The sequence below is a fragment of the Vreelandella sp. L-15 genome (assembly GCF_056857635.1).
Genome location: NZ_JBSXNN010000021.1, coordinates 1 through 47,515 on the forward strand (window position 1 = coordinate 1; position 47,515 = coordinate 47,515).

At 56.6% G+C, this 47,515-nt stretch carries 40 protein-coding genes and 1 pseudogene; 33 read left to right on the forward strand and 8 right to left on the reverse strand.

Going from position 1 to position 47,515, the window contains the following annotated elements; genetic code table 11:
- Nucleotides 1-39: 39 nt before the first annotated feature.
- From dsbG to AC13CY_RS01600, 3 genes are all read right to left on the reverse strand, one after another.
- Nucleotides 40-822, reverse strand: a complete 783-nt coding sequence (gene dsbG, locus AC13CY_RS01590) for a thiol:disulfide interchange protein DsbG (protein WP_062361720.1) — start codon at nucleotides 820-822, stop codon at nucleotides 40-42.
- 52 nt (nucleotides 823-874) lie between these two features.
- Nucleotides 875-1,690 (reverse strand): prolipoprotein diacylglyceryl transferase family protein, encoded by an 816-nt coding sequence (locus tag AC13CY_RS01595; RefSeq protein ID WP_483052221.1) that lies wholly within the window; start codon nucleotides 1,688-1,690, stop codon nucleotides 875-877.
- A 98-nt stretch (nucleotides 1,691-1,788) separates the two neighbouring features.
- Nucleotides 1,789-3,549: a sugar phosphorylase gene (locus tag AC13CY_RS01600; RefSeq protein ID WP_483052222.1), complete on the reverse strand. Its 1,761-nt coding sequence runs from the start codon at nucleotides 3,547-3,549 to the stop codon at nucleotides 1,789-1,791.
- Between the two features lie 260 nt (nucleotides 3,550-3,809).
- Here AC13CY_RS01600 and nrdR point away from each other — a divergent pair, with 260 nt between their 5' ends.
- The 12 genes from nrdR (at nucleotide 3,810) to AC13CY_RS01660 (ending at nucleotide 16,726) form a co-directional block, all read left to right on the forward strand.
- The gene (nrdR, locus tag AC13CY_RS01605) at nucleotides 3,810-4,307 is read left to right on the forward strand and encodes a transcriptional regulator NrdR (protein WP_044630383.1); all 498 of its coding nucleotides are present in this window, start codon (nucleotides 3,810-3,812) and stop codon (nucleotides 4,305-4,307) included.
- A complete protein-coding gene (ribD, locus tag AC13CY_RS01610) occupies nucleotides 4,307-5,455 on the forward strand; it encodes a bifunctional diaminohydroxyphosphoribosylaminopyrimidine deaminase/5-amino-6-(5-phosphoribosylamino)uracil reductase RibD (RefSeq protein WP_483052223.1) in 1,149 nt (382 codons plus the stop codon). Before nrdR ends, ribD begins: the two co-directional genes overlap by 1 nt.
- A gap of 72 nt (nucleotides 5,456-5,527) precedes the next feature.
- A complete protein-coding gene (gene ribBA, locus AC13CY_RS01615; protein WP_289099170.1) occupies nucleotides 5,528-6,694 on the forward strand; it encodes a bifunctional 3,4-dihydroxy-2-butanone-4-phosphate synthase/GTP cyclohydrolase II in 1,167 nt (388 codons plus the stop codon).
- A 4-nt stretch (nucleotides 6,695-6,698) separates the two neighbouring features.
- The gene (ribH, locus tag AC13CY_RS01620; protein ID WP_044630380.1) at nucleotides 6,699-7,187 is read left to right on the forward strand and encodes a 6,7-dimethyl-8-ribityllumazine synthase; all 489 of its coding nucleotides are present in this window, start codon (nucleotides 6,699-6,701) and stop codon (nucleotides 7,185-7,187) included.
- Nucleotides 7,184-7,687, forward strand: coding sequence for a transcription antitermination factor NusB (gene nusB / locus AC13CY_RS01625; RefSeq protein WP_044630379.1), 504 nt, complete (start codon nucleotides 7,184-7,186; stop codon nucleotides 7,685-7,687). The genes ribH and nusB overlap by 4 nt, the downstream gene beginning before the upstream one ends.
- A gap of 34 nt (nucleotides 7,688-7,721) precedes the next feature.
- The gene (gene thiL, locus AC13CY_RS01630) at nucleotides 7,722-8,699 is read left to right on the forward strand and encodes a thiamine-phosphate kinase (RefSeq protein WP_230835139.1); all 978 of its coding nucleotides are present in this window, start codon (nucleotides 7,722-7,724) and stop codon (nucleotides 8,697-8,699) included.
- Nucleotides 8,696-9,169 carry a phosphatidylglycerophosphatase A family protein gene (locus AC13CY_RS01635; RefSeq protein WP_044630377.1) on the forward strand — a complete coding sequence of 158 codons (474 nt, stop codon included), beginning with the start codon at nucleotides 8,696-8,698 and terminating at the stop codon, nucleotides 9,167-9,169. Before thiL ends, AC13CY_RS01635 begins: the two co-directional genes overlap by 4 nt.
- A 96-nt stretch (nucleotides 9,170-9,265) precedes the next feature.
- Nucleotides 9,266-10,519, forward strand: coding sequence for a DUF945 family protein (locus tag AC13CY_RS01640; protein ID WP_483052224.1), 1,254 nt, complete (start codon nucleotides 9,266-9,268; stop codon nucleotides 10,517-10,519).
- A gap of 117 nt (nucleotides 10,520-10,636) precedes the next feature.
- Entirely contained in the window at nucleotides 10,637-13,096 is a 2,460-nt protein-coding gene (lon, locus tag AC13CY_RS01645; protein WP_483052225.1) for an endopeptidase La, read from the forward strand.
- Between the two features lie 197 nt (nucleotides 13,097-13,293).
- Nucleotides 13,294-13,605, forward strand: coding sequence for a hypothetical protein (locus AC13CY_RS01650; RefSeq protein WP_058578372.1), 312 nt, complete (start codon nucleotides 13,294-13,296; stop codon nucleotides 13,603-13,605).
- A gap of 144 nt (nucleotides 13,606-13,749) precedes the next feature.
- Entirely contained in the window at nucleotides 13,750-15,594 is a 1,845-nt protein-coding gene (gene ilvD, locus AC13CY_RS01655; protein ID WP_062361770.1) for a dihydroxy-acid dehydratase, read from the forward strand.
- Between the two features lie 76 nt (nucleotides 15,595-15,670).
- Nucleotides 15,671-16,726, forward strand: a complete 1,056-nt coding sequence (locus AC13CY_RS01660) for an oxidoreductase (protein WP_172514643.1) — start codon at nucleotides 15,671-15,673, stop codon at nucleotides 16,724-16,726.
- Between the two features lie 247 nt (nucleotides 16,727-16,973).
- Here AC13CY_RS01660 and nudE read toward each other — a convergent pair whose 3' ends face one another.
- Nucleotides 16,974-17,588 (reverse strand): ADP compounds hydrolase NudE, encoded by a 615-nt coding sequence (gene nudE, locus AC13CY_RS01665; RefSeq protein ID WP_044630372.1) that lies wholly within the window; start codon nucleotides 17,586-17,588, stop codon nucleotides 16,974-16,976.
- A gap of 70 nt (nucleotides 17,589-17,658) precedes the next feature.
- Between nudE and yrfG the strand changes: the two genes are divergently transcribed.
- The 10 genes from yrfG to rsd all read left to right on the forward strand — a co-directional run bounded on the left by yrfG (nucleotide 17,659) and on the right by rsd (nucleotide 29,230).
- On the forward strand, nucleotides 17,659-18,336 hold the full coding sequence (gene yrfG / locus AC13CY_RS01670; RefSeq protein WP_058578370.1) for a GMP/IMP nucleotidase: 678 nt from the start codon (nucleotides 17,659-17,661) through the stop codon (nucleotides 18,334-18,336).
- A 39-nt stretch (nucleotides 18,337-18,375) separates the two neighbouring features.
- The gene (gene hslR, locus AC13CY_RS01675; protein ID WP_044630370.1) at nucleotides 18,376-18,765 is read left to right on the forward strand and encodes a ribosome-associated heat shock protein Hsp15; all 390 of its coding nucleotides are present in this window, start codon (nucleotides 18,376-18,378) and stop codon (nucleotides 18,763-18,765) included.
- A 66-nt stretch (nucleotides 18,766-18,831) separates the two neighbouring features.
- Complete coding sequence (gene hslO / locus AC13CY_RS01680; protein ID WP_044630369.1) at nucleotides 18,832-19,707, forward strand: Hsp33 family molecular chaperone HslO; 876 nt, start codon at nucleotides 18,832-18,834, stop codon at nucleotides 19,705-19,707.
- A gap of 308 nt (nucleotides 19,708-20,015) precedes the next feature.
- The gene (locus AC13CY_RS01685) at nucleotides 20,016-21,572 is read left to right on the forward strand and encodes a phosphoenolpyruvate carboxykinase (RefSeq protein ID WP_054645145.1); all 1,557 of its coding nucleotides are present in this window, start codon (nucleotides 20,016-20,018) and stop codon (nucleotides 21,570-21,572) included.
- A 369-nt stretch (nucleotides 21,573-21,941) separates the two neighbouring features.
- Nucleotides 21,942-23,294 carry an NADP-specific glutamate dehydrogenase gene (gdhA, locus tag AC13CY_RS01690; RefSeq protein WP_483052226.1) on the forward strand — a complete coding sequence of 451 codons (1,353 nt, stop codon included), beginning with the start codon at nucleotides 21,942-21,944 and terminating at the stop codon, nucleotides 23,292-23,294.
- Between the two features lie 104 nt (nucleotides 23,295-23,398).
- Nucleotides 23,399-23,812, forward strand: coding sequence for a nucleoside diphosphate kinase regulator (gene rnk / locus AC13CY_RS01695; protein WP_054641305.1), 414 nt, complete (start codon nucleotides 23,399-23,401; stop codon nucleotides 23,810-23,812).
- Nucleotides 23,813-23,939: 127 nt separating this feature from the next.
- Nucleotides 23,940-26,294, forward strand: coding sequence for a Tex family protein (locus tag AC13CY_RS01700; protein WP_074210370.1), 2,355 nt, complete (start codon nucleotides 23,940-23,942; stop codon nucleotides 26,292-26,294).
- 142 nt (nucleotides 26,295-26,436) lie between these two features.
- Nucleotides 26,437-28,077, forward strand: a complete 1,641-nt coding sequence (gene gshA / locus AC13CY_RS01705) for a glutamate--cysteine ligase (protein ID WP_074210371.1) — start codon at nucleotides 26,437-26,439, stop codon at nucleotides 28,075-28,077.
- Entirely contained in the window at nucleotides 28,074-28,574 is a 501-nt protein-coding gene (locus AC13CY_RS01710; protein WP_058578366.1) for a disulfide bond formation protein B, read from the forward strand. Before gshA ends, AC13CY_RS01710 begins: the two co-directional genes overlap by 4 nt.
- Before the next feature lie 167 nt (nucleotides 28,575-28,741).
- Nucleotides 28,742-29,230, forward strand: coding sequence for a sigma D regulator (rsd, locus tag AC13CY_RS01715; RefSeq protein WP_044630363.1), 489 nt, complete (start codon nucleotides 28,742-28,744; stop codon nucleotides 29,228-29,230).
- Between the two features lie 259 nt (nucleotides 29,231-29,489).
- Here the strand turns inward: rsd and AC13CY_RS01720 are convergent, their stop codons facing one another.
- Both AC13CY_RS01720 and AC13CY_RS01725 read right to left on the reverse strand, forming a co-directional pair.
- Entirely contained in the window at nucleotides 29,490-32,567 is a 3,078-nt protein-coding gene (locus AC13CY_RS01720; RefSeq protein WP_172514642.1) for an efflux RND transporter permease subunit, read from the reverse strand.
- Nucleotides 32,551-33,642, reverse strand: coding sequence for an efflux RND transporter periplasmic adaptor subunit (locus tag AC13CY_RS01725; RefSeq protein WP_044630361.1), 1,092 nt, complete (start codon nucleotides 33,640-33,642; stop codon nucleotides 32,551-32,553). The genes AC13CY_RS01720 and AC13CY_RS01725 overlap by 17 nt, the downstream gene beginning before the upstream one ends.
- Before the next feature lie 225 nt (nucleotides 33,643-33,867).
- Between AC13CY_RS01725 and AC13CY_RS01730 the strand changes: the two genes are divergently transcribed.
- Nucleotides 33,868-34,842, forward strand: a complete 975-nt coding sequence (locus AC13CY_RS01730) for a malate dehydrogenase (RefSeq protein WP_016913321.1) — start codon at nucleotides 33,868-33,870, stop codon at nucleotides 34,840-34,842.
- 231 nt (nucleotides 34,843-35,073) lie between these two features.
- Nucleotides 35,074-35,307 carry a hypothetical protein gene (locus AC13CY_RS01735; RefSeq protein ID WP_044630754.1) on the forward strand — a complete coding sequence of 78 codons (234 nt, stop codon included), beginning with the start codon at nucleotides 35,074-35,076 and terminating at the stop codon, nucleotides 35,305-35,307.
- A 1,033-nt stretch (nucleotides 35,308-36,340) separates the two neighbouring features.
- On the opposite strand, the gene AC13CY_RS01740 is transcribed toward AC13CY_RS01735, so the two are convergent.
- Nucleotides 36,341-36,997 carry a histidinol-phosphatase gene (locus AC13CY_RS01740; protein ID WP_044630753.1) on the reverse strand — a complete coding sequence of 219 codons (657 nt, stop codon included), beginning with the start codon at nucleotides 36,995-36,997 and terminating at the stop codon, nucleotides 36,341-36,343.
- A 163-nt stretch (nucleotides 36,998-37,160) separates the two neighbouring features.
- Between AC13CY_RS01740 and AC13CY_RS01745 the strand changes: the two genes are divergently transcribed.
- Nucleotides 37,161-37,655, forward strand: a complete 495-nt coding sequence (locus AC13CY_RS01745) for an RNA pyrophosphohydrolase (RefSeq protein WP_009096477.1) — start codon at nucleotides 37,161-37,163, stop codon at nucleotides 37,653-37,655.
- A gap of 87 nt (nucleotides 37,656-37,742) precedes the next feature.
- Entirely contained in the window at nucleotides 37,743-40,004 is a 2,262-nt protein-coding gene (gene ptsP / locus AC13CY_RS01750) for a phosphoenolpyruvate--protein phosphotransferase (RefSeq protein WP_058576374.1), read from the forward strand.
- Nucleotides 40,005-40,011: 7 nt separating this feature from the next.
- Here ptsP and AC13CY_RS01755 read toward each other — a convergent pair whose 3' ends face one another.
- Nucleotides 40,012-40,779, reverse strand: a complete 768-nt coding sequence (locus AC13CY_RS01755) for an NRDE family protein (protein WP_062375815.1) — start codon at nucleotides 40,777-40,779, stop codon at nucleotides 40,012-40,014.
- Between the two features lie 149 nt (nucleotides 40,780-40,928).
- On the opposite strand from AC13CY_RS01755, the gene AC13CY_RS01760 reads away from it, so the two are divergent.
- From AC13CY_RS01760 to AC13CY_RS01790, 7 genes and pseudogenes are all read left to right on the forward strand, one after another.
- Nucleotides 40,929-42,092 carry a response regulator gene (locus AC13CY_RS01760; protein WP_089676023.1) on the forward strand — a complete coding sequence of 388 codons (1,164 nt, stop codon included), beginning with the start codon at nucleotides 40,929-40,931 and terminating at the stop codon, nucleotides 42,090-42,092.
- Nucleotides 42,089-42,886 (forward strand): sulfite exporter TauE/SafE family protein, encoded by a 798-nt coding sequence (locus AC13CY_RS01765; RefSeq protein ID WP_062363212.1) that lies wholly within the window; start codon nucleotides 42,089-42,091, stop codon nucleotides 42,884-42,886. The genes AC13CY_RS01760 and AC13CY_RS01765 overlap by 4 nt, the downstream gene beginning before the upstream one ends.
- Nucleotides 42,887-42,936: 50 nt before the next feature.
- The gene (gene lgt, locus AC13CY_RS01770) at nucleotides 42,937-43,725 is read left to right on the forward strand and encodes a prolipoprotein diacylglyceryl transferase (protein WP_044630748.1); all 789 of its coding nucleotides are present in this window, start codon (nucleotides 42,937-42,939) and stop codon (nucleotides 43,723-43,725) included.
- Between the two features lie 503 nt (nucleotides 43,726-44,228).
- Entirely contained in the window at nucleotides 44,229-45,074 is an 846-nt protein-coding gene (locus AC13CY_RS01775) for a thymidylate synthase (protein WP_044630811.1), read from the forward strand.
- Entirely contained in the window at nucleotides 45,071-45,610 is a 540-nt protein-coding gene (locus AC13CY_RS01780; RefSeq protein WP_172514640.1) for a dihydrofolate reductase, read from the forward strand. Before AC13CY_RS01775 ends, AC13CY_RS01780 begins: the two co-directional genes overlap by 4 nt.
- Before the next feature lie 21 nt (nucleotides 45,611-45,631).
- Nucleotides 45,632-46,336 (forward strand): ProQ/FINO family protein, encoded by a 705-nt coding sequence (locus tag AC13CY_RS01785; RefSeq protein ID WP_172514639.1) that lies wholly within the window; start codon nucleotides 45,632-45,634, stop codon nucleotides 46,334-46,336.
- Between the two features lie 251 nt (nucleotides 46,337-46,587).
- Nucleotides 46,588-47,304: pseudogene (locus AC13CY_RS01790) on the forward strand (porin); the annotation flags it as partial.
- Nucleotides 47,305-47,515 lie beyond the last annotated feature (211 nt).

Below are 47,515 nucleotides of genomic sequence, written 5' to 3' on the forward strand. Positions count from 1 at the left end.
GCCGCCGTCGCCCAATAAATTGGCCTCCTACTTCTTTTGTTAAGGCGCTTCGCTACCCATCATCTCAATGAGGCGTTCTTGGCTGGGGAGGCCTTGGATTCGGTCAATGCGCACAGTGCCGCCTTCAGCCTCACGTTGGAAAGCGCTGGTGGGGGTGGCGTAGAGGCCTAGCTCTTCAAAGAGCTGGTTGTTGGCGTAGACCTGCTCTTCGATATCCCGTGGCTGTGCGCTGGGGGAGAGCTCATCACCTTCACTGTGACGGTGCAGGGCAGCGGAGGGGTCGTCAGCGCCGAGAATGGTAGCGGCTAACGCAGGGCTATTGGGGGCGAGAATGCCGACCATAATATGGCGTAGCTGAACCTCGCCAGCCTCTACCCAAGGGCGGGTTTGTTGCCACAGCTGACGGCAGTAAGGGCAGTTGGCGTCGGTGAAGGTGTAGATGACGCGTGGGGCATCCGGGTCGCCATCCTGAATCCAGCGGCTCTCTTCAAGCAGCTTCCAGGTTTCGGCCTCTAAGGGTGCCCGTACGTGCTCGTCAAGCTGTGCTTCCGTCAGGTTGCTACCTTCGCTATCGACTAGCGTGCCGATAATGGCGTGCTCTCCATCTGGCGTTAAATAAATCGCCATATCCTGGCCCTGAGCGCTGGCCCCAAAGCCGCGCATTCCCCCGGGCGCCTCAAATTGCCCGTGAATGGTTAAGCCCTGGTTGGCCAGCGCCTGCACAGGCGCTGGTAGCTCGTCGGCATGGCTGGCTGCCGCTGCGCTACCCAGCGCGGCAAGTAAAGCGAAACGGCCAACATGGGGTAAGAAAACACGTTGCATAGCACTATCCTTATGAAAACGGCTTGGTGTGGGTGCCGCGAGGCAAAATATATTAGCGAATACGCGAAAGGCCATCTTGCAAAGTGGCGCGGGAAAGCTCGCCAAAATGGGTGCTCACGAGCTGTCCATCCGCGTTGTAGTAAAGCGTTGTGGGCATGGCATGGGCTCCGGTGGTTTGACCCAGGGCATTGCTCGGGTCTTGCCATACATTCTTCAAATCAAAGCCGTGTTCGCTCATAAACGCATGAATGTGTTGAAGGCTTTCACCTTGGTTAACGAACACAAAGGTAATGTCCTGCGCTTGTTGCTGGGCCTCTTCAAACACCGGCATTTCACGAATACATGGCGGGCACCAACTTGCCCATAGGTTAACTACCATGGGCTTTTGCTCCTGCTGAGCAAGTTTGGGCAGGGTAATAGGCTCGCCGTTGAGCGTAGCAAGCGGAGTAGTGGGCAGTGGGCGTGCCTGCTGTTCGATCAGTAGCGTACTGCCAGCTGTCAAGCCCCAGGCTAAACCACCTACCAAAAGCGCCCCGGCAAGCGGCACTCGTTGGCGCGGTGAGCGCCATATTGCCCATCCGGCGTAGCTAAGGCCCGCCACTATGCCACCGAGTATATCGAAGCCGCCATCGCGAATATCTAGGCGCGATAGCAAGCTGTCATAGTCGCTCCAGTAACGCACAACAAAGACGAGGCGTGCGGCCACCAGCGCCACAAATAGCAGGGTAAATAACGTATCGCTGACCGCCACGCGATGCCGCTGGCCAATAAGCGCACCCGCTAGCAGGGCCAGTAAAAAGGCAAATCCAATCATCAATTGATGCAGACTAAACCCCATGGGGCCAATCGCAACGCTTTGCTGCAACATAGTCACTCACGCTTTCACCAGTGGTTTAGCGTGAGTGTGTCAGAATAAGATTATTTAACGATTATCTCTCGTTGCCCTGAGTCGTTATGTCGCAAGCCTTATGCTTCAGCAGCCAGCCAGCGTACGGCATAGGGCGGCAGTGTTTCTTCGTGGTGAGCTGTCAGCGGGTCTAGCGGCTGCCAATGGTGCTGGGTAAGCGCTTGGTTCAGGGCATCGCCTGCGTGAGCGAGGTCAAACTTACTATCGGTGACGTTATACAGCGCGAGTAGGCGTCGCCCGTTACGGAGTGGCCCGCGCTCAATGGCTAGCAGCTCGGGTGGCGTGTCTATCACGCGCTGTGGCGCGTTGGGGTGAAAGCAGGGCTCTTGGCGACGCTGCTCTAGTAGCCGATGAAGGGCATGGAAAACGTCATGGGTGGGGGTGGAAGGGCTCTCCAGCAGCAGTGCCAGCTCATCAAGCTGCCAGCGGCGACGGTTAATCGAGCGTAAGCGGCCGCTGCGCTCCACGCCTTCGACATCATTTAGCGTGCCGGTGAGCGTATGGATATAGAGTGCGGGTATTCCTTGTAGGCTGAGCATGATCGCTTGGCTGCATAGAAAGCGCGCAATTTGCCACGGGTCTGGCCCGCGGCGGGTGCCGCACATGGCCTCAAACCAGGTAATGTTGATTTCGTAGGGTGTGTCGCTGCCATCAGGGTTGCTGCGCATGCTGACAAAGCCACCAAAACGATGCATCAGTTCCAGTAGCGCGTCGCGTTCATGGTCAGGCAACAGGCCTTCTAACGGCCGTACGCCAATACCGTCGTGGCTCGCGGTGAAGTTTAAGTAGGTGCACTGTTCAGGCAGCACCGGCAAGCTGTTTAACCACGTTTGCAGCGTCGTCGCTTCACCGCGGGTTAGGGTGTGCAGCAGCAGGGGCGGCAGGGCGAACTGGTACACCATGTGGGCTTCATTGGGCGCGCCTTCCGCTAATCGCTCCAAGCCAAAGTAGCTGATGTTTTCGGCATGGGGCACGTTAGTTTCGGTGATCAGCAGCGTGCCGGGGGCTATTTCATCCACGATGGCGCGAAGTAAGCGCACAACTGTATGGGTTTCCGGCAGGTGAATGCAGGAGGTGCCCAATCGCTTCCACAAAAACGCCACCGCGTCCAAGCGAATAATGCGCACCCCTTGCTGTAGGTAGAACAGCAGAATACCCACGAACTCTAGCAACACATCCGGGTTTTCGAAGTTGAGGTCTATTTGGTCTTCCGAGAAAGTCGCCCACACGTGGCGCGTACCCCGGCGCGTAGAGATCGGCACTAGAAGTGGGCTACTGCGCGGGCGGGTGACTTGGGAGACATCGGTATCCGGATCCACTTCGATAAAGTAGTCGCGACCGGGCAGGCTGCCGGCCAGGTAATCCACAAACCAGAGCGACTCTCTGGAGACATGGTTCAGCACTAAATCAGCCATCAAGTCATAGTGGCTGGCTAGCGTTTGGATATGCGCCCACTCGCCCAGCTCGCTATTGACCTCGCGGTAGTGAATCACCGAAAAGCCGTCGTCGCTGCTCCAGGGGAAAAAGGGCAGTACGTGAACCCCGCTAATGGCATCCCCCAGATAGCGCTGTAGAAAAGTATCCAGCACCGCTAAAGGCGGCGTACCTTCATCCAAGATGGAATCACCGTAACAAATGACCCACTGATCTTTTTCGCTCCATGTTGGTGCATCGTGGCCCGCCGTGTTAGCGGGTGGGGAAGCCGTCGAGGCGGTACGAAAATTCGCAAGATGCTGGTCAATACGCCGCTGTACTTCCCCCGCACGGGGGCCATACAGGTGGGTAAGGTAGTGGTGAACGGTCTGCTCGAAAGGGGTCATAAAGGGCGTCCTATAAATCAACCTTCGACAAACGCTGCAGCTTGTGTGCCAAATCGTTACAATACCGTGTTGATACGCGTTGTATAACACAGCTACGCCGTAAGGGCAGCGATAAGGCTGCCGCTGACAATAGGCGATAAAACAGTTTATAAAATGGCGAATAACGGGCAGGGCATGAAGCCTTGTAGCGCTTTTTATTCGTATAGGCTGACACGTTGCACGTACAGCTACTAGTGCGTACTGATAATAGGTTGACTGCCATGCATTGCCCTTTTTGTGGTGCAAATGATACCCGAGTGACAGATTCCAGGCTGGTGGCGGAAGGCGACCAGGTGCGCCGCCGCCGTCAGTGTGCCAACTGCCAAGAGCGTTTTACGACTTATGAAACCGCTGAGCTGATTATGCCGCGGGTCGTAAAATCCGACGGCTCTCGCGAGAGCTTTAATGAGGCGAAACTACGCGACGGTATGCTGCGCGCGCTGGAAAAGCGCCCGGTAAGCGCTGAAGCGATTGAAGTGTCGGTAGAGCGTATTCGCCAGACGCTGCGCGCCCGTGGCGACCGTGAAGTCAACGCGCGTGAGATTGGTGAAGCGGTGATGAAAGCGCTGCGTAGCTTGGATCAAGTGGCCTATATTCGTTTCGCCTCGGTATATCGTAAATTTCAGGATTTAGACGAGTTCCGGGCGGAAATCGACCGCCTCTCCCAAGAGCCCACGGATGAGCCAGAGGGCAGTGGGACACAGCACGGAGCATCGTAATGGGTGAATTCTCCACCGCCGACTATCGCTACATGGCTCGCGCTATCCAGCTAGCCAAACGCGGGCTTTATACCACCGACCCCAACCCCAGGGTGGGGTGTGTGATGGTGCACTTTGATGGCAGCGCGGAAGGCAGCATTGTGGGCGAGGGATACCATGTGCGTGCGGGAGAACCCCATGCAGAAATTCACGCCCTAAAGGCGGCAGGCAGCGCCGCCCAGGGTGCCACTGCTTATGTCACGCTAGAGCCTTGCTCACATACCGGGCGAACAGGGCCCTGCGCGCTGGCGCTGGCGCAAGCGGGTGTTGCGCGCGTGGTGGTGGCGATGGGGGACCCTAATCCCCAGGTCGGCGGTGGCGGTATTGAGTATTTGAAAGCAGCAGGCATTCAGGTGCAGGTAGGCCTGTTGGAAGCAGATGCCCGGGCGCTGAATCCGGGCTTTATTTCCCGTATGGAGCGTCAGCGCCCCTTTGTGCGGCTGAAAATGGCGATGAGCTTGGATGGCCGTACCGCCATGGGGTCGGGGGAGTCCCAGTGGATTACCGGCCCGCAAGCGCGCACCCAAGTGCAGCGGCTGCGCGCCCGCTCAAGCGCTATTCTGAGCGGCGTGGAATCTATCATTATGGATGATTCACGCTTAACGCTGCGTGCCGACCAACTGGCACTGGATAACGCCGCCGAGATCGTGCAGCGCCAGCCGCTAAGAGTGATCTTGGATTCGCGCCTTCGTTTACCGCTTGCCGCGGCCTGCCTACGAGAGCCAGGGCGCACGCTGATTATCACCACCGATCAGCATAGCGAAGAGAAACGGCGTAAACTGGCGGCGGCGGGTGCTGAGATTCAGGTGCTGCCTGCCGAAGGCGGTCGTATTGCGCTGGCTGACATGCTGCGTTGGCTGGCGGATAATGAGCAGGTTAACGAGCTGTTGGTAGAGACCGGCGCAACGCTAGCAGGAGCGTTACTGGAGGCGAATTTAGTCGACGAGCTGCAGCTATTTGTCGCTCCTACGCTATTAGGCGGTGAAGCAAGGCCACTATTTGCACTGCCGGGAATTACCCAGATGGCCGATCAGAAACGCTTGACGATTAAAGAGTCGCGAACCGTTGGGCAAGACTGGTGGATCACCGCCACCCCTCACGCTGACTAGCGCAAGCCGTCATTGCAAGGTACCCTGACGCCCGAAATCGCATACGATGCGACCACATTTTTTGGAGATTCCATGGCGCACTCCTCTTCTGAGGGCTTATCCCCTATCGCTGAGCTGGTGGACGATATTCGCCAGGGCAAAATGGTGATTCTCATGGATGATGAGGATCGCGAGAATGAAGGTGATATCATCATGGCCGCCGAAATGGTGAAGCCTGAGCATATCAACTTCATGGCACGCTACGCGTGCGGCTTGATCTGTATGCCGATGACCCGTGAGCGCTGCGAGCAGCTCAACTTGCCGCTGATGGTACGGGACAACGGCTCAGGCTTTGGCACCAAGTTCACGCTCTCTATTGAGGCAACCGAAGGCGTCACGACCGGTATTTCAGCGGCTGACCGCGCGCGCACTGTGCAGGCAGCCGTTGCACCGAATGCCAAGCCTTCGGACATCGTTCAGCCAGGGCACATTTTCCCGCTGATGGCCGAGCCGGGCGGCGTGCTTCGCCGTGCCGGTCATACGGAGGCGGCCTGTGATTTGGCAGCGCTGGCAGGCTTTGATCCCAGCGGTGTGATTTGTGAAATTATGAACGATGACGGCAGTATGGCGCGTCGTCCGGAACTGGAAGTGTTTGCGAAGACGCATGGTATTAAGATGGGCACCATTGCCGATCTGATCCACTACCGTATTGTGAACGAGCAAACGGTGGACCATATAGAAACCTCTCAGGTGTCGACCGTTCACGGCAAGCTTGCGCTACATGTGTTCCGTGATCGTATTCAAGGTGCGCACCATTTGGCGCTGGTAAAAGGGCAGCCGACGCCGGAGCAGGCCACCACCGTACGTGTGCACCTTGCCGATACGCTGCGCGACGTGATGGGCTTAATGAAGGGTGAGCAGTGTCGGTGGGATGCCAACCGCGCTATTCATGAAATTGCCCAAGCCCAGGCCGGTGTGTTTGTACTGATTGATGATGGGCGTCCTAATCAAGATTTGAAAGACCAGCTAGATATCTTTCTGGATCGCGTACGCCAGCCGCGTACCAGCGACTCAGACGGTTCTGGCAACTACTTAACGATTGGTACTGGCTCGCAGATTCTGCGCCACTTAGGCGTTGGTAAAATGCGGCTACTCAGCTCTCCGTGGAAATTCTCAGCGCTCTCTGGGTTTGGTCTTGAAGTAGTCGAGCGCCTGGGGCCCAATGACACGGCGTATGAGCCAACTTTTCAGCAGGAATAAATTGATGCAACCCCTTTCGCAAATTGAAGGCACTTTTGTAGACGTTGATGGACGCTATGTCATCGTGGTGGGCCGCTTTAATCACCACGTGGTCGATAGCTTGGTGGAAGGTGCCGTCGATAGCCTGACACGCCACGGTGTGGATGTGGAAAATATCCATATCGTTCATGTGCCGGGCGCGTGGGAACTGCCCCTGGCCGTGAAGCGTGTACTCAATGTGATGAAGCCGGATGCGGTGATTGCCCTCGGTGCGGTCATTCGTGGCGGCACGCCACATTTTGAGTACGTGGCGGGTGGCTGCAACACGGCTATTAACCATCTCCAACTTGAGTTTGATACGCCCGTAGCCAATGGCGTATTGACCGTTGAGTCTATTGAGCAAGCCATTGAGCGTGCAGGCACCAAAGCCGGTAATAAAGGCACCGAAGCGGCGATGGCCGCGATGGAAATGGTGTCTCTGCTGCGCGCGCTGCCGGTAGGAGATTCTCAATGAGCGAGCGTCGTGAGCGCAAGCCCTCTGCGGCACAGCAGGGGCGTCACGCCGCAAGGGAGTTAGCGGTACAGGGGCTTTACCAGTGGCAGATGACCGGTAAGTCCATTACCACGATTGAAGCTGAGTTTCGTAGCCAAGTGGCTGACGATGACTTAGAAGATCATGAGAACTGGGTAAAGGTCATGGAAATCGCGGACAAAGCGCTGTTCCATGAGCTACTGCATAACACGGTGCGTTTCAAAACCGAGCTGGACCGTGAAATTGCCCCATTGCTTGATCGCCGTTTGGAAGATTTGGACGCGGTGGAGCTGGCGATTCTTCGTCTCGGTGCTTACGAGCTTTCCCGGCGAATGGAGGTGCCTTACCGCGTAGTGATTAACGAAGGCGTTGAGCTGGCAAAATCATTTGGCGCCACCGACGGCCATAAATACGTGAATGGCATTCTCGATAAGTTGGCAAACCGCTTACGAAGTGCCGAAGTCAGCGCCCGCCGCTTGTAAGCGGGCCGCCTGATCAAGCGTTTAAGGGGCCTTTGTGCTTGCCGAATTCGATCTGATTCGACGTTACTTTATGTCGCCGCAGGAGGCACAAGCGACAGATGGCGTTGCCCTAGGATGCGGCGATGACGCCACTCTATTGGTACCCCAGGCGGGGCAGCAGCTGGCGGTGAGTGTTGATACATCCGTCGTCGATGTTCACTTTCCCCACGATGCCCCCGCCTATGCGATAGGACACCGAGCGTTAGCCGTGGCACTCAGCGACTTAGCCGCGATGGGGGCTAAGTCGCGCTGGTGCTTGATGGCTATCACCTTGGATCAGCGCGCCTTTAAAGATGACACTGCCGCTGAGCAGTGGCTTGCCGATTATGCCAGCGGTTTTCACACGCTTTGTCAGCAGCACGCGACGACACTCGCTGGAGGCGATGTTACCTCTGGCGCGCTCAGCATTAGCGTCACCGTGATGGGCGAAGTGCCTACTGGCACGGCTATAACGCGTTCGGGCGCGCAGGTGGGCGATGTGGTGGCCGTGACCGGTGCATTAGGTGGCGGTGCTGGCGGGCTAGCGTTGTGGCAACAGGGTGAACGCGACCTGAAACACCCGTTGCTACAGCGCTATCTCTTGCCTCAGCCCCGGCTAAAGGCCGGCATTGCGCTACGCGGATTGGCCACAGCGGCGATGGATATCTCCGATGGCCTGCTAGCGGATCTGGCGCATCTGCGGGAAGCGTCCCAGGTAGGTGTCGCTTTGCAGCCCGACTCGCTACCCCTAGCCGAAGGATTAGCCGAAGTGCTGGGCAGCGAAGCGGCCTTAACCGCAGCGCTATCTGGCGGTGATGACTACGAACTGCTGGTGACACTACCTCCCTCCCAGGTTGCTCAAGCGCAAATGCAGCTGGCCGAGTTAGGCCTTTCGCTTAGCATTATTGGCCGCTGCACCGAAGCGCTTGGGGTGGCGGGAGTGCCTGTAGAAGGGGCGACTGGCTGGCAGCATTTTCGTGGGGGTGACCAATGAACCGAGCACCGGCGAGCGTCTGGCGGCGCCCCACCCACTTTTTTGCTTTTGGCCTCGGCAGTGGCACGGTGCCTTGGGCACCGGGTACCTTTGGTACTCTGGCTGCGATTCCTTTCTACTGGATGATGGCCGACCTGACGCTAGGCTGGTACCTAGGCATTGTGCTGGCAGCCTTTGTGGTTGGCGTATGGCTTTGCGATAAAACGTCTCATGACCTGGGGGTGCATGATCACTCAGGGATCGTATGGGATGAGTTTGTTGGTTACTGGATTACCATGGCAGCGGTTCCTTTCTCCTGGGAGGCAGCGCTGTGGGGGTTTGTGGTATTTCGCATCTTCGATGTCTTTAAGCCATGGCCCATTCGCTGGGCTGACCGCCGAGTAGCCGGTGGCTTTGGCATTATGATTGATGATGTGATGGCAGGGGTCTACGCCTGGAGTACTATGCACCTTTGGTTTTGGCTGCATTAAGTTAAGCCTGCGCATCAACTGCTATGCTGACTGTGTTGCACGCCTACTGCTTGTATGGAGAGAAGCCTTCTTGGCGAGGCTATTCAAGGAGATAGCATGCGCAAGGAACGTTTGATCGTGCCTATCCTCGCGGCCGTGGCCGTGATCTGGATGGTCGCGCAACTGCTATCCAGCGTTCTTTTTGAACGTAGCCTACGCCAAGCACTGGAAGATCTGGAGGCGCGGGGCGAGTGGCGTGTCAGTCGAATTGAGAACCACCAGGGGTGGCTAACCTCCCGTGGAGGGCTGGTTCTTTCTCCTCTTTTAGGTCGGCCTTGGCGTTTGGAACTGACCTACCGGGCCCGTCATGGTGTGCTCAGCACGGATGTTGAAGGCACCCTATTGCCGCGCTTGGATAGTGTATTGCAGAAAGCGGTGGGTGAGGTCTCGGCGCCTTCGGTGCCACGCTGGCAAGGCCGCTACCAAACGTTGAGTGGGCACACCGAACTGCGTCTGGCCCTGGCGCCCTTTGTGATTCAGCAGAGCGGGCGTGAGCTGGCGGTTCGTGGTGCTCGCGTTCGGCTAGAGGGGCTGTTTGGTGACTGGCGTTTGCGCGGGTTGCTGGAACAGCTCACGCTGACCGATGGCCTTGCCCAACTCACGCTGGGGCCAACCCAGCTAGAAAGCCGTTATACCTATATTGAAGATGCCTACCATTTTGCTCAGCGCGACCATCTGCATATTGAAAGTTTAGAGCTGCGCTATCCCGCTTACGATATTCATGTCACACCCTTAGATGTGCATAGCCATATGGAGCTGGATGAGAGTGAGCTGCGCTTGAAGGGCGAGCTGATTGTTGGCGATGTGCGTGTGCCTAGCGAAGCGCCTGATACCTCGCTGTTAAGCGGCCGTATAGAGGCGGAGCTTTCCCGGCTAAACGGAGATGCAGTGCGGGCAACCATTCGTCGGCTGCGTCAGGAGGCTGCTTGGGGCGATGCCAGCCTGCCTATGGCAGAAGGCTTATTATCACGCTTAGAGCCAGATTTGCTCCAGGTACTCAGTGATTCTCCGCGCTTAGATGTTACCACTATTGATATTGATAGCCCGTTACTTGGCTTGCAGGTGGATGCCGAGGGGGCTCTGTTTTTTGATGCGCGCCGCCTGGATGAATTAAGTATCACGGCTCTTGGTAAATCTGATGAACGTGCTCGCTGGTTAGAGCGTATTGATGGCGATTTTGTGTGGCACGAGGCGCCCACGGTGGCTGCCCTATGGCTAGGCCTGCCGCTAGGCACGCGGGAGCTGCAGTTTGATGTGATTCGAGGCGTATGGCGTGTGAATGGCCGCCCTATGCCGACGCTTTGGCCATGAATGCTTTCATAACCATTGGCTAAATTGCCTTGAGGGTTGAAGTTTTCCCTGTGTGCCCACATTCCTTTAGCAATGCTGAGTGGCCCAAGCCACTAGTGACTGTTGATGGGAGGGCGCATGAGCGACCAGGATTACGACCGCGATCACGAACACCATGACTGGCTCTCTAAGAACGAGCCGCACGATTCCCAAGAAGATAACCCCAAAAGCAACGATTACCGCTCTGATGGGGAGCGGGTAAATTCGCTATTGCCTGCCAGTGAGATGCTGCCCGAGCGCATCTACCTGCTACCGATTCATAACCGTCCTTTCTTTCCTGCCCAGGTTCAGCCGCTGGTCATTAACCGCGAGCGCTGGGAAGAGACCATGCGCCGGGTCAATAACACGCCACACCACACCATCGGCGTTGCGTTTGTTGGGGAGCATGGCGTTGAGTCGCTGGATCACGAAGGCTTCCCTGAGATTGGCACCGCAGTGAAGGTGCATAAGCTCAAAGGCGAAGATCAACAGATTCAGTTCATTGCTCAGGGGTTGCAGCGTTTTAAAATCCAGCGCTGGCTCTCCAAAGAGCCGCCTTACTTGGTGGAAGTGACTTACCCGAAAGAGCCGGTCAATGCCGAAGATGAAGAGACCCGTGCCTATGCCATGGCGATCATCAACGGCATTAAAGAGTTGCTGCCCATTAACCCGCTCTACGGGGAGGAGCTAAAACACTACCTTAACCGTTTTAGCCCCCATCAGCCCGGCCCGCTGACCGACTTTGCCGCCGCGATTACCTCGGCCAAAGGCCCAGAGCTGCAAGACGTGCTGGCAACGCTACCCGTTGCCGAGCGGATGCAAAAAGTGCTGCCGCTGCTGCGTAAAGAGATCGATGTCGCCCAGTTGCAAAGCGAAATCAGCGAGCAGGTCAATGCCCAGATGCAGGAGCGTCAGCGGGAATTTTTCCTACGCGAACAGCTGAAGGTGATTCAGCGTGAGCTGGGCATCTCTAAAGATGACCGCGAAAACGACGTGGATACTTTCCGAAACCGGCTGGAATCCTTGGTGGTGCCAGAGCGAGTTCAGGCACGTATCGATGAGGAGCTGAATAAACTCAGCGTGCTGGAAACGGGCTCGCCGGAGTATGGCACCACCCGCAACTATCTGGACTGGTTAACCTCGCTGCCTTGGGGAGTAACCAGCCAGGATAAGCTGGATCTTGCCCATGCTCGAGAAGTCCTCGACCGCGACCACGATGGCCTAAAAGACGTGAAAGAGCGGATTGTCGAGTTCCTTGCCGAGGGCGCCTTTAAAGGCGATGTGGGCGGCTCGATTGTGCTGCTGGTTGGCCCGCCAGGGGTGGGTAAAACCTCCATTGGGCGCTCGATTGCGGAAGCGTTGGGGCGTGAGTTTTATCGTTTCTCGGTGGGCGGTATGCGGGATGAGGCTGAAATCAAAGGCCATCGACGCACCTATGTAGGCGCAATGCCCGGTAAGCTCGTTCAGGCATTCAAAGAGGTTGAGGTAGAAAACCCGGTCATCATGCTGGATGAAATTGATAAGCTGGGTCAATCTTTCCAGGGTGACCCCGCCTCGGCGCTGCTGGAAGTGCTTGACCCCGAGCAGAACGTTGACTTCCTCGACCACTATCTCGACGTGCGGATGGATCTTTCCAATGTGCTCTTCGTGTGCACCGCTAACACGCTGGATAGCATCCCCGGGCCGTTGCTCGACCGTATGGAGCAGATTCGCCTGTCGGGCTATATCGCTGAAGAGAAGCTGCAGATCGCCAAGCATCACCTCTGGCCCAAGCTGCTTAAGCGCGACAACTTGCCGAAGAGGCGCATTAACTTGAGCGATGCGGCGCTGAAGCAGGTGATTGACGGCTATGCCCGTGAAGCAGGCGTACGTCAGTTAGAAAAACAGCTGCACCGCATTGTGCGCAAAGCCGCGGTGAAACTGCTGGAAGAAGATGTTGAAACCGTCAAGGTCTCGGTCAAGAACCTGGAAGAGTTCCTGGGCGCACCGCTTTTCCGTAAAGAGAAAGTCCTGAAAGGCGAAGGAGTCGTCACAGGGCTTGCCTGGACATCCATGGGCGGTGCCACGCTGCCCATTGAGGCAGGCAAGGTGCATTCGCTAGATCGCGGCTTCAAGCTAACCGGCAAGCTGGGCGATGTGATGAAAGAGTCGGCCAATATTGCCTACAGCTACACCTTGGGGCATTTGGCGGAGTACGGTGCGGATGCAGATTTCTTTGACTCTGCCTTTGTTCACCTCCACGTGCCTGAAGGAGCCACGCCGAAGGATGGCCCCTCTGCCGGGGTAACCATGACCACCGCGCTACTGTCGTTGGCTAAACATCAAGCCATCACTCGCCCGTTGGCGATGACCGGTGAGTTAACCCTCACCGGCCAGGTGCTACCGGTAGGCGGTATCCGCGAAAAAGTGATTGCCGCACGGCGCAGCGATATCTTTGAGGTCATCTTGCCTGAGGCAAATCGCCGTGATTACGAGGAGCTACCGGATTACCTAAAAGAGGGGATGACGGTGCACTTTGCTAATCGCTACCGGGATGTTGCTAACGTGGTATTTAAGTAGCGCTCTTCGCTGGTTTTTGCTTTAGGCAATAGGGTTTGATTAGCGCCGCTCTGAAAAGAGCGGCGCTTTTTTACATCTGTTTACTGGTGAAAAGCATCGCATCAGGTCATGCGCGTGAGTGATATCATGGGGGGATCAGCACCGCCTCTGACGAGCAGAGTAGTGGTATCGATCAGATCAATATGGCGGTCTCTGAAATGGATCACGTCACACAGCAGAACGCTAGCAAGGTTCAATCAATTTCCAGTGCTGCACAGCGCTTAACCAACGAAGCGTTGGACCTGGCTAACGTGATTGCTGCGTTCCGTTTGGAAGGGGCGGGCGAAGAGAGTAGTGAAACGGCTCGTCAGCGTTTGTCTCGGGACAGTTCAGTGATGCCGAGCCTGTCACACCAGGATCCCTCACAACAAAACCTTTCACAAAAGAACCTTTCACTGCCAAAAGAGCCGCGTTCGGCACTGAAGCGCCCTGCAGCCGCTGTTGCTGAAGAGGAGTGGGAAACCTTCTAATAACCGACGGGCGGCTTCCTCCCGCCTTTGGTTGCCTTCTACATCTAGTCTCAGCGGTGCGCTCATGCCACAATCTAAGGCCGCTGGATTCAACTGCCTGCTGCCACGTATGCGGCAGGCCATGATAAAGATGTAGAGGACACCATGCCTGAGTATCGCTCCCGTACCACCACCGCTGGCCGCAATATGGCTGGCGCCCGTGCCCTTTGGCGTGCCACCGGTATGAAAGATGACGACTTTCATAAGCCGATTATTGCGGTCGCCAACTCCTTCACCCAGTTTGTACCCGGTCATGTGCATCTAAAAGACATGGGCCAACTGGTGGCGCGTGAGATTGAAAAAGCGGGCGGCGTAGCCAAAGAGTTCAACACCATCGCCGTGGACGATGGCATCGCCATGGGTCATGACGGCATGCTCTATTCGCTGCCGAGCCGCGATATCATTGCTGACAGCGTCGAGTACATGTGTAACGCCCACTGCGCCGATGCACTGGTGTGCATCTCCAACTGCGACAAAATCACCCCAGGAATGCTGATGGCCGCGATGCGCCTCAATATTCCGGTGATCTTTGTATCAGGCGGCCCGATGGAAGCCGGTAAGACCAAACTCCTGGATCACGGCCTCGACCTCGTCGATGCCATGGTCATGGCGGCCGACGACAGTGTCGATGACGAAACCCTGGCCGAAGTCGAGCGCAGTGCGTGCCCTACCTGCGGAAGCTGCTCGGGTATGTTCACCGCCAACTCTATGAACTGTCTCACCGAAGCATTGGGGTTGGCCTTGCCGGGTAACGGCACCGTCCTGGCGACCCACGCCGATCGTCGCCGTCTGTTCGAAAATGCCGGTCACCGTATTGTCGAACTCGCTAAACGTTTCTACGAAGGTGACGAGGCTCACCTGTTGCCCCGTGCGATTGGCAATAAGTCGGCGTTTAAAAACGCCATGACGCTCGACATTGCCATGGGCGGCTCCACCAATACCATTCTTCACCTATTAGCAGCCGCTCAGGAAGCAGAAGTTGACTTCACTATGGCGGATATCGACCGCCTTTCCCGTGAAGTGCCGCAGCTGTGTAAAGTGGCTCCTAATACCCAGAAGTACCATATCGAAGACGTCCACCGCGCCGGCGGCATTATGGCCATCTTGGGTGAGCTGGACCGGGCAGGCGTGCTGGATACCTCTGTGCCGACTGTCTATGGCGATAGCCTAAAGGCCGCGCTGGAAGAGTGGGACATCATGCGCTCGCCTAGCTCAGAAGTGGTTGAGTTCTTTAAGGCTGGCCCTGGCGGTGTACCGACTCAAACCGCTTTCTCCCAAAGCGCCCGCTGGCCAAGCCTGGATGGCGACCGCGCCACCGGCTGTATACGCGATTTGGAGCACGCGTTCTCCCGCGAGGGCGGCCTGGCCGTGCTTTACGGCAATATCGCGCTGGATGGCTGCGTGGTGAAAACCGCAGGGGTTGATGACTCCATTTTGGTATTTGAAGGCAAAGCCCACGTGGTGGAGTCTCAAGACCAAGCGGTGGCCGACGTGTTAGATGGCAAAGTAAAAGAGGGCGATGTGGTCGTCATCCGCTACGAAGGCCCCAAAGGCGGCCCCGGCATGCAAGAGATGCTGTACCCGACCTCTTACCTGAAATCGAAAGGCTTGGGTAAAGCCTGTGCGCTGCTCACCGATGGTCGTTTCTCTGGCGGCACATCAGGCCTGTCGATTGGGCATGTATCCCCGGAAGCGGCAGCAGGGGGCGCGATTGGTTTGGTCGAACAAGGCGACACCATCTTGATCGATATCCCCAACCGCTCCATCAACGTGCAACTCAGCGATGCCGAGCTGGCTAAACGCCGTGAAGCCATGGATGCCAAAGGCAAAGATGCCTGGAAGCCGGTCGAGCAGCGCCCGCGTAAGGTTACCCCTGCGCTCAAAGCCTATGCGCTACTCGCCACCTCCGCCGATAAAGGCGCGGTGCGCGACCTCTCTAAGCTAGATTAATCTCTCCATCAAACAGCCCGTCTCGTGCGGGCTGTTTTTTTGCCAACCTGAACCGTCACATCGACTAAGGATTGTAATGAAGGCGATCATCAACGTTGGCCTTGTTGGCTATGGTTTCGCAAGCAAGACGTTTCACGCCCCGCTGATTCAAGCGACCGCAGGGCTGGATTTAGTGGCTGTCTCTTCCAGTGATGCGGCCAAAGTGAAGGCGGACCTGCCTAACGTGGAAATAGAGAGCCAAGCGCTGGCGCTATGTAAGCGCCCAGACCTTGATCTCATTGTGATTCCCACGCCAAACGATACCCACTTCCCCTTAGCCAAAGCGGCGCTCGCGGCGGGTAAGCATGTGGTGGTGGATAAGCCCTTTACCGTTACGCTCTCAGAAGCAAAGCAGCTAAAAGCCCTGGCGGTGGATAAGGAAAGGCTGATTTCGGTATTTCATAACCGCCGCTGGGATAGCGACTTCCTGACCATTCAGGCGCTCTTAAAGGAAGGCACGCTGGGGCGGATGACCGGCTTTGAGTCGCGCTTTGATCGCTTTCGTCCTGAAGTGCGCGACCGCTGGCGGGAAAAAGCCACTCCAGGGGGCGGTATTTGGTACGACCTAGGCCCGCACCTGCTGGATCAGGCCTGCGAGCTATTCGGCACGCCCAACGCCATTTTGCTAGAGCTCGGCGTGCGGCGCGACGAAGCCAAAGCCGATGACGACTTCCTCGCGCTGCTGGAATACGACGGCTGCCGCGTCAGCCTAAGCGCCGGTACGCTGGTGGCAGAACCCACGCCGCGCTACCGCATCCATGGCACCAAAGGCAGCTATATCAAGTACGGCTTAGACCCGCAGGAAGATCGTTTGAAAGCCGGGGAAACGCCGTCTTCAGCCTGGGGAGAAGATAGCCCTGGAACGCTGACCCTGCGCGAGGGAGAGGGTGAAGACGCACCGCTTGTCCGTCACGACCACCCCACATTGCCCGGCGACTATCTCGCCTATTACCGAGGGGTAAGCGCGGCGATTCGTGATAAAGCGCCGCTTCCCGTGGATATCGATGACGCCTTGCGTTGCATGGCGCTCCTCGAAGCTGGTCTAGACAGCCACCGCCAACGCCGCTGGATCCCGTTAAAACACCACCTATAGCAACTCAGCAGTGGCACCTTCCAGGCGGCTACTCGCCGCCCCCGCAGGTGCCTCTTTCGCTCGTTGCTCTCGCTCATTCGTTACGCCGCGCTACGGAGCTCCAAGTACTTAAGATAGGCACCTTGTAGCGCGTGGTAAGCGATAGCGCACCCGCGAAGCACCCCGTTAGGGGTGCCGAAGATGGCTCTAAGCGTAAATGGGAAATAATGCTGTATTTCTTACAGTAAAGCGGTACGAGGGGCAGGTATCAGAGCAAATCCATCCCGCCACGGCGCTTCTCTTCGCGCAGTTTATCCCGCGCAATATAGAGCGCGGCGATGGCTCGGGCTTCGTGGAAGTCTTCGCGCAAGAGTAGTGCAGGAAGTTCTTCAATAGCATGGGTTTCTACAATCAGCGGTTCGGGCTCGTCACCCGGTAAGCGTTTGGGGTAGAGGTCCGTTGCCATCAACACCTGCATGCGGTGGCGCATGTAGTTGGGCGCTAGCGAAAGCTCCACTAAGGGTTCCATGCGGTGCGCGCCGAAGCCGCACTCTTCCATCAGCTCGCGGTTGGCGGCGGTGACTATGTCTTCGCCGGGGTCGACCAAGCCTTTGGGAAGCGTCAGCACATAATCTTCGAACCCCGCAGCATACTCCCGAATGAGCAGCACATGGTCCGGGTCGGGCATGGCAATAATCATCACCGCACCGCGATCAGCCCCCGTCAAACGCTCAAACTGTCGCTCTTCCCCATTAGAGAAGCGCAAATCCAGTGACTCAATTTGAAATAGACGGCTTTGGGCGACGCGCTGGCGGCCTAAGATTTGCGGCTTGCGCGGATAGCCGGTTAGCGTATCGCCTGTTGTTGTGTCGTCGCGTGACATCATGCCTCCGTGGCTGCAAAAAACGGGTTACGCTACAATAGCACGCTTACTCTTTAAGACTGGAGCGGCAATGATTGATTGGCGCGAGATCGATACCGTCCTACTCGACATGGACGGCACGCTGCTAGACCTTCACTTCGACAGCCACTTTTGGCTTGAGCACCTGCCGCGGCGCTACGTAGAGCTGCACCAGCTAGACCAAGCCAGTCAGGATGCGCTCAAAGCACGCATTATGGGTGAGCAGGGCACACTGAACTGGTACAGCCTTGCCTACTGGAGCCGCGAGCTGAACGTGGATATCGTTGCCCTCAAGCGCGAAGTGCAGCACTTGATTGGGCTACGCAGCGATGCTTTGGACTTCCTGACATGGCTCAAGCAAGCTCACCCCCGAGTGGTACTTGCTACGAATGCCGACCGCGCAAGTCTCGCATTAAAACTCCCGCTCACGGGGTTGGAAAACTACCTAGACGCCATCATCTCATCAGAAGACGTGGGCGCTGCGAAAGAGGAGCAAGCCTTCTGGTTTGCACTGCAAGAACGCGAGCCATTCGACCCCGCCCGCACCCTGTTTATTGATGATAATGCCCGGGTGCTAGAGAGCGCTCGCGAATTTGGCATTAAGCATCTGTTAGGGATTAAACAGCCTGACAGCCAACGCCCAGAGAAAGAACTACAGGAATTTATTGCCCTTGACCGATTTGCCCGGCTGCTACCCGCAGAGTTGCCAGGGCAACGCTCACACATCTGAGTTCATAAACCTGGCCTCACATACATTAGGAGGGCGTGAATGAGTGACAGCGTTCGTTTGGATAAGTGGTTATGGGCAGCGCGGTTTTTTAAAACCCGTGCTCTGGCCAAAAAAGCCATTGAAGGCGGCAAAGTCCATTACGACGGAGCTCGTGTAAAAACCAGTAAGAACGTTGAGCTGGGTGCGCTGATCCGTGTGCCGCAAGGCTGGGATATCTTCGAGGTGGAAGTGACCGCGCTATCCGACCAGCGTCGAGGCGCACCGGAAGCGCGTAAGCTCTATGCGGAAACCGAAGATAGCGCTAAACGTCGTGCCAAAGAGGCCGAAGCGCGCCGCTTAACCAACGAAGCCATGCAGCACCCGCTTAAACGCCCTGATAAAAAACAGCGGCGCGATATCCAGCGCTTCCAGCGCCAGCAAGGGGAGTAAGCAGCCGCTTACCCTGCTGTGCTCTCCTATTACTTCTCCTCCTACTTCTCCTCCCATGGTCTTTTTATGTCTGATCAAATTCAACGCTTTTTGTTTGACCAAACTAACGTGCGTGGCGAGATCGTTACGCTCAGCACGGCTTACCACGAAGTGCTCGACCGCCACGCCTACCCACCCGCAGTTAACCAACTGCTGGGTGAGTTGCTAGCGGCGGTCGCCCTATTGACCGATACCGTTAAGCTGGATGGTACGCTCAGTATCGAAGTGCGCGGCCAGGGAGTGCTCGCCCTGTTAATGGCAGAGTCCAACCCCGGCGGCGAGCTGCGGGCCATTGCACGTATTGCCGAAGACGCCGCACTGCCCAGCGAACACGCTAGCTTCCGCGAGCTGGTAGGGGACGGCCAAATCGTGATTACCCTAGACCCTAAAGAGGGGCATCGCTATCAGGGCATCGTCGGGCTGGATCACGATACTCTGGGCGGCTGTCTGGAAGCCTACTTCGGCCAGTCGGAGCAGCTGCCCACGCGGCTTTGGCTAGCTGCTGACGGCGAACGGGCAGGAGGGCTGCTTCTCCAGCGCTTACCGGATGCGTCGCAAAACCAGGATGTAGACGCCTGGGAGCGCAGCGTTCACCTAGCCGATACTATCAAGCAAGAAGAGCTGCTGGGCTTAGAGCAGCGAGAAGTGCTGTATCGCCTCTATCATGAAGAGACCGTGCGGGTCTTCGACCCCAAAGCGCTGAGCTTTGGATGCACCTGCTCGCGGGAGCGCATGAGTTATGCGCTCTACACCCTTGGCAAGGATGAACTTCGGGATATTTTGCGCGAACAGGGCGCGATTGATACCCAATGTCACTTTTGTCATACGAAATATCACTACACCGCAGCGGATATTGAAACTTTGTTGGAGGACCCAGGCGCGCCACCGCCGGTGATTCACTAATTGTGTAGTCGGCACCTGACGAGGGTGCGTTTGGGGCGGGATGCTGCACCCCGCGCACCGCACCGTTTGATGGCGAAAAGCCAAACAGGTGTTTGAAAATATGCTGCGCTGCAACACAAGATGTAGTGTCATTGTAGTAGTTTAACTACAAGATATTTGGTAAAAGCCCCCGTTTCCCGGGGGCTTTCTTTTTGCCATAATGCACCAAACTTCAGCGCACCTAGCCTGCTGTGACCGCTATAACAGGGGCTAGGATGATTTCTCAAGGCGTCGGCGACGCTCGGAAAATTAGAGACCCAGGAATCGACATGACCACGACTCAAGCCGCTCCCCAAGCCCACGTTAATCTCAGCAGCGCCGAACTGATCGAGCGCGCAGTGGCCCGTGGTGAAGGTCGCCTCGCGGCGAACGGAGCCCTGGTAGTCAACACCGGCGTACGCACCGGGCGTTCACCGAAAGACCGTTTTATCGTCGATGAGCCCTCCACCCGTGACAGCATTGATTGGGGCAGCGTTAACCGCCCCTTCGACGCTGAAAAATTCTCAGCTCTTTGGGCGCGGGTTGAAGATCACCTGAGTAACGGCGAGCACTTCATTTCTGAGCTGCACGTGGGCAGCGACGCCACTCACTACCTGCCGGTACGTGTCACCACTGAAACCGCTTGGCAGAACCTATTTGGTCGCACCATGTTTGTACGTCCTCAGGCCTACAACCAAGCCGCCAAAGAAGAGTGGACCATTCTTAACGCCGCAGGCTTCGAGTGTGACCCGAACCGCGACGGCACCAACTCCGATGGCTGCGTCATCATCAACTTTGCCGAGCGTAAAGTGCTGATCGCTGGCATGCGCTACGCCGGCGAAATGAAGAAAGCCATGTTCTCTGTGCAGAACTTCCTGCTGCCCGCTTCCGACGTGCTGCCGATGCACTGCTCGGCTAACGTGGGCGAAGATGGTGAAACCTGCCTGTTCTTCGGCCTCTCTGGCACCGGCAAAACCACGTTGTCTGCTGACCAAGCGCGCTTCCTGATTGGTGATGACGAACACGCTTGGGGCGACGGCATTGTCTTCAACATGGAAGGCGGCTGCTACGCCAAGTGCATCGACCTTTCTGAGAAGAACGAGCCGGTCATCTGGAACGCGATCAAGTTTGGCACCGTGCTGGAAAACGTCGTACTCGACGACCGTCGCGAGCCGGATTACGCCGACGACAGCCTGACCCAGAACTCCCGTGCCGCCTACCCGCTCGAGCACGTCGAAAAGCGCGTCGCAGAAAACCTGGCAGGCGAGCCTAATGCCATCGTCTTCCTGACCTGCGATATGTCCGGTGTGCTGCCGCCGGTCTCCGTGCTGTCGAAAGAAGCGGCGGCTTACCACTTCCTGTCAGGCTACACGGCGAAAGTCGGCTCCACCGAAATGGGTTCTTCCGAAGGCTTGGCGGCGACGTTCTCTACCTGTTTCGGCGCTCCATTTTTCCCGCGTCCGGCCCGTGAGTACGCCGACCTTCTGATCAAGCGCGTTGAGAAGAAAGACGCCCAGGTTTACTTGGTCAACACTGGCTGGACCGGCGGTGCTTACGGTGAAGGCGGTTCACGCTTCTCCATTCCGACCACTCGCGCCATCATCAGCGCGATTCAGTCTGGCATTCTGCGCGATGTAGAAACCAAGCACATTGAAGGCTTAAACCTGGAGGTGCCGGTAGCCGTACCGGGCGTAGACTCCAGCCTGCTCGACCCTCGCGAGACCTGGGCAGACCGCGACGCTTATGACCGCCACCTGCAAGAGCTGGCCACTAAATTCGTTGAGAACTTCAAGAAGTTTGAAGGCGTTAACGAAGCCATTATCCAGGCAGGCCCACAGCTCACCTAAGGTTTAAAAGGTATCTAAAAAGGTACTTACAAGCGTCGCTGGGAAGAGCTAGCTAGAAAGGGGCAGTGCCACGGCACTGCCCCTTTTTTATTCGCAAAACCGCGTAAACCCTCGCCTGATTGAGGGTGGGTATATAAGTAACAACAGCGCTGCACTCTGCCTTGTTCCTGCGTGAATCGTTTAATTACCATTGATTAGAAATTGTAGATGCACCATAAATGAGCAATAAAGCATAGACTTTAGTCTCTATGCAGGCGTTTTTTTGCCATACCAAACCTGCATAGGGTATGCAGGAATTCGTTCCCACAGTTAAATGTGGCTATGCGCTGGCCAGCATAACGATAGTTTTACACGGAACGGTACACTTCCATGCCTTATGTTCACGACACGCTTACGCGACTTGCTAAGAGTAGCCCTGCCCAAACTGAGTTCTATCAAGCGACGGAAGAAGTGCTTGAGTGCCTGCGACCGCTGTTTGAGCGCACACCACACTATCACCAGCACAGTATTATTGAACGGATCGTTGAGCCTGAACGGCAAATTATGTTTCGTGTCAGCTGGCTGGATGACGCTGGCCGCGTCCAGGTGAATAAAGGGTATCGTGTGCAGTTCAACTCTGCACTGGGGCCTTATAAAGGAGGACTGCGCTTTCACCCTAGCGTGACAGCAGGCACCATCAAGTTCCTAGGTTTTGAGCAGATATTCAAAAATGCCCTTACCGGCTTACCTATTGGTGGTGGTAAAGGTGGCTCTGATTTTGATCCAAAAGGTAAGTCGGACAACGAAATCATGCGCTTTTGCCAATCCTTTATGACGGAGCTGTACCGTCATATAGGTCCAAATAGCGACGTTCCTGCCGGGGACATCGGGGTTGGTGCACGCGAAATTGGCTACCTATTTGGCCAGTACAAGCGGTTAACCGGTCGTTATGAAGGGGTCCTGACTGGAAAAGGTTTGTCTTGGGGTGGTTCTTTGGGCCGTAAAGAGGCGACGGGTTATGGCGCGGTGTATTTTGCCCAAAACATGCTGGCAGCTCGTGATGAAACGCTAGAAGGCAAAACCTGCCTTGTGTCTGGCGCAGGTAATGTCGCGATTTATACCATTGAGAAACTCTATGAACTGGGCGCGCGGCCCATTACCTGCAGTGATTCTCGCGGTACGATCCATGACCCTAGCGGGATTGATCTTGAGCTTTTAAAGTGCTTAAAAGAGGTCGAACGGGTATCGCTAGAGGCGTACTTACGTGAGCGCCCGGAAGCACTATATGTGCCTGCGCATGATTATCCGAGCGATGGTCATGCCGTCTGGCGTATTCAGGGAGATGTCGCCTTTCCCTGTGCCACCCAGAACGAGCTAACGGAATGCGACGCCAAGGTGCTGATTGAAAATGGCGTTCGCTGCATAAGCGAAGGGGCTAATATGCCCTCCACCAAAGCGGCAGTAGAGCACTTTCTTGCCGCTAAATTAGCCTATGGTCCAGGTAAAGCGGCTAATGCAGGTGGCGTGGCCACCAGTCAGTTAGAAATGGCGCAAAATAGCAGTATGGAGCAATGGCCGTTAGCAAAAGTGGATAAAAAGCTACAGCGCATTATGGCGGATATTTATCGGCAGTGTGCTGAGACAGCAAAGGAATTTGGGGAACCAGAGAACTTAGTGCTAGGCGCTAATATTGCCGGTTTCCGCAAAGTGGCGGATGCCATGATTGAGCAGGGTGTCACCTAAGGCTTTAAATCAACGAGTTTGCGTGTAGCAGCAATACGCAGTCCTTTCCCACCCCGGGGAAGGGCTTTTTTGCATTGGTTGGCATGTTCTTAAGGAGAGTGACCATGGGGCAGCGGCCTCCCATTATCATTAATCGGCTGGATGCTGAGCGTCTGCAGCGACTGATTGACCACGCGTCTGAAAAAGATCAAGTGGTGGCAGAACTGCTGGAAGAAGAGTTGTCGCGTGGTGAGGTATTAGACCCACAGGACATACCTGACAATGTGGTAAGCATGAATAGCCAAATCCGCTTCACGGACCTGACGCGTGGCTGTCAGATGGTCAGGACGCTGGTCTACCCTCACGCTTTAGCAAGTGTGGCTGACGGAATTTCTGTCATGGCACCCATTGGAGCGGCGTTAATCGGTTTAAAAGTAGGGGATGAGATTGAGTGGCCGTTGCCTAATAACGCTAATGTAAGACTGCGCATAGACGCTATTTTTTGGCAGCCGGAACGAGAAAAGCAGTTTCACCGCTAGTGTGGTAGGTGAGCTTGGCAGAGGTAGAGGGAAGGTGAAGATAGGGGTAGCGGGCAATCCATGCCAGTCTAGGTGGTTTGTGGTACCTTGTCGGCACCTCGAATGCTGCATGAGTTAGTTGCACGTTATGGATGTCAAACAACGCATTACTGCACGCTTGGCCGAAGAGCTAAGCGTCCGGCCTGAACAAGTCGCCGCAACGGTAGAGCTTCTGGATGGTGGCGCTACCGTTCCTTTTATTGCCCGTTACCGTAAAGAAGTCACTGGCGCGCTGGATGATACGCAGCTTCGCCAGTTGGACGAACGCCTGCGCTACCTGCGCGAGCTTGAAGAGCGTCGTGAAGCGGTACTGGCCGCCATCGATGAGCAGGGCAAGTTAGACCCCACACTCAAAGCGACCATTCAAGCCGCCGATACCAAGCAGCGTTTGGAAGATTTATACCTCCCCTTCAAGAAAAAGCGCCGCACCAAAGCCCAAATTGCCCGTGAAGCCGGGTTAGAGCCCCTGGCGGATGCGCTGTTAGCGAATCCAACGCTTGACCCCGAAAGCGAAGCCGCCCAATACCTGCGCGAAGCCGAAGGGGATATCCCCGCCATTGAAGATGCCAAGGCGGCGCTGGATGGTGCCAAGCAGATTCTGATGGAGCGCTTTGCAGAAGACCCCGAGCTGATTGGTCAACTGCGGGAGCGGCTATGGCAAGAGGGCGAGCTCAGTGCGCGCGTGCTGGATGGCAAACAGCAGGAGGGCGCGAAGTTCTCCGACTACTTCGAGCACGACGAAAAGCTGTCGAAAGTGCCCTCGCACCGGGCGCTGGCCATGTTCCGTGGCCGCAACGAAGGCATCTTAAGCCTAGCGATCCGTTTGCCGGGTGAAGACGACGCACCCACTCATCCCGCCCAAGTGGCGATTGCCAAGCACGTAGGCATTAGTGATGAGGGACGCGCGGCGGATAAATGGTTAAGCGAAGTAGTTCGCTGGACCTGGCGCGTGAAGCTTTACACCGCGTTGGAAACCGAACTACTGGGCCGCCTGCGTGAACACGCCGAGCAGACCGCTATCGACGTATTTGCCGCCAACCTGAAAGACCTACTACTGGCAGCGCCTGCCGGGCAGAAAGTCACGTTGGCATTAGACCCCGGCCTGCGCACCGGCTGTAAAGTAGCGGTGATCGACGCCACCGGTCAGTTTATTGACCAAGCAACGATCTACCCCCATGCGCCGCAAAACCGCTGGGATGAATCCCTTAACGTGCTGGCCAAGCTAGTAAAACAGCACGGTGTGGAGCTGATCGCGGTAGGTAACGGCACCGCCAGCCGCGAAACCGACAAGCTCGCGGGCGAGCTAGTAAAAGCGCTGGCCCCAGCCCATCGGCTGAGCAAGGTAATGGTATCCGAGGCGGGCGCATCGGTGTATTCGGCATCCGAGTACGCCGCGCGCGAACTCCCGGATCTCGACGTGACCATTCGCGGCGCTGTCTCTATCGCTCGCCGCTTGCAAGACCCTTTAGCCGAGCTGGTGAAGATCGAGCCCAAATCCATTGGTGTGGGCCAGTATCAGCACGATGTTTCCCAAGTACAGCTCTCTCGCAGCTTGGAAGCCGTGATTGAGGACTGTGTTAACGCCGTGGGCGTGGATCTCAATACCGCGTCCAGCGCGCTGCTTTCCCGTGTGGCAGGCCTAAGCGCCGCTATTGCCGAAAATATCGTCGCTCAGCGCAACCTGCAGGGGGCATTCAAGAGCCGTAAAGAGCTGCTTGAAGTGAGCCGCCTTGGCCCGAAAACCTTCGAGCAGTGCGCAGGCTTTTTGCGTATTAGCAATGCTGAGAACCCGCTGGATGCCAGTGCGGTTCACCCCGAGGCCTACACGCTGGTAGAGCGCATTGCCAAGCAGAACAGCCGCGACGTGAAAGGGCTGATTGGCGACAGCGCCACTCTGAAAGCACTCAAGCCCGCCGACTTCGCCGACGAGCGTTTTGGTGTACCCACCGTGAGCGACATCCTCAAAGAGCTGGATAAGCCCGGCCGCGACCCGCGCCCAGAGTTCAAAGCCGCTGAATTCCGCGAGGGCGTTGAAACCCTCAATGACCTCAAGCTCGGCATGGTGCTGGAAGGCACCGTCACCAACGTGACCCACTTCGGGGCGTTTGTGGATATCGGCGTTCACCAAGACGGCCTCGTGCATATCTCGGCGCTTTCCGACCGCTTTATTGATGATCCGCGTAGCGTTGTGAAGGCGGGCGATATCGTCACGGTAAAAGTGATGAGCGTGGATATTCCGCGTAAACGGGTAGGGCTATCCATGCGTTTGGATGACGAGCCGGAACAGCCCGAAGCACCAGGCAGCACAGCCTCGGCAGCGCCGCGCAAACCCACTCGCAGCCGCCGCCAAGGCGGGCAGCGCCAGGGCAATCAGCAGAGCGAACCCCCTGCTGCGATGGGTGCGCTTGGGGCTGCGCTGATGAAAGCCAAGCGGGGCAAATAGTCGCGCGTCTTGAATATTTAACCATTGTCGCCATATCCTGCTGTCTATTCTCGATGAGAAAGCAGGGTAATGGTTATGGCGATGCCAGCTGACTTCAACAAGGCCTGCTTAATGCAGGCCTTACTAACAAGGAGTGTTCACCTTGTCTGAACCTCTCACTGTGCCATCTTCGCTCACCGCCCAGGTAGAGCGGTTGCTGCCAAGCGCGCGACTTGGGCGCTTAGGGCGCTTGCGTCGCGGGTTGGAGAAAGAGGGTCTGCGTGTTGATGCCCATGGCCATATTGCCCAAACGGCTCATCCGCACGCGCTCGGATCGAAACTGACGCACCCGCATATCACCACCGATTACTCTGAGGCGCTGCTGGAGTACATCACTCCGGTGTACTCCGAGCCTAAAGAGGCGCTGGCGTTTTTATCTGATCTGCACACCTTTACCTATCACCACTTGGAAAACGAGTGGATCTGGCCGGGCAGCATGCCCTCGCGGCTTTCAGGTAACGATAGTGTGCCCATTGCGGATTACGGCAGCTCTAACGTCGGTACCATGAAGCATGTCTACCGTAAGGGTTTAGACGTACGCTATGGCCGTATTATGCAGGCCATCGCGGGCGTGCATTACAACGTGTCGCTGCCGGACGATATGTGGCACGCGCTGCGGGAAATGGAAAAAGCCACCAACATCCCGTTTAACGATTACCGCTCGACCCGCTACTTCGGGATGATTCGCCACTTCCGCCGCCATAGTTGGTTGCTGCTCTACTTGTTTGGCGCGTCTCCTGCGATAGACAAAAGCTTCCTGCCGAATGGCCAAGTGCCGGATAAGCTGCAGCCGCTCAGCGACGATACCTATTACGCGCCTTATGCCACTACACTGCGTATGTCGGATCTTGGCTATCAGAACAAAGTGCAGTCGCAGCTTAAAATTTGCTTCAATTCGCTGTCGAACTACGTCAACACGCTGCGCCATGCCATTTCCACCCCCTGGCCGGACTACGAAGCGCTGGGCGTGAGAAACGGCGACGAGTGGCAGCAGCTTAACGCCAATATCCTGCAGATCGAAAACGAGTACTACAGCGATATTCGACCCAAACGCGTAGCCAAGCACAACGAAACGCCAAGCCAGGCGTTGGAGGCCCGGGGCGTCGAATACATCGAAGTGCGCTGCCTGGATCTCAATCCGTTCGATCCGTTGGGCGTCACGGAATCCCAGATGCGCTTTGTCGATACCTTCCTGATGTGGTGCCTACTCAGCGACAGCCCCTGGATTTCCGATGAAGAGTGTGACCGCCTAGACGATAACCGACGGCTGGTCGTAGAGCGCGGCCGCGACCCGGAACTGCGCCTAACTCGCAATGGGGAATCGGTCACGCTGCCTGCTTGGGGCGAGCAAATTTTTGCTGAAATGGCTGAGGTGGCACGCTTGCTGGATGCTGTCGAGGAGGGCGAACCCCATGCAGCAGCGCTTGAAGCTCTTGCACCACGCTTGAAAGATCCTTCGTTGACCCCCTCGGCGCAAATGCTGGCGCGCTTGCAAGAGGGCAATGGATCACTAAGCGACACGCTACTGAGCATGGCGCAGGCCCAAGCCGATAAGCTGAAAGCCACGCCGATGCTGCGTTCCCGCGAAGCGCTACTCGCTCAACTGATCGACACCTCTCACCAGCAGCAGCGGGATATTGAGGAGGCCGACCAAGAGAGCTTTAGCGAGTTCCTAGAGAGTTATTTCACCAAAGCGCGAGAGTCTCGGGTGCTTTCTGCACTGCCACCCGAGGATGCGCAATGACATTGTCAGCCATTCGTCCGACGGCACTCGCCGGTGTCGCGTTTTGCGTACTGATGATGGCCGTAGCGCTGAGCCTTGAGCATATTGTGGGTTTAGAGCCCTGCCCGCTATGTATTTTTCAGCGAGTAGCGGTTATCGCCGCCGGGCTAGTGCTAGCTGTGGCAGCCATTCACAACCCTAAAGGGGGCGTGGGTAGAGGCATTTATGGCCTGTTAGGGTTAGCTGCCGTGGGCACCGGTGCCTTTATCGCCGGGCGTCATGTGTGGCTGCAGGGCTTACCAGCAGATGAGGTGCCTAGCTGTGGCCCAGGGCTGGATTACATGATGGATATCCTGCCTATGCAGGAAGTCGTCGCCATGGTGCTTACCGGCTCTGGGGAGTGCGCTGAGATCGACTTCATGCTGTTGGGGCTGTCACTGCCTGCCTGGACGCTGATCGGTTTTTTGGTGCTGGCCCTGGCGCCGCTGCGTATGCTGTGGCTAGCCATCAAGCGCTAGCCTAGTCGTTAGGCAGCCGATCTATCGACGGCTGTCTAACGCAAGCGTTGACTATCGAAGACGTACTCTCCAGTATCAAGGAAATCATTCCCGCCAGGATTGACAGAGGCAGAAGGAAAAGCGAGTCTAGCCCTGTTCAAGGCGGCTATCTGCAAGGAGAAAGCCCCATGCTCGAAGATTGCAAAAATGCCCTGGAGCGCTGGGGAGGCGTACACAGCTTAATTGATCGCTGGCTTGATCAGCGTCGCGCGCTACTCGTGAGCTTTATTGAACTAAAAGAAGCCTGCGATGCGGAGCTGGAAGCCGTGAGCAAAGCGCGCATTGATACCTTCAGCGAACTGCTGATGGACTATATCAGTGCTGGGCACTTTGAGATTTACCCGCAGCTTGCGGAAGAAGCGAAAGCTTTTAATGACGAAAGCGCGCTTCACATTGCCGCACAACTGCTAGAGCGCCTGGAAATGTCTACTGCCATGGTGCTGGAGTTTGATGAAGACTTCGTATCCCCGGTGCGCTGCCAACAAAACCTAGCGCGGTTACCCGCTTGGATTGACCGTCTCGCCAAAGGGCTCACCGAACGCTTCGCCCTGGAGGAACAGCTCATCGCACGCCTCCATGCAGCCCACAGCCCCCAGCAGATCAAATCTCCCGCTTAATGCCGCGCCCCTGTAGCGCGGCGTAACGAAAGAGCGAGAGCAACGAGCGAAAGAGGCACCCGCGGAGGCGGCGCCAGCCGCCCCGGTAACGCCACCGAACCCAGCACGCTTCCGTACGATAAAACGCCACCACCACCCCCGGCGCCCCCATCGGCAACGCTCTGCGCGTTGCTTCGCGGGTGCGCTCCGCTTACGCCGCGCTACGGGTGCGGCGCCAACGATGCAAATGGGGTTGCCCGTAGCGGGGTGGGGCGCGTTTTCAACCGAGATCTTTCTCCCGCCGTAAGCGGCCGCCAATCACCAGCATGCAGGGGGTGAGCAGCAGGGTGAGGAAGGTGGCGAACGTCAACCCACCGGCAATCGCGCTGGACATTTGTGTCCACCACTGGGCAGACGGGGCGTTGAAACCTAATGCCGGGGCAAACAAATTGACGTTGACGCCCAACACCATCGGCATCAACCCCAGTACGGTCGTAATCGCGGTGAGTAGCACCGGGCGCAGGCGTAAACAGCCTGCTTCCAAGGCCGCTTGAGCGGGGGGCATGCCCTCGGCGCGCAGCTCATTGTAGGTATCGATCAAGACGATATTGTTGTTGACCACGATGCCCGCCAGCGCGATCACCCCCATGCCTACCATCACAATGCCGAACGCTTGGCCGGTGATGAGTAGTCCCATCAATACCCCTGCCGTTGAGAACACAATCGCCGACAGTACCAGCGCGGCTTGGTAGTAGCTATTGAACTGCGTCACCAGAATCAGTGCCATCAAGCCAATCGCAACCAAGAAAGCGCTGACCAGAAACTGCATCGACTCCTGCTGATCCTCTTGCTCACCGGCGACGTTAACCATCAAACCGTCGGGCAGTTGGCCCTGGCCAGCGTCCAATAGAGCGCGCAGCCGCTCATCGGCCAAGAATCCTGGAGCTAAGTCGGCTTCGATCGTAATGGCACGGCGGCCATCAATGCGGTTAAGCGTGCCCACTTTTGGTGCAGGAGTAATCTCCACAAAGTGCGAAATAGGCACCTGCCCGCGAGGGGTATTAATCGTCAAACGCTCAAGCTGGTTCAATGTGCGCCAGTTTTCTGGCAGGCGAACGCGAATATCCACTTCATCATTCACCGTCGGCGGGCGGTAAGTGGCGACTTGCAGGCCGGTAGTGAGCAGTTGAACGGCACTGCCGATGGTGGTGATATCGGTTCCCATACGGGCAGCGGCTTCGCGATCCACATGCACCTGCCACTCGACGCCCGGCAGGCTGCGGTTATCCTGAATATCGGTAAAGCCGCCAAGGTTGCGCATCATCGCCGTGATTTGATCAACCCCTGCATCGGCAATGTCCGGGTCGGTAGCACTCACTTCCAGCACAATCGGCTTGCCGCCGCCGGGGCCCATCTCCTGCTCTTGAAACTCCAGGGTAATGCCTGGGATATCCTGGGTGCGCTCAGCCATATCCGCCAGAATGGTGCGAGCAGGACGGCGCTGGTGCCAGTCGATGAACTGAAACTGCAGCATGCCAATCACATCGCTGCCCATCTGTTGATCAGGTACGGCATAAGAGCGCGCATAGAGCGCTTCCACTTCGCTCAGTCCGCCCAGCCGCTGCTCCACGCGCTGCAATATCGCGTCAGTTTCTTCCGCCGAAAAATCGCCACGGGCGCGTACCAGTACCTGGGCGCTGTCCGGCTCGACACTGGGAAAAAAGTCTACGCCATGGTTAAAGCGTGCATAGCCGGTGTACAGAAGCGCGATCAACAGCACCGCAAACAGCAGTACCCAGGCCGGATGCTGCAGCAGGCGGCTCAATATCCGGCGATACCCACGCCCCAGCGCCGTGCTTTCATCTATCGGCCCGGTACCACTGGCATGAGAGGTGCGCGTGAACAGGCGGCCCAGCGTAGGCAAGAACACCAGCGCCATGGCCAGCGAGGCCAGCAAGCATAAAATCACCGTGGCGGGCAGGTACTTCATAAATTGGCCCACCACGCCCGGCCAAAACAGCAGCGGGATGAACACGGCGAGTGTCGTTGCCGTAGAGGCGATGACCGGCCAGCTCATGCGTGAGGCCGCATCGAGCCACGCTTGATGCGGCGCTTGGCCGTCGTGCAGATGCCGGTCGGCCAACTCGCTGACGACGATAGCCCCATCCACGAGCATGCCCGCGACCAAAATCAGTGCAAACAGCACGACAATATTGAGCGTAAATCCAAACGCCCACACCAGCAGAATGCCGGTGAGGAACGCTCCTGGAATGGTCAGCCCTACCAGCAGCGCCATCCGCCAGCCCATCACGGCCACCACCACGATGAGTACCAGCACAACGGCGGTTAACACGTTATTCAGCAGCTCCGAGAGCATATTCTGCACGGTAACCGACTCATCCAGAATAGTGGTTATCCGTAGCTGTTCGGGCAGCAGGTCTTCCGCGAGTGCGAACTGCTCTCGCACTGCTTCAATGGTCGCGATGATGTTGGCCCCAGCGCGTTTGGAGATTTCCAGCACCACGGCGGGCTGGCTATCAATACGGGCAAATCCTTCGGCCTCTTTGTAGGTGGGGTGAATCCAGGCCACATCGCCAAAGGTGACCACTTGATCTCCTTCTACTTTCACCGGCATGTTCATCACGTCGTTTAACGACTCAATAATGCCGGGAACCTTTAACGCTAAACGCCCCGCGCCCGTATCCAGACTGCCTGCGGCGACCAAGCGGTTATTGCGTGATATCTGATTGAACAGGGTGTCGAAATCAACGCCGTAGCTCTCCAGCACCAGCGGGTCGACGACGATCTCCAACAGGTCCTCCCGTTCGCCAGCAATCTCTACCTCGAGCACATCGGCGATGCCTTCGATTTCCTCTTTCAAGCGCCGGGCAATCGTCATCCGCTCCCGGGTATCCAGATCGCCGGAGAGGCCGATACTCAGAACGGGAAACTCGGAGACGTTAACTTCCATCACCCGTGGCTCTTCCGCTTCATCGGGCAGGCTGCTGCGGGCAATATCGACGCGCTCGCGCACATCGGCCAGCGCGGTGTCTGGGTCAAAACCAGGGTCGAACTCAAGCGTCACCGAACCGTGCCCTTCACTGGACTGAGCGGTGAATTTACGCAGCCCCTCGATGCCACGCAGCTCTTGCTCCATGGGGCGAACCAGTAGACGCTCGCCATCTTCGGGGCTGACGCCCTCCAGCGCGAGAGATACGTAGATAATCGGAATGGTAACGTCGGGGTTGGCTTCTTTGGGAATCGCCTGCCATGCGGCCGTGCCCGCCAGTAGCAGCCCTACCAGTAGCAGCAGTGTGGTACGGGTATGGGTGAGGGCGGCATTAATTAACTGGCGCATGTCCACCTTCCTGGGCAGGCACGGGGGTTACTGCTTCGCCGGGGCGGACCAAGCCAGCCCCTAATGTAATGAGAGTGACCGGGTCGGGCAGGCCGCTGACATAGGCGCGCTGGGTATCGGCGCTAACTAGCTCGACGGCGGTTTGCACGACACGATCCTCGTCATCCAAGTGCTTGATGGCTAACTGGCCACGCTCATCAAGGCTGAATAACGCAGGCGAAAGGGTGTGCACTTGGCGGGGTGGCAATGTGATCGTGAACTCTGCACTGCCTCCCGCTAAGCGCAGGCGCTCGGGGTTGTCGAGTGCTACTTCGATATAGAACGTACGGGTCGCTTCTTCTGCACGGCTGCTGATATAGCTCACTTCGCCAGCGAGCGATCCACCGTTAAGTAGACGGGCCGTCACGGGTAACCCCACGCTTAAAGCACCTATCTGCTGCTGTGACACCCAGGCGGTACCGGTTAGGCGGCGATCATCAATCAAGCGTGCCCACTCTTCGCCTGGCTGGAGTAGGTCGCCAAGCTCTACCTGTATTCGGTCGAGGGTGCCGTCAAATGGGGCAGTGGGCCGGGTGTCTTGCAGCTGTTTCTCTAGCTGCGCCACCTGCGCCGCGCTGGCGCTGAGCGCGCTTTGCAGGCGCAGCAGCTCCGGCTGGGAAATTAGCTCACGACGGCGCAGGCTCTGGGCACCGGCGTACTCGGCTTCGGCCAGCGCTAGTTCATCTCTGGCCTGCCGCAAGCGTTCGGGCAGGGCATCGTTATCCAGCACTAGTAGCGTTTCGCCCTGGCGCACGCTCTCTCCTTGCTTGACCGGCTTCTCTGCGACGTAACCCGCGACGTTGGCACGCAGCACTGTCTCACGCTCAGCGGTGAGCTGGCCCTGTAGCACCTGCTGGGGAATATACGGCGTGCTCTGCTGAGTGCTTACCTCGACGCGGGGGAGGGCCTCGGCTTGCTCTGCTGTGCTTTCAGGAGGTGAAGATTGAAACTGCTGAAAATCGCCAACGGCCAGCCATACCACTAACGCCAGCACCAGCAGGCTAGCCAGCGCGTAAGAGGGGGGAATTCGTCGCATGGAAAGTCACTGTTCCAAGGGAATGACAAAATAGATAGCGCGGTAAGGATGGTACCGCAGCCCGTCACACCATAGCGTAACTGGCCGTTTTCAGCGAGTATCAAGCCCGCGTGCAAATGGGTAGTCGTCTCATGTCTGATTGAGTTTTTGAGCGTCTGGGCATACCATCATGGCGCTATTCTTTACCAGGCGAACCTCCATTAGGCGAACCATCAAGGAGCAATGATGAAAGATCCAGTACGTATTGCGATTACCGGCGGTGCCGGCCAGATCAGCTACTCTCTTATTTTCCGTATTGCCGCTGGCGACATGCTAGGGCCGGATCAGCCTGTCATTCTCCAGCTTCTCGAAATTCCTCAAGCGATGGACGCGCTGAACGGCGTCGTGATGGAAGTTAACGACTGTGCGTTCCCGCTGGTGCAAGACATCGTTGCCACCGACGACCCGAACGTTGCCTTTAAAGATGCTGACTTCGCTCTGCTGGTAGGTGCACGTCCGCGTGGCCCGGGTATGGAGCGTAAAGATCTGCTGGAAGCCAACGCCGCGATCTTCTCTGTACAGGGTAAAGCACTGAACGACCATGCTAGCCGTGATGTGAAAGTGCTGGTCGTCGGCAACCCGGCCAACACCAACGCGCTGATTGCTTCCTGCAACGCGCCGGATCTGGACGCTGGTCAGTTCACTGCCATGACGCGTCTGGACCACAACCGCGCGCTGACCCAGCTGGCTCAGAAAACTGGCAAGCACGTCACTGACGTCGAAAACATGATCATCTGGGGCAACCATAGTGCCACCCAGTACCCGGATCTGGCCCAGTGCAAAGTCGACGGCAAAGCCGCTTTCGATCTGGTCGAGCGTGACTGGTACGAAAACGACTTCATCCCGACTGTACAGCAGCGCGGTGCCGCCATCATCAAAGCGCGCGGTGCTTCCTCTGCCGCTTCTGCTGCGTCATCTGCCATCGACCACATGCGCGATTGGGCGCTGGGTTGCGACGGCATCGTCAGCATGGCGATTCCCTCCGACGGCAGCTACGGCATTGCCGAAGGCATCATCTACTCCTACCCGGTGCGCTGCCAGGGTGGCAAATATGAAATCGTCCAAGGCTTCGAACTGGACGCGTTCAGCAAAGAGAAGATGCAAGCCACCGAAAAAGAACTGCGTGAAGAGCGCGCTGCCGTTGAGCACCTGCTCGGCTAAACGCGCCTGCTAAGCGCTTTTTATAAGCGCTTAGTCACGCAAAACCCCGCAAGATTTCTTGCGGGGTTTTTTTGTCGGTATTGGCTGCGCAGGTACGACCCTCCAATAGGGTGAGCGCCACGAGTCAATGTGCGCCTCGAGTTTTTGATGAAAAGAGTGTCGAATAGAGCAGCGGTAGATAAAGACGTAAGAACGCTGGGGCACTCATCGGCACCGTTAGAGGAGAAGGGTATGCAGGCGATTGAGTTTGAGGCAGACATTCAAGACGGTATGGTTAAAATCCCGGACGAATATGGAGACTTAAAAAACAGGCATGCCCGGATTGTGGTGCTGTATGAAAACAGCACATCAGAGCCGAGCGAGCCTGGGCCGTCATCCGGTCTCGATTTCTCGTCTGTCAAAGCGCCCACTCTGACAACCCAGGAAGGGGTCGAATATCAACGGAGCATGCGGGATGAGTGGTAACTATTTGCTCGATACAAACGTTTTTATCAACGCGATCGAGCGACAGCTATGCCTGCCGCCTGCCTATTACGCTTACTCCGTGATCACTGAGCTTGAACTGTTGGGATTCCCAGGTTGACCCCTTCAAGAAGAACAGGCTATTTCAGCTTTATTAGCCAAGCTGACACGCGTCGAGCTCAACCACTCGGTAAAAATAGAGACGATCAACACACGTCGTCATACTCAGATGAAATTACCTGACAGCATCATTTCTGCATCTGCCACGGTGACGCAAACAACATTGGTCACAGACGATGCCAAATTGGCAGCTAAGCACCCAGGCAAAGCTATGTCTTTGAATATGCTCTTGAGTTCTTAAGAGTAGATGTCGTCACCGAGATTGAATGATTCACGGTGGCCCAATCCAGGCGGCTAATCGCCGCCTTCGCGGGTGCCTCATTTGCTCGTCCCTCGCAAGATTCGTTACGCCGCGCTACGGGTGTCACGTACTTGAGGTGGACTAATTTGTAGCGCGGCGTAAGCGGAGCGCACCCGCGAAGCACCCCGCCAGGGGTGCCGATGGCGTCACCAAGATTTGATGGTTCACGGTGGCTCCATCCGGGCGGCTCACCGCCGCCTTCGCGGGTGCCTCATTTGCTCGTCCCTCGCAAGATTCGTTACGCCGCGCTACGGGGTGTCACGTACTTGAAGTGGGCACCTTGTAGCGCGTGGTAAGCGAAGCGCACCCGCGAAGCACCCCGTGAGGGGTGCCGAAGGCGGCTCAGAGATTTGATGATTCACTTTAGCCCAATCCGGGCGGCTAATCGCCGCCCCCCCCCCGCGGGTGCCTCATTTGCTCGTTACCTCGCAAGATTCGTTACGCCGCGCTACGGGGGGCCATGTACTTGAGGTGGGCTAATTTGTAGCGCGGCGTAAGCGGAGCGCACCCGCGAAGCACCCCTCTAGGGGTGCCGATGGTGGCATTAGGTTGGATGAATTACGGTGGTGATATCGAGGCGGCTGTCGCCATCTCACGAAATGCGTGACACTTACCTTAATCCCGCAGGCTCATGATCCGCCAATGGCGCTCTTCTGCCACTTTACGCAGGGTGTCGTCTGGGTCGACGGCAACCGGGTGATCAACTTTCTCAAGTAGCGGTAGATCGTTGTGAGAATCGCTATAGAACCACGCGCCGTCCATGGTGATATCTTGGGCTTCTAGCCACGCTTGTAGGCGGATGACTTTACCCTCGCGGTAACTGGGCACGCCGTCAACACGGCCAGTATAGCGGCCATCGACCATTTCCGGCTCTACAGCGATTAAATCATCAACACCTAAGCGCTCGGCAATGGGGCCGGTAATAAAACGGTTGGTGGCAGTGATAATCAGCAGCGTATCGCCTTTGGTGCGGTGGCGGGCCAGCAGCTCCTCGGCTTTGGGCAGAATATGCGGCTCGATTTTGCTGGCCATGAATTGCTGGTGCCACGCCGCCAGCTGCTCCGGCGTGTTTTCAGCCAGCGGTTTCAGCGCCATTTCCAAAAATGCCGCCATATCCAGAGTGCCCGCGTTGTAATCGGCGAGAAAGCGCTCGTTGGCCTCGCGGTAGGCCACCGGGTCCACTGCGCCTTGCTCCACCAGAAACTCACCCCAGGCATGGTCGCTGTCGATGGATAGCAGCGTATTGTCCAAATCGAAAATGGCCAGACTCACGGCGCTCCCCTTATGGTTAATGTTGGACGTTGGTCGTCGGATACAAAGCGCCGGATTATCGCAGAGTCACCTAGGTTTCACCACTTAGCGTGATATTGTATTGATACGCTTGTCTCCCTTGTGGAAAAATGGGCATAACTGAAAATTTATGAAGGTGATGTCCGTGATCGACGCTGACGGCTTTCGCCCCAATGTTGGCATTATCATTGCCAATAGCCAGGGGCAGCTGCTTTGGGCGCGTCGTGTAGGGCAAAATGCGTGGCAATTTCCCCAGGGAGGCATTAAGGCAAGCGAGACGCCACAACAAGCGCTTTTTCGTGAACTCCACGAAGAGATCGGCTTAACCGCCGACGATGTTGATATTGTCGCCTGCACCCGGGGCTGGCTGCGCTACCGTCTGCCACGACGCATGATTCGTACCCACTCAAGGCCAGTGTGTATTGGCCAAAAACAGAAGTGGTTTTTACTCAAAATTCGTTGCCAAGAAAACCGTATTTGTATGACGGCCACGCCCAAGCCGGAATTCGACGGTTGGCGATGGGTTAGCTACTGGTACCCGTTAGGGCAAGTGGTGCCGTTTAAACGAGAGGTCTATCGGCGTGCGCTAAGAGAGCTTTCTCCTCGCGTGCAGCGCTTGGCACAAGATAACGAAGGATAACGCGCGCATCATTGCAGGATAAAAGCAGTGTTAGCCCAGCCGGACAATCCCTCAGCGAGGCAAATAATAGTGAATAGGAAAACGTCCATGCTTGAGGTGCTGCGACGCGTTATTCAAGAAGTGAATGGCGCACGGAACCTCGACGCCGCGCTGTCGACCATGGTGCGCCGCATACGCAAAGCCATGCAGACCGACGTGTGCTCCTTTTATCTTTACGATAAAGAACTGGAGTCGTTGGTTCTGATGGAAACCATTGGTCTGCGTACCCAAGCCGTGGGTCGTGTCGTGTTGCCGCTGGGGGAAGGCCTAGTGGGGCTGGTGGCCAAGCGCAGCGAGCCGCTCAACTTGGAAGATGCCCAGTCGCACTCCCATTTCCGCTACTTTGAAGCGACCGGTGAAGAGCGTTATTCAAGCTTTCTTGGGGTGCCGATTATCCACCAGCGCCACATGTTGGGGGTGCTGGTGGTGCAGCAGGCGGAAAAGCGCCGCTACGATGACGAAGATGAAGCCTTCCTGGTCACCATGGCGGCACAGCTTTCGGGCGTGCTGGCTCATGCCTTAGCCACCGGTAATCTCACTCGCCCCGCGCTACCCGGTGGCCAGGCGATGTTCAAAGGGGTCGCGGCCTCACCCGGCATGGCCATGGGCGAAGCCGTGGTGATCACTCCTCCCGCCGACCTCAATAGCGTTCCTGATCTTATTCCCAGCGACCAGGAGTACGAAATTGCCCGGCTAAAAGAGGCCATCGGCAAAACCCGCGATGAGATTCGTGCCGCTGCAGAGCGTTTGGTTAACCGGATCTCTTCCCAGGAGCTAGCGCTGTTTGATGTTTATCAACAGATGCTGGGAGAGGCCGCGCTCTCCGAAGAGGTGGAAAAGCGCATTCGCGAAGGCCAGTGGGCGCCGGGGGCGCTCGCCGATGTCGTTCGCCGCCACGTGCAATACCTAGAGCGTGTCGATGATGACTACCTGCGCGAGCGGGCAGCAGATATTCGCGACCTGGGCCGTCGCGTGTTGGCGCACCTGCAAGAAGATACGCCTTCCACGCCGGAAACCTATCCAGACAGCGCCATTTTAGTTGGCGATGAAATCAGTGTGGCCATGCTGGGCGAAGTGCCGCGCGACAAGCTAAAAGGATTGGTGTCGGTACGTGGTTCCAGTACGTCTCACGTGGCGATTGTCGCCCGTGCCATGGGCATTCCCACGGTATTAGGAATGGTAGACCTGCCGCTGCCACGCCTGAACGGTGCGCCCGTGGTGCTAGATGGCCACCGGGGGCGGCTATTTGTGCGTCCTGCCGCCGAGCTGCAAACCCGCTACGCTAGCCTGATTGCCGAAGAGAAAGTGCTCAGCGAAGTGCTGGAGCATGAACAGGATCTGCCCAGTAGAACCCCCGACGGCCATGAAATGCCGCTGATGGTGAATACTGGCTTGGCGGTGGATGCCTCTGCACTGCTGAAAAGCCGCATTGGCGGGGTGGGGCTCTATCGCACCGAAGTGCCATTTATGATTACCGAGCGCTTCCCAGGTGAAAAAGAGCAGATGCGCATGTACCGCGAGCAGTTGAAAGGCTTTGCGCCGCTGCCGGTGGTGATGCGTACTCTAGATATCGGTGGCGACAAAGATTTGCCCTATTTCCCGATTGAGGAAGCCAACCCGTTCCTGGGCTGGCGGGGTATGCGCGTTACCCTGGATCATCCTGAAGTTCTGATGGTACAGCTGCGCGCCATGCTTAAAGCCTCCCACGATTTAGGCAATCTCTACGTGCTGCTCCCCATGATCACCAATGTGGAGGAGGTCGATGAGGCAATACGGCTGCTTGATCGCGCCATCTTAGAGTTGGGCGAAGAGGGTATTAAGGTTGAGCGGCCAAAAGTGGGGGTCATGATTGAAGTGCCCGCGACTATTTATCAAATGGACGCGCTGGCTAAGCGTGTCGATTTTTTCTCGGTAGGCAGTAATGACCTTACCCAGTACCTGCTAGCGGTGGATCGTAACAATCCGCGGGTGTCTAGCCTGTACGATGCGCTGCATCCCGCGCTACTTGGCGCTTTACAAGAGCTGGCTCAGGATGCGAAGCGGCTGAATAAGCCTATTTCGCTGTGTGGTGAGCTGGCGGGTGACCCAGCAGGCGCGCTGCTGTTGATGGCGATGGGCTTTACCAGTCTTTCCATGAACGCCCCCAGCTTGCCAAAAGTGCGTGCCGCGATTCGTCGGGTCACGCTGGCTGATGCGCAAACGCTGCTCAAAGAGATCATGCGGCTGGATACGCCCGCACTGGTCCATGAGCATCTTAATAAACGGCTGGATGAGTGGCAGTTGTCGCACCTACTGCCCCCTCGTGATTAATAAGCTACTATCGTTGGCATAGCGCCGTAAGTGTCGTTTCGCCAGTAAAGCGCCCGAGCGGCCCAAAGCGCTGCTCAGTGATAGCCACATCGCCCCGGTGGCTGAGCGTCAGCCAAGTAGTCGCGCGGGTGCCGTACTGCTCGCCGACGATAAAAGCCGCTGAGAGCTGACGCTCAAGAGTAACGCCAACCCCCGTATCGGGTAGCAAGTGATCGGCGGCTTGCCCTGGGTTTTGCAGCGCCTGTCGCGTGGCGGGCCGCCATAGGTGATTATTACTACCCTGCATAGCGCAACGTACAGCCTGTAGTTTAGGCCAAGGTGTATTCAAACTGGCATTGGAAAGCCCATGAACCCCGGGCGGCACATTAACAAGGGATATGCCATCGCTTCCCCGGTGCAGGTGCCAGCATTGGTGGGTGGTAGCGACTAATAAATTAAAGCCAGCGTAGCGCTCGGCTTGGTGGCTCGCCATGGTGTCTAGCCATGCGGCGGGGTTGTCACTGCTAAGTACCCCCGCCACCAGTTCGCCTCGGCTGGGCGCGTTAGGGGGCGTGGGTAAGGTGGTATCGCGTACGTTGGTAAGTGCCGCCACAATGCCGTATCGATTTGCTGCCAGCCATGTACCACCCGCTTCCAAGTCTCTGCCACCCAGCAGTGCTTTGTCGCTCCACGCACTCAGTGGGGCAGTAGGGCGTGCATGGAACTCATCACGATTACCCGCTAAGCGTAGAGGAGTGTGGCTATCGGGTGACCAACGAAACGTAATTAAACACATAAATGACTCATAATAGGCATTATTCGGGGCATACTTAAGTGGCGCGACATGACACACTTCCGGTGGAGACGTACACTGACTTTCGCGCCGTGATTAATGATGCGGGCTATCTCTACTAGCCTAACGCCCTGCCAACTGGGACATCGCGAATGACACAACGCTATCAGCGAGAGCACTTCTGGAATGCCATTATCTGGCCAGTTCTATGGCCATTATTACTGGTTCAGGCCGCGCTTGTCCTGCTATGTGTGTTGGTAGGAGCCGTTATCTGGCTAATGTCACCCAGCCAAGCGTCATGGGCAACCACGGTGTGGCTAATGCTTGCCCTTCTGTTGGGCAGCTGCATGAATGTAGGCGTTTTTTTAATGTTAATCAAAGCGCGGAGCAAGTATAAGGACACACTCTTCACGCAGGGGCTTAGCGAGCTTGAGCAGCGTATTGACGAGCTGCGCAGGAGGGTGGCCCTTAACTCTTTACCAGCGCTTGTTGAGCCGAAGGCCGATGAACAGCCCTGCCAGCGGCTTACCCTGGCGAACGACCAGCTAGAAGGGGTTATTCGAACGCTTGATAAAGCGAGTCATGTGGTCACACAGGATGGTCATGCTAGGAGTGACCAAGCGTTGTTGGATGACTTGCATCACCAGCAGAAGCAACTCAAACATTTAATGGCAGGCAGGGAGCGGGCAAGAGAGGAGTCTCGGCTTAAATCAGGCTACCTAACGTTGATGCAACGAGAAGCCGATAGCCTGTTTGAGCACCTTGGCAGCATGCTAACGGAGGATGCGTCTGAGACCAGCCGCCAGAACGTTACCCACCTGCGTGAACGCCTTGCTGATATCCGCTCACTATTAGCTAATTTCGTGCAGCAGAGTGTGAATGAGACAAGCAGTGACGATTTATCAGGGGGCGGTGAGCACCGGCCTCGCGTATTGGTCGTTGACGATGGGCCGGTAAACTTAATGCTGGCGCGGCAAATGTTAGAGTCCCAGGGCCTTAAGGTGGAAGGTGTCAGTAGCGGTGAGCAAGCCCTAGAACGCCAGCAGTCCACTTTTTATGATTTAGTCTTTATGGATATTTTTATGCCCACTCTCGATGGGCTTGAGACGACTCGCCGTTGGCGTAAGTTTGAGCAATCAAATCAAAAGCAGCGCAGTGTGATGATTGCGTTGACCGCCAATGTCGATAACGCGGGCAGAGATACCTACGAAGCCGCTGGAATGGATGACCTTCTAGCCAAACCCTATCAACCGGATACCTTGCATAGCATGATTAATAAATGGTTGCCTCACGCCCTGGAGAGGCCGAGCCAATGACCTTTGCAGCCATTTTAGCCAGTTACTTGGCGCTAGGGGCAGTCGCTGGCACGATGGCCGGGCTATTTGGGGTTGGTGGCGGGATCATTATTGTTCCTGTGCTGGTGTTTGCCTTCGGGCTACAGGGCATTTCCCCTGAGATCACTATGCACCTTGCTGTTGGCACCTCGCTTGCCACTATCGTCATTACCGGCGCTTCTTCAGCCCTTGGGCATTTTCGTAAAGGTAGCGTGCATCGTGCTTGGTTTATGGCCTTGCTGCCCGGCTTAATGCTAGGCGCGATTGCTGGGGTGTTTATTGCTGATAACTTGTCGGGCACCGTGCTGGGTACGCTTTTTGGCGTCTTCGTACTTCTATTAGCTACCAAAATGGTCATCGGGCTTACGCCGAAACCCGGCACTATTGCCCCTGGAAAAGTAGCAATGGCCATTGCGGGTGGCGTAGTTGGAGCGATTTCTGCGCTGTTCGGTATAGGCGGTGGTGCCATGACAGTGCCTTGGCTCTCTCGCTGCGGTGCCACTATGACACAAGCGGTGGGAACCTCTGCGGCCTGTGGCTTACCAATAGCAGTGGTAGGGGCGGTGACCTTTATCGTGGTGGGGTGGGGGAACCCGCTCTTGCCGCATTGGGCAACCGGATTTGTTATGTGGCCAGCATTTATCGGTATCGTAGCCACCAGCGTACCGTTTGCCCGTATTGGCGTGCGTTTGGCCCATGTGCTGCCTGCCGATGTACTGCGTTTCTGTTTTGCTGCTCTGCTCGCTGTGGTGGGATTACGCTTCATACTGGCGTAATGGCGCTTTGGCACACTGTAGCGTTTCTTTTATTTGATTAGAGAAAGTGAATGATTAACTACCCAACGATAGACCCTGTTGCGATTTCCCTCGGCCCGTTGCAAGTGCATTGGTACGGCCTCATGTACGTGGTCGGCTTCGTGGCGGCGTGGTGGCTAGGCTGCAAACGTGCCCCGCGTCTAGGAATGAACAAAGACGACATTGGCGATTTGCTTTTCTACTGTGCCATTGGCGTAGTCGCCGGTGGTCGCTTGGGCTACGCGCTGTTTTACGGATTAGAACAGTGGATGGCCGACCCGCTCTGGATCTTCCGCGTGTGGGATGGCGGCATGAGCTTCCATGGTGGCTTGATGGGCGTATTGCTGGCCGCCTGGCTATTTGCCCGCCGCAAGCAGTTGGCCTTCTTCACCCTCACCGACTTCATCGCCCCGCTCGTGCCGATTGGCCTGGGGGCTGGGCGCATCGGCAACTTCATCAACCACGAGCTGCCCGGCCGCGTGACCTCGCTTCCCTGGGGCATGCCCTTTCCCGGCATGGGCCCAGAGCCGCGTCACCCCTCGGCACTCTACGAAGCCGTATTGGAAGGCGCCGTGCTGTTCGTCATCCTCTGGTGGGTCTCGGCCAAACCTCGTGCGCGCGGGTTCATCTCCGGCCTGTTTCTGCTGGGCTACGGCGTCTTCCGCTTCATGGTCGAATTCGTCCGCATGCCCGACGCCCACATCGGCTACCTCGCCTTTGGCTGGTTCACCATGGGCATGCTCCTCACCCTACCCATGATTATTCTCGGACTCCTCCTGATGCTCTGGTCAAAAGGCAAGCCCATCGACGCCAAGGTATGATCTGGATGTGGCGCTCAGAGTATCCACCTAAACCTGTCTGTGGGAGGCCAATTTTATTGGGCGACTGTTTGGGCAGGCACTTGTGCCTGCATCATCGCGAGCTAAAGCTCCCTCCCACAAGAAGCCCCTTCCTGCAGCAGCAAAGTGGCTGGGTAGAGCCGTGGATTCAGGCTAGCCCAAGCTTGCCTGTGGGAGGCCAATTTCATTGGGCGACTGTTTGGGCAGGCACTTGTGCTTGCATCATCGCGAGCTAAAGCTCCCTCCCACAAGAAGCCCCTTCCTGCAGCAGCAAAGTGGCTGGGTAGAGCCAGTGGATTCAGGCTAGCCTGAGTAGCCGCCCAAGCTTGCCTGTGGGAGGCCAATTTCATTGGGCGACTGTCTGGGCAGGCACTTGTGCCTGCATCATCGCGAGCTAAAGCTCCCTCCCACCACCCTTAACATAGACGTTGCCTTTAGGGCGGCCTAGAATACAGCCTCATACTCGCTGTTAATCTGGAAATCTTGTGACTGCTACAACGCCTTCGCTTACCACGTCGAACGAATTGCCTGCGCTTGAACAGCCTTACCTGGACCTGATGCGCACTGTGCTCGAACAGGGCGTTGATCGCGGTGACCGTACCGGTACGGGTACGCGCTCGGTGTTTGGCCACCAGATGCGCTTCGATCTTTCCCGTGGGTTTCCGCTGCTGACCACCAAGAAGCTGCACCTGCGCTCCATCATCCACGAGCTGCTGTGGTTTCTGAAGGGCGATACCAACATCGGTTACCTGAAAGAGCACGGCGTGCGTATCTGGGACGAGTGGGCTGATGAAGAGGGCAACCTGGGCCCCGTATATGGCTACCAGTGGCGTAGCTGGCCGCACCCCAAGGGCGGCAGCGTGGATCAAATTGCCAATGTGCTAGAGCAAATTCGCACCAACCCGCAGTCGCGGCGGTTAATTGTCTCGGCCTGGAACCCAGGCCAAGTGGATGAAATGAAGCTGCCGCCTTGTCACTGTCTGTTTCAGTTCTACGTCGCCAACGGGCGACTCTCCTGCCAGCTTTACCAGCGCAGTGCCGATATTTTCCTCGGCGTGCCGTTCAATATCGCCAGTTACGCGTTGCTGCTGAGCATGGTGGCCCAGGTCACGGGCTTACAGCCGGGGGAATTCGTTCACACGCTTGGAGATGCCCACCTGTATAGCAACCATCTAGAGCAGGCGCAGGAGCAGCTAACCCGCACGCCCATGCCACCGCCTCGGCTCGTGCTCAATCCAGAGGTCACGAACCTATTCGACTTCACCTTCGATGATATTCAGATCGAAAATTACGCGTCCCATCCGCATATCAAAGCAAAGGTAGCCGTATGAGTCAGCAAGCCACCGCCTATGAACCGCTGGTGCCCGTTGCGATGATCGTCGCCATGGCCAAGAATCGCGTCATTGGCGTCGATGGCAAGCTACCCTGGTACTTGCCTGAAGATTTGAAATTCTTCAAACGTATGACCCAGGCCAAGCCGCTGGTCATGGGACGTAAAACCTTCGCCTCCATTGGCAAGCCGCTGCCCAATCGTCTCAATATCGTCGTGACTCGGGATGCCCAGTTTAGTGCAGAAGGCACGCGCGTATGCCATGAGCTACCGGCTGCGTTAGCGCTTGCCGATCAGCAGGCGACCATCGAGGCGGCGGAAGAAATCATGGTCATGGGCGGCGGCGAGATTTACCGTCAAGCCTTACCGTTTGCCCAACGTCTCTACATCACGGAAGTCGATATAGAAGTGGAAGGCGATGCGCACTTCCCCGCGTTCTCGACGGAGGAGTGGCAAGAAGTTCAGCGAGTCGCCGGGCAGCCCGCAGAAGGGCAGTCAAATTATGACTTCGTCGTGTATGAGCGTGTCAACGACTGACCAAGGGCAAAGGAGGGGGTTATGGCCGCCAGCGTACTGCATCTGTTAGAAACGTTAGAAACTCGGCTTGAGCAAAAAAATGCCGAAATCACAGCGCTGCGCGAAGAGAACGAGCGTTTAAAGCAGCAGTTGGCAGCTGTGGCAGCGCTAAGCGCCTCGTCTACAGCAGGTGTAGAAGCGCCTCAAGAAGCGCCTGCTGAGATATCCGCTCAGATACCTTCTCAGAAGACATCTACTCAGCCACCCTCGCCGCAGGCGCTGCTAAAGCAGTGGTATCAACGCTATCCCAATGCGTTTTTTAAAGGACACACCAAACCGCTGAAGGTGGGGATTCACCAGGATTTAGCTGAACGTGAACCCTGGTCGGGTAAGTTAATTCGGCGGGCACTGGCGAATTACGTCAATTTGCCTCGCTACGTAAAATCAATGCGCGAAGGGGCTGAACGGATCGATTTGGATGGTAATCCGGCAGGCAGGGTAGATAAAGAAGCCGCGCAGCATGCGAGCGAGCGACGTAATGAAAAGCCGGAAAAAAAGGTGGCTGATAGCGCCCCGCCTTCTGCCCCAAAAAACGCTGCTCAAGCGGTAGAGCCAGCAAAAAAAGCGCCACAGAAGATAAGTGAGCAGTACCCAAAAACCGCAGTGTCAGAAAAAACAGAACAGAAAAAGCCGCTTAGCCTTGAAGAGAAGCTAAAGGGCTTGCAGCAGAAATTCGAAGGCCACTGAGACCAAAAACAGTTGTCTGGGTTCCATAAAAAAGCACAAAACGTAAAAAAACACTGTTTTTTTTCTATTGCGTTCCCTGGAATCCCGGTATAGAGTTTGACCTGCGAGCATTGGACTATAACAAGGCTTTGTTGAGGACATGTCGCATACCACCGGGAAAAACCGGCGGATGAGAAAAAGAGCATGGCCCGCAAGCCACATACTGGCTTCTTAGAAGGCCGGTAATAACGATCGAAACAGTAAGCTAGTTGCAGTACGGTACTTTCCAAGCTGGTAACTTTGATAGCTTCTACAACCAGTTTGTATCTCTGCCGTTCGACGTTTACATCGATCGTGGCCTAGAGTTCGCTAGTCATCGTAAGCAGTCTCGCGGCGATTCTATCGGTTACTATACACCCGACTTGAGCGGCTTCACCGCTTTCCTGCAGGCTAAGCATTATACTGCACGTGGTGCAGCTGATCCTTCTGCTGATTCTGAAGTGGCAGCTCAAGGTGGTGTTCGCTATGCACAAGGTCCAGTTACTATCGGTCTTGGTTTTGTTGATGACGTAGCGCGCATTGATGAGAATAACGCAGGCAATGGCGGTGGTAACGATGAAATGTTGTACGGCCTGATTGGTTCGTACGATGTAACTGATCAGTTCTCGCTGCGTTTGGGTTACGAAACCCGTGATGACAACGAAGTGCGGGGCGGTGGCTTCGACACCGTTGGCCTTGGTGGTACTTACACCACTGGCCCGTGGGCATTTGCTGCTGACATCTACGAAGTAGATCCGGATGGCGAAGAAAGCCGCACTTCTTGGGCACTGGGTACTTACTACAAAGTTTCCAGCAACTTCGACGTATTCGTAGAGCTGCAGCAGCCGGATCAGCAGTCCATCAACGTTACTCTTGATGGCTCTGACTCTGAAATCAATGCTGATGGCGACGACATGTACTGGCTGACAGGCGCTCGTTACCACTTCTAAGCTTGGTTTAAACCACGCTTACGGGTGTAACCCCTGTAGACAGAATAGAACCGGCCCCTTTTAGGGGCCGGTTTTTTTGTTTGCCCGGCGAAGCCGGCAAACCCGGCCATCTGAAAGAAGATGGCGTCACCCCGACTGAGGGGAAGACAATCCGACTGGCAAGGGCGTCACTGGCCAACGGTGGGGTCTGAAGGAAGCCATAGGAAGTTAA

Excerpts from the sequence above, each read along its gene's own strand:
- dsbG (WP_062361720.1), bottom strand. The coding sequence starts at position 822 with ATGCAACGTGTTTTCTTACCCCATGTTGGCCGTTTCGCTTTACTTGCC.
- AC13CY_RS01595 (WP_483052221.1), bottom strand. The coding sequence starts at position 1,690 with ATGTTGCAGCAAAGCGTTGCGATTGGCCCCATGGGGTTTAGTCTGCAT.
- AC13CY_RS01600 (WP_483052222.1), bottom strand. The coding sequence starts at position 3,549 with ATGACCCCTTTCGAGCAGACCGTTCACCACTACCTTACCCACCTGTAT.
- nrdR (WP_044630383.1), top strand. The coding sequence starts at position 3,810 with ATGCATTGCCCTTTTTGTGGTGCAAATGATACCCGAGTGACAGATTCC.
- ribD (WP_483052223.1), top strand. The coding sequence starts at position 4,307 with ATGGGTGAATTCTCCACCGCCGACTATCGCTACATGGCTCGCGCTATC.
- ribBA (WP_289099170.1), top strand. The coding sequence starts at position 5,528 with ATGGCGCACTCCTCTTCTGAGGGCTTATCCCCTATCGCTGAGCTGGTG.
- ribH (WP_044630380.1), top strand. The coding sequence starts at position 6,699 with ATGCAACCCCTTTCGCAAATTGAAGGCACTTTTGTAGACGTTGATGGA.
- nusB (WP_044630379.1), top strand. The coding sequence starts at position 7,184 with ATGAGCGAGCGTCGTGAGCGCAAGCCCTCTGCGGCACAGCAGGGGCGT.
- AC13CY_RS01635 (WP_044630377.1), top strand. The coding sequence starts at position 8,696 with ATGAACCGAGCACCGGCGAGCGTCTGGCGGCGCCCCACCCACTTTTTT.
- AC13CY_RS01640 (WP_483052224.1), top strand. The coding sequence starts at position 9,266 with ATGCGCAAGGAACGTTTGATCGTGCCTATCCTCGCGGCCGTGGCCGTG.
- lon (WP_483052225.1), top strand. The coding sequence starts at position 10,637 with ATGAGCGACCAGGATTACGACCGCGATCACGAACACCATGACTGGCTC.
- AC13CY_RS01650 (WP_058578372.1), top strand. The coding sequence starts at position 13,294 with ATGGATCACGTCACACAGCAGAACGCTAGCAAGGTTCAATCAATTTCC.
- ilvD (WP_062361770.1), top strand. The coding sequence starts at position 13,750 with ATGCCTGAGTATCGCTCCCGTACCACCACCGCTGGCCGCAATATGGCT.
- AC13CY_RS01660 (WP_172514643.1), top strand. The coding sequence starts at position 15,671 with ATGAAGGCGATCATCAACGTTGGCCTTGTTGGCTATGGTTTCGCAAGC.
- nudE (WP_044630372.1), bottom strand. The coding sequence starts at position 17,588 with ATGTCACGCGACGACACAACAACAGGCGATACGCTAACCGGCTATCCG.
- yrfG (WP_058578370.1), top strand. The coding sequence starts at position 17,659 with ATGATTGATTGGCGCGAGATCGATACCGTCCTACTCGACATGGACGGC.
- hslR (WP_044630370.1), top strand. The coding sequence starts at position 18,376 with ATGAGTGACAGCGTTCGTTTGGATAAGTGGTTATGGGCAGCGCGGTTT.
- hslO (WP_044630369.1), top strand. The coding sequence starts at position 18,832 with ATGTCTGATCAAATTCAACGCTTTTTGTTTGACCAAACTAACGTGCGT.
- AC13CY_RS01685 (WP_054645145.1), top strand. The coding sequence starts at position 20,016 with ATGACCACGACTCAAGCCGCTCCCCAAGCCCACGTTAATCTCAGCAGC.
- gdhA (WP_483052226.1), top strand. The coding sequence starts at position 21,942 with ATGCCTTATGTTCACGACACGCTTACGCGACTTGCTAAGAGTAGCCCT.
- rnk (WP_054641305.1), top strand. The coding sequence starts at position 23,399 with ATGGGGCAGCGGCCTCCCATTATCATTAATCGGCTGGATGCTGAGCGT.
- AC13CY_RS01700 (WP_074210370.1), top strand. The coding sequence starts at position 23,940 with ATGGATGTCAAACAACGCATTACTGCACGCTTGGCCGAAGAGCTAAGC.
- AC13CY_RS01710 (WP_058578366.1), top strand. The coding sequence starts at position 28,074 with ATGACATTGTCAGCCATTCGTCCGACGGCACTCGCCGGTGTCGCGTTT.
- rsd (WP_044630363.1), top strand. The coding sequence starts at position 28,742 with ATGCTCGAAGATTGCAAAAATGCCCTGGAGCGCTGGGGAGGCGTACAC.
- AC13CY_RS01720 (WP_172514642.1), bottom strand. The coding sequence starts at position 32,567 with ATGCGCCAGTTAATTAATGCCGCCCTCACCCATACCCGTACCACACTG.
- AC13CY_RS01725 (WP_044630361.1), bottom strand. The coding sequence starts at position 33,642 with ATGCGACGAATTCCCCCCTCTTACGCGCTGGCTAGCCTGCTGGTGCTG.
- AC13CY_RS01730 (WP_016913321.1), top strand. The coding sequence starts at position 33,868 with ATGAAAGATCCAGTACGTATTGCGATTACCGGCGGTGCCGGCCAGATC.
- AC13CY_RS01735 (WP_044630754.1), top strand. The coding sequence starts at position 35,074 with ATGCAGGCGATTGAGTTTGAGGCAGACATTCAAGACGGTATGGTTAAA.
- ptsP (WP_058576374.1), top strand. The coding sequence starts at position 37,743 with ATGCTTGAGGTGCTGCGACGCGTTATTCAAGAAGTGAATGGCGCACGG.
- AC13CY_RS01755 (WP_062375815.1), bottom strand. The coding sequence starts at position 40,779 with ATGTGTTTAATTACGTTTCGTTGGTCACCCGATAGCCACACTCCTCTA.
- AC13CY_RS01760 (WP_089676023.1), top strand. The coding sequence starts at position 40,929 with ATGACACAACGCTATCAGCGAGAGCACTTCTGGAATGCCATTATCTGG.
- AC13CY_RS01765 (WP_062363212.1), top strand. The coding sequence starts at position 42,089 with ATGACCTTTGCAGCCATTTTAGCCAGTTACTTGGCGCTAGGGGCAGTC.
- lgt (WP_044630748.1), top strand. The coding sequence starts at position 42,937 with ATGATTAACTACCCAACGATAGACCCTGTTGCGATTTCCCTCGGCCCG.
- AC13CY_RS01780 (WP_172514640.1), top strand. The coding sequence starts at position 45,071 with ATGAGTCAGCAAGCCACCGCCTATGAACCGCTGGTGCCCGTTGCGATG.
- AC13CY_RS01785 (WP_172514639.1), top strand. The coding sequence starts at position 45,632 with ATGGCCGCCAGCGTACTGCATCTGTTAGAAACGTTAGAAACTCGGCTT.